The organism is Bacillus sp. EB106-04-02-XG92 (assembly GCF_058791995.1).
In genome coordinates, this window is the sequence record NZ_JBYTEA010000001.1 from 978,227 (window position 1) to 1,034,753 (window position 56,527).

The window sequence follows — 56,527 nt, forward strand, 5'->3', positions numbered from 1 at the left end:
TGACCATGATGACCATGATGACCATGATGACCATGATGACCATGATGACCATGATGACCATGATGACCATGATGACCTTGGTGCGTTTGATAAAGAACAGCTTGCGGATGAATGTGGTGGTGACCGTGGTGATGTACTTGTTGTTGATGACCATGGTGGCCGTGGTGACCTTGGTGATGATGATGTCCATGGTGACCGTGTTGGCCTTGATGATGGTGTCCATGATGGTCGTGGTGACCTTGGTGATGATGGTGTCCATGGTGACCGTGTTGGCCTTGGTGACCTTGATGGTGATGATGTCCATGATGACCGTGAACAACTTGCGGATATCCACCTATTCCTCCAGCTATAACACCGACTCCAGGTACCGGAAATCCTGTCTGTACGCCAGCTACTGATGTCGGAAAGCTCCCTGTTACTGTAGGCATTCCAGCCCCTGATGTCGAAAAGCCTCCCATTGATGTAGGCATTCCAGCCCCTGATGTCGAAAAGCCTCCCATTGATGTAGGCATTCCAGTTTGTACGCCAGCTACCGATGTTGGAAATCCTCCTGCTGCTCCACCCATCCAGCTCGGAATTCCACCGTATCCTTGTTGGCCAGCTCCTCCCATTAACATCATTTGTTCATAACTACCCGATCCACCTCCGAAGAAGCCATGTGGTGCATTATTGTCCATCCCTTTCATTCCTTTCACCTCTTCTACTCAATTTAGCCTACCTTTTTTATCATATTTCCTATAGAAAAATAGGTGTTTGTCTGCACTAGAATTCCGCTTCTTTTTCTTCATTCATGATAAAATTAATTAACTGAATATTTTTTCTAGGAGGTATTTCTATTGAAAAACGTAACAAAGGCTTCTATCAATGACTTAGATGCAATCTTACATATAGATATTGATGTAATCGGAAATGATAGTAGACGAGATTATATTAAGGAGACTATTAATGAAGGTAGATGCATCATTGTAAAAGAAGATAATTCTATTTCCGGTTTTCTAACATACGATACAAATTTCTTTGGTTGTACTTTCCTCTCATTAATCATTGTTTCACCAACTAAAAGAAGGCGAGGCTATGCAAGCTCGTTAATCTCATATATGTTAAGTCATTCTCCTACTCAAAAAATCTTTTCTTCAACAAACAAATCGAATGAAAGTATGCATACAGTATTTCATTCGAACGGTTTTATACGCAGTGGCATGATTGAAAACTTAGATGAAGGTGATCCAGAGATTATTTTCTACACAAAAAAGCTCAGAGTATAAATACTCTGAGCTTTTATTTAGAATGAATTAGTTTGCAACAACGTTAACAAGTTTTCCAGGAACAACAATTACTTTACGAACTGTTTTCCCTTCAATTTGGTCTTGAATTGCTTCAAGTGCAAGTTGTTCCATTTCCTCTTTTGATGCGTCTTTACTCATTGTTAGTTTTGCGCGAACTTTACCCATAACTTGAACAACGATTTCAACTTCATCTTCTACAAGTTTAGACTCATCAAATGTTGGCCAGCTTGCATATGTGATTGTTTCATTGTATCCAAGTTTGCTCCATAGCTCTTCCCCGATGTGAGGTGCAACTGGTGCAATCATTTTTACGAAACCTTCTACATATTCTTTCGGAAGTGTTTCAGCTTTGTATGCATCGTTGATGAATACCATCATTTGAGAAATCGCTGTGTTGAAGCGAAGCTCTGCATAGTCTTCTGTCACTTTCTTCACTGTTTGGTGGTAAGCTTTTTCAAGCTCTTTATTTGGTGCATCCGTAATTTTCTCACTTAATTCACCGTTATCTTGAACGAATAGACGCCATACGCGATCTAGGAAACGACGAGCTCCGTCAAGACCATTTTCAGACCAAGCGATTGAAGCATCTAATGGTCCCATGAACATTTCGTATAGACGAAGTGTATCTGCACCGTGGCTTGCTACGATATCATCAGGGTTTACAACGTTACCTTTTGATTTACTCATTTTCTCGTTGTTTTCACCTAGAATCATACCTTGGTTGAATAATTGTTGGAATGGCTCTTTCGTTGGAACTACACCGATATCATATAATACTTTATGCCAGAAACGAGCATATAGTAAGTGAAGTACAGCGTGCTCTGCTCCGCCGATATAAATATCAACTGGAAGCCATTGTTTTACTTTTTCAGGATCTACAAGTGCTTCACTGTTGTTTGGATCGATGTAACGTAGGTAATACCAGCAGCTACCAGCCCATTGTGGCATTGTGTTCGTTTCACGACGACCTTTTTTACCAGTCTCAGGATCAACAACATTTACCCACTCGTCAATGTTAGCAAGTGGTGATTCACCTGTACCTGAAGGACGAATGTTTTCTGTTTTCGGAAGAACTAAAGGTAATTCTTCTTCTTTCACAGCTGTCATTGTACCATCTTCCCAGTGGATTACTGGAATCGGCTCACCCCAGTAACGTTGACGGCTGAATAACCAGTCACGTAGACGGTACGTTACTTTTTGATTTCCTGCGCTCGTTACTTCAAGCCATTCAATCATTTTTGCGATTGCTTCTTCTTTATTTAAACCATCAAGGAATGCTGAGTTTACGTGTGCACCATCACCTGTGTACACTTCTTTCGTAATGTCTCCGCCTTTTACAACTTCCTTCATTGGAAGATTGAATACTGATGCGAATTCATAGTCACGCTCATCGTGAGCTGGAACTGCCATTACAGCACCTGTTCCGTAAGTTGCAAGAACGTAATCAGCGATCCAGATTGGTAATTTCTCACCGTTTACTGGGTTTACTGCGTAAGCACCAGTAAATACACCAGTTTTTTCTTTCGCAAGTTCTGTACGCTCTAGGTCACTCTTCATTTTTACAGCGTTAATGTAAGCTTCTACCGCTTCTTTTTGTTCCGCTGTTGTAATTTCTGCAACAAGTGCATGTTCCGGAGCAAGTACACAGTATGTTGCACCGAATAATGTATCAGGGCGCGTTGTGAAAACTGTGAATTTCTCGTCTGTACCATCGATATTGAAGTGTACTTCTGCACCTTCAGAACGACCGATCCAGTTACGTTGCATATCTTTTAAGCTTTCTGGCCAATCAAGCTCATCTAGATCTTCTAATAGACGATCTCCGTAAGCTGTAATTTTTAACATCCACTGCCTCATCGGACGACGCTCAACTGGATGTCCGCCGCGCTCACTCTTACCGTCAATAATTTCTTCGTTTGCAAGTACTGTACCAAGTGCTGGACACCAGTTTACAGGTACTTCATCAACGTAAGCTAAGCCTTTTTCAAATAGTTTTAGGAAGATCCATTGTGTCCACTTGTAGTAGTTTGGATCTGTTGTATTTACTTCACGGTCCCAATCGTAAGAGAAACCTAATGATTTAATTTGGTTACGGAACGTATTAATATTATGCTCTGTAAATTCTGCTGGGCTGTTTCCAGTATCAAGTGCATATTGCTCTGCTGGAAGACCGAATGCATCCCATCCCATTGGATGAAGAACGTTATATCCTTGCATACGCTTCATACGAGATAAAATATCTGTCGCTGTATAACCTTCTGGATGTCCTACGTGTAGGCCTGCACCTGATGGATATGGGAACATATCTAGTGCATAAAATTTTGGTTTTTCTGTCTCATCTGGCGTACGGAATGTTTTATTCTCTTCCCAGTACCCTTGCCACTTCTTCTCAATATCTTGATGATTAAAGCTCATGAGATACCCTCCTTGAAATTCTATTTATTTTCACCGCCCAAAATACAAAAAACCTCTCATCCCTAGAAAGGGACGAGAGGTTATAGATTCCCGCGGTACCACCCTAAATTAATGTAAAAATGTACATTCGCTTAGATCCGTAACGTGGATTAACGGCAATTGCTACTATTAGTTTCACAACTGCAACTCAAAGGCGAGTTCATAACGAAACGTGGATTGACTTGCACCGACCGTCAACTCTCTAAACCAGCTTCTATTACTACTACTCCTTCTCACTGTTATTACAAATATGAGTTAAGTGAACTACCCTCCGCCTCGTATCTCTACAGAGCTTACTTAAAGCGTGGCTTCTCGGTTAATCGTTACTTTTCATAACTAACGAATTCGTCTTCAGACAGCCGAGCTATCTCCCTTGTTCAAAAGGTTGTTTTATTTAAATATATTCTAAAACATGTGAACATGTTCCGTCAAACTAAACTGCAATTTTTTCTTCAACTGTTTCTTCTACTTTGACTCGTTTATCATAAATGCTCGTTGCAATAATCGCTACTACAAGCATTACCATGATTGCTATAAACAATACTTCCATATTGTATAAATCAACAATTGCTCCGCCAACGACCGGTCCGAACATTTTTCCTACAGTTGCCGCGCTATTTACAACGCCTTGATAAAATCCAAGTTTATCTTTTGGCGCAAGTATATTTGCAATGGTCGGAACTGCTGGCCATACGAATAGCTCACCAATTGTTAATGTTACCATCGCAACGAGAAACATCGTAAATTGCTGCGCTTGACTTAACACAATGAATGAAGCTGCAAAAATGATAATTCCAATCATAATTTGTTGTTTTAAAGAACGCTTCATCCAGCGAATTAACATGCTAACTAGTGGCTGCGCACAAACGATCATCGCTCCGTTTATCGTCCATAATAAACTGTAGTGACGAAGGCTAATGTTTAATTCTTGCATATGTGTTGCAATTGCCCCTTGCCACTGTACGTATGTAACCCAGCATAACGCATACGCTACACATACGATAAGAAGTGCTTTGAATCCAGGCGTAAGCGACCAACCTTTTTTCGTTTCGACTTCTTTTTGTACGCCTGGCTCTTTTTTGTCTTCCATACCACGGAATCCAATAAAAGCAATTAAGAAGAATACAAAGTATAAAATAAAGTTCGCTAAGAAAATATAATCAAAACGATACGATGCAACTAATCCACCACACGCTGTTCCGATCGCAATACCAACGTTTTGTCCAACATACATCGCATTAAATGCTCGTCTTCCGCCCTCTGGCCAAACCGTACCAACCATCGCATACATCGATGGGAAGACCATTCCAGAACCAAATCCGATTAATGCTAGCCATACAACATATAACGGCCAACCGTGGAAGAACACAAGACCTAAAATCGATACGAGTGTAATCACAATCCCTACTAAAGTTGATTTATAACCGCCCCATTTATCAAATAAAACACCGCCGAGCAAGTTTCCGATTACACCAGTAAGCGAGTTGATCATTAATACCATTCCGGCCACAGATAAAGATTTTCCTAGGTGATCATGCAAATAAATTGTATTAAAAGGCCATAAAAAAGAAGCACCCGTGACATTAATAATCATCCCAGCTACTAATAGCCATACTTTCCTTGGCATAGTCTCCCCTCCTATTCTATTTTTTCGTTCATCTATAACAGTAAAATTGTAGTCGTTTTTAAATAGGAAGGCAACTGATTAATAGTTGATGAAATTCAGATAACGGTTTGTCGGTAAATGAAATTATACTGATTGCTGCTTGAAAATATATCGGCGATTTTGGAAATATATCAGCGATTATTAAAATATATCGACTTACCGACAAAAAACGACAGCAGTAACAATAAAAAAAGGGAGATTACATGAAGTTCATGCAGTCTCCCTTTTTTTATACTATCCAACTTCTTTTTCTCGCTTCGCACGTTCTTTAGTACTCCATTTAAATACCTTATCTAGTAGAGAGTATATTCTCCCAGACTCTTTCGTTAATAACGGTCCTAACGATGCTAATATTAAAACGTACAGTGCAGAGAACGGTTTAATTGCTGCCATTAAGCCACCCGCAATGCCGATATTCGCGACAATAATGGAGAACTCTCCGCGTGATACGAGGGTTAAACCAATATTCGTAGAAGCCTTATGCGATAACCCGGCTTTACGCCCTGCAATCATTCCAGCTGTAAAATTACCGATGAGTGTAATAAGAACTGCTCCTAACGCCAACCATACTGCTCCTCCAAGTGAAAATGGATCTATACTTAAACCGAAGCTGAAAAAGAATATAGCTCCAAAGAAATCACGAAACGGGACGACGAGATGTTCGATCCGATCGCTATGCTCTGTTTCAGAAAAGACAAGCCCTAACAATAACGCTCCAATCGCTTCCGCAACATGAATCGTTTCTGAAAATCCTGCTACAAAGAATAAAATAGCGAATATTACGATAATAAAAATTTCATTTGACGAAATATCTAATATTTTATTTAAGAACGGCGTAGCTTTTCTAGCGATTACAAAGAATAGTAGCATATATCCTACTGCGATTAATACCGATGTAAGAGCACCTATAAATGATGTTGCACCACCAAGTACTAACCCTGAAACGACTGATAAATATACAGCTAAAAAAATATCATCAAACATAATGATTCCTAATATTAATTCAGTCTCTTTATTGCCAGATCTTCTTAAATCAACAATTACTTTTGCAACAATTGCACTCGATGAAATTGTAATGATTCCAGCAATAATTAACGTTTCTAATAAGGGGAAGCCCATCACATATCCATAAATTAACCCTAATATGAAATTAAGCGATATGTGGACAGTCCCCCCAAAAGCAATCGACTTTCCTGATTTAATTAATTTTTTTATTGAGAATTCTAAGCCTAAATAGAATAGGAGGAATATGACGCCAACACGGCCGAGGAAGGAAATAACTTCTCCGCTTTCAATAAACCTTAAATCGATAAGTCCTAAATCTGGGGCATGAGGCCCCACTAACATACCGAGTATAATGAGAAACGGAATAATCGAGAACTTTAACTTCGCGGCGAGGATAGCTGCAAAAGCTACTAATACTAACGCAGTTCCAACTTCAAAGATTAAAGTATCCATCGATTATGAATCACCTCCTGCTGAAAGTAATTCATTAATAATTCTTTTCACTTCATGTCTCGCGCCTGATAATACAAGCATATCGCCAGCTTCAATAATAGAGTCTGGACCTGGATTAAAGAATTTCTTCATATTCTTTTTCAAAATGGCAATAATCGTTACGTTATATGTTTTTCTAACATGTAAACTACCAATTGTTTGTTGTACTACTGGCGCATGATTTTCTACCTTAAACCATTCAATTGATAATCCCTCAAAAGCCATCTCAATTGTGTCTAACGCTTGCGGTCTATATACCATTCCACCTAATATAGCTGCGATTTGTCTCGCTTCAGAATCACGAAGAGAAATGCTTGAAACACTCTCATCGTGATCCGCATCGAAATGATACATTTCTCTTCGGCCATCATCATGAATAACGATAACCATTTTTTCATTACCTTTTGTTATAACTTCAAATTTACATCCAATGCCCGGTAGTTCACTCTCTCTAATATTCATATTTTCCGCCTCCTAAAGTTTTTAGTTACGGCTTTTACAAATCTACATCAATCTCTGTTTTAAACTTCTCATCTTTTGAGATTCCTAAATACTTGAGCGTCTCTGATGGAGTCGCGTGATGGAAATGCTTTTGCAATAGTGCAATTGCTATTCCTCTTTTGTACGCGTGATATCCAAATGTTTTTCGCATTGAGTTCGTTCCAATCTTCCCAACAATTCCAACCGCTTCAGCTGCACTATGAATCACGCGATACGCTTGTTGGCGTGAGATTGAATTCGTTGTTTTATTAGATTGAAATACATAATTTTCTCTTTGAGCATCAATAGTTTGTACGTACTCTAAAAGTGCTTCTTTTACTTTTGTATTTAAATAAATATCTTGTTTAAACTTTTCATCTTTCACAGGAAGAGAGTAGAACTCTTTCACAGTTCCATCTTCATTTAATACCTCTTCAAATTTCATGCTAAGTAGTTCAGTAATCTTTAATCCTGTGTTAATTCCAATAACAAATAAAAGATAATCTCGCTGCGAGTGCTCTTTTAAATACTTTTTCATAGCCTCAATTTGGCTTATATCTTTTAATGCCTCTACAACTTCCATACATGTATCTCCTCATCTTATGAACGGTAATTTTCTCATTATCCTGTTCATTTTACCTTATCACGCTATGGGATTTCCATGTATTATCCATTATTTTCACAATATACGACTTAGGTCTGACAATTCTTCATTCGGAAATTTATGATTGTACAAATACGGTGTGGGTAGAAAAATAGGGGATACAAGTTCAGCTCTTTCTATAGATTGGATTCCTCCTTTCATTTTCCGGTTGCTGATACTCACATATTATGTTACTTATTTATATTATATTATATATTTCAGTAACATTAAAGTATTTTTTTCTGAAAATACAAAAAGCCGAGTACTTTCACTCGGCTTTTTACGTATTAATCTTCTTTTGGAAGAACAATTCCTTTATACAATTGAACTGTAATGAAGTAATAAATCGCATAAATAACTATGAAAATTACGATTGGTACCCAAATACGGAAGTACGGATCGATTAAAATAAATCCGAAAATATTCATACCAACTAATACGTGAGCGATACCCACAATGGCTGGGAATAAAAATACTAAGAATAACTCTTTATAAATCGATTTCGTTAATAACTCACGGCGCACACCGATTTTACGAAGCATTTGATAGCGCGTAATATCTTTTGATGCACCAGAAAGAATTTTAAACATTAAACAACTTGCCATCATCGCTAAGAACGCAATTCCAAGGAAGAATCCCATAAACACTGTTCCACTCGCAATGCCGTAGAACCCACTATAAGCTTGATATTTACTATCCATTTGTTCAGCTTTTACATTTTTATATTTATCTAGCTGCAACTCGTCAAGTTTTTTCCATTCTTTTTTATATGTTAAAAAATCATCTGTTTTTCCGATAAATGCTATACCTTCTTTACCATTTATCCCATCGTACATTTTTTGATCTACAATTTTAATTGCATGATCCTGGTATACATAAAATGGCTGAATTGTTCTGAAAGCATCGTCCCATTCTGCCGGAAGTTCTTTCGCATTCGCATCTTTTTCGTTCATTTCTCTAGAAACTGCACCTACCGGTAGTTCCTCTGAAGCTTTTTTCGTATTTACTAAATCCTTCATAGACTTCATCTTTGCCATATCTTTTACTAACGGACGATTTTTCTCTAAATCTTCTTTTACATAGTAAACGTATTTATCATCAACTTTATAACGATATTCGCTTTTCTCTTTAAATGTAATACTGTCTAAAATTTTCTTTTCTTCAGCTGTTGGGTTATGAACTACTGAATCATAGATTACTAAACCGTCTACCATTTTTATAACGTTATTTTTAAACGCCATACCACCTGAAATCGCACCAGCCCCAAGCGCAACTAACATCGCCACTGTCGCAAGTACTTTCGTTAAACTATTAATACGGAAGTTTAATTGTGCAAATGTAAAAGCGTTAAGTCCTTTTTCACTACGTTTTTTATTACTCTTTAACTTTTTAATAATAACTGGAAGAAGAGATCCAAATAGCATATAAGTACCCGATGTTGTTGTAACTAATGCAATAAGTATTCCCATCTCTTTTAGTTTTTCCATATAGATCATAGATGCATAACCTATACCTAATAAAATAACAGCAAGGAATGCCACTACAACTGTCTTTTTACCTTTTACTGCAACACGCTCTGTTTGTGCATCTGCATGTACAAGTTGCAATACAGAAATACGTGACAATTTAATACTGTTCATAATTGCTGACAATACAAATAATGCAAAGAAGAAGATGCAAGTAACGGTCATAGATGGTAAGTAAAATGCTTTATACCCTTCACCAGCAAATTCAAGCTGTTTCATTAATAACTGTCCGATACCTTCTGCAAGTCCTACTCCAACTGCAATTCCGATTGCAAGAGACGCAGCACCTAATACGATTGTTTCAATAAACATAAGTAATGTAACTTTATGTTTTTTTGCTCCTAACATCATATACATACCGAACTCTTTTTGACGAAGAGATAATAAGAAAGAGTTTGCATATAAAATGTAGAAGAACGTTATAATGGCTAATAAAAATGATCCTGCTTGGAATACGAATCCAATAGATTTAATAACTGAATTAGATTCTAAAAATGCTTTATTCAATGCTAACGTTTGGAACATGTAAAAAATTGAAATCGACATGACAAGACCGACAAGTAAGACAATATAATCTTTCAGCTTACTTTTCAGCCCTGACATGGAAAGTTTAAATAACATACTGGAACCTCCTTTCTTACGCTTTTTGTGTACCTAAGTCTGCAAGTACATCTAAAATTTCTTTGTAGAACTCTTCACGCGTACCACCGCGATGAATTTCTTTATATAGCTCACCATCTTGAATGAATAAAATACGCTGACAGTAACTTGCACTGTACGGATCATGCGTAACCATCATAATTGATACGCCTTGATCTTTATTTAAGTTTGTCATCGCATCAAGTAAACTCGTCGCATTTTTAGAATCAAGAGCTCCTGTTGGCTCGTCCCCTAAAATAATTGCCGGCTCATGCACAAGCGCACGTGCTGCTGCTGAACGTTGTTTCTGTCCACCAGATACTTCAGATGGATACTTTTGAAGTATTTCTGTAATCCCTAACATATCCGCTACTTTCTCTACTTTCGGTCCAATATTACGTGATGGAACACCTTGAAGAGAAAGCGGAAGTGCAATGTTTTCATAAATAGATAAATTCTCTAATAAGTTAAAGTCTTGGAAAATGAATCCTAATTTTTGTGAACGGAAATCAGAAAGCTCACCTTGTTTCATTTTCGTAATATCCGTACCCGCAATTTCAACAACGCCGCCCGTTGCTTTATCAAGCGTTGAAATTACATTTAATAATGTCGTTTTACCAGAACCAGATGGTCCCATAATCCCAACAAACTCACCCTCTTGAATCGAGAATGAAACACCTTTTAACGCGTGTGATTGGTTCTCACCTTTTTTACCGTACACTTTTTGAACGTTTTTCACGTCTACAACTGGTTTCGTCATATATATCCTCCTACGCTTGTTTTTCCATTACCTATTTTGCGCCTTTTAGAAGGGAACTGCTATTTGTTAACATTACAATTACCTTACACTTTTGTAATATAAAAAAGGTGGGCGTGTAAGGTTCGTTTTTTCTTTTTGATCAACTTCATCGGTAAATGAAATTTTATCAGCGATTTTTCAAATATATCGGCGATTCTTCCACTTTTATCAGCGATTCCCAAAATATATCGGCGATTCTTCCACTTTTATCAGCGATTTTCAAAATATATCGACTTATCGACAAAAGATGACAATAAAATGGGCTGTACCGCAAAAGGAACAGCCCACTTCTCTCTCTATTTCTTTAAAGGGGTTACCGTCCAATACGTAATAACACGCCAAATCCATTCTAGTGGACCCATTTTAAAGATTTTCATCCAAATTACACTAAACACAATTTGAATAGCGTAAATTGCGATACACACATATAACGTCTGCATGTATGTTAAATTTCCTGCAAAGTTACATACACTACCTGCAATTAAGATTATTGCAGTTTGTCCGATATAATTTGTTAACGCCATACGACCGTAGTATTTCAGTGGTGCTAACAATGTTTGAACTGGTTTTAACTGAAGTAATAAAATTAACGCTCCGACATAGAAAGCTGAAATAATTGGTCCGACTGTCACGCCAATTTTTAAGAATTGACCTGTAGCGTCCATTGTTCCATCCTCATTCATGAGCATCATATTTACGAATGGCTCAGCAGGAACGTGTCCATATTGATACCATAACGCTACGACACTTAAAATGAACATAACGCCTGTAAAAATAGCAACTTGTTTAATTTTTGCTGAAAGATTTTCAAATACTTTATACTGCCCTGCAGCAAGACCTAATAAAATTAAACCTAATGGTAATAATTCCTTAGCTGCCATAATACTAAAAGCTATCGTAAGAATAAGACCAATTACTACATTCACTTCTTTTTTCGCTTTATAAAACGGTAAAACGATTAATCCACAAATTGCGTATAACGCTAGTGCTTCTCCAGGCTGAAACATTTGATGAATTAACCCAAAAATAAATAGCGCAACTACGCGGCGGAGAAATAGAACGTATCCATTCTTCCCTTTCGCAATTGCCCTTGTAATGAAGATGTAGAATCCTACTCCAAATAAGAATGAAAAAATCGAGAAGAAACGACCTTCTACAAATAAGTATAGAAACCTTTGATAACTAGCATCTACTGTATTAGGATCTGGCACTTTAATATTCAGTAGTGCAAGAATATTCACCAAAATAATCCCCAGTAATGCGAAGCCACGAATGTAATCTAACTCATCAATTCGTTTGTTTGTAATGTTGTTCCCCATAAAGCCACTCCTTGTCCAAAATTTAATCCTCCCTTACTCTACTGGAAATATAATCTTACAACTATCGGCAAACCTTACAGAAATCTTACATTATTGTCATATAGCAAAATAAAACCAGGTCATATTGCGACCTGGTTTACTCTGATTGCTTTGATCTTTGAGGTTGTCCTTTTTTACTATTTCGCTGTTTCACTTGAACAACTGGATCAAGTTCATTCGAAAACTCAGCGTTATGTCCATTTTGTGTTTTTTGCTCTGGATTATTTTGATCTGAACGTTTCGCCATTACATTCACTCCTTATTAGTGCGGTGTAATAATCATTTGATGTTGCAATTGGCGAATTGCCATACGTGCTCTATTTAATTGCTCACGTTGCTCATCATTCGCATGTTGTTGCATCGTTTGTAAATCGTTATATGCTTGTTCTAATTTTAACTGCGCATCCGAATACTCCATCGTATTATAATGCTCTTGTCTCATGCCTTGGTCTAATTGTTCTTTCGCATATTCCACCGCTTGTTCCGCTTGTGTAATATACGATTCAAGTGATTGACGCTCTGCCATAATTGTCCCTCCTTGCTTCAATTCCCCTTTAGTGTGTCCCTTCCATATGAACCTTATGAGTATGTTATAATGGATTTTGTTTCATTTTGACTCGGCTTAGGAGGGAAAGTAATGAAGGTTCAAAACCCTTTTCCATATACAAACGACAATAAACGTTATCATACATGGAATTACCATTTACGAAATGAATTTGGTGAAAAAATCTTTAAAGTCTCATTAGATGCTGGCTTCGATTGTCCGAACCGTGACGGTACAGTTGCTTATGGCGGGTGTACATTTTGTAGTGCCGCTGGATCTGGTGACTTTGCTGGCGATCGCCGCGATGATGTTATAACGCAATATCATGAAATGAAAGAAAAAATGCGCTTAAAGTGGAAAGACGGAAAATGTATTGCTTATTTCCAAGCGTACACAAATACACATGCACCACTTGAAGTATTAAAAGAAAAGTTCGAACCTCTTCTAGCAGAAAAAGACGTTGTCGGTCTTTCTATCGCAACTCGTCCAGATTGCTTACCAGATGATGTTGTTGAATATTTAGCGGACTTAAATAAACGCACATACCTTTGGGTTGAACTCGGACTACAAACTGTTCACGAACGGACTGCAAACCTTATTAATCGCGCTCACGATTACCCGTCTTACGTGGAAGGCGTAAATAAATTACGTAAGCACGGCATTAGAGTTTGCTCTCATATTATTAACGGTCTTCCCCTTGAAGATTACGACATGATGATGGAAACAGCTCGTGAAGTAGCGAAGCTTGACGTACAAGGAATTAAAATCCACTTACTTCACTTATTAAAAGGAACGCCAATGGTGAAGCAATATGAAAAAGGACAACTAGAATTCCTTTCTCTTGAAGATTACGTAAATCTCGTTGTTGACCAACTTGAAATGATTCCAGAAGACGTAATTGTGCACCGCATCACAGGTGACGGTCCGCCTGATTTAATGATCGGCCCAATGTGGAGCTTAAATAAATGGGAAGTATTAAATTCCATCGATGCAGAATTTGTACGCCGCGGAAGCTGGCAAGGAAAATATGCAAATGAGGAGAAACAACAATGAAATTAGAACGTGTATTACCGTTTGCTCGCTCACTTCTGCAAACGGCAGTAAAAGAAGGCGATTATGCTGTAGATGCAACTTTAGGAAACGGGCATGACACTTGCTTCCTAGCTGAAATCGTTGGAGATAACGGAAAAGTATTTGGATTTGATATTCAAAAAGAGGCGATTGAAAGCTCAACAACTCGTCTAAAAGAAAAAAAACTTTTCGAACGTACTGTTTTAGTTCACGATAGTCACGATACACTTCTATCCGTATTACCAGAAGATGCAAAAGGAAAAGTAACAGGCGCAATTTTCAACTTAGGTTACCTTCCAGGCGGAGACAAGCATATCGTTACAAAACCGAACTCAACAATTTCGGCAATTGAACAATTACTAGAAGTAATGGCACCTGAAGGAATCATCGTCCTTGTCATTTACCATGGACACCCAGAAGGACAAGTAGAACGTGACGCTGTTCTCAAATTTGCAGAAGAACTAGACCAAAAACAAGCTCATGTACTGCGATATGGCTTCATTAACCAGCAAAATAACCCGCCATTTATTGTGGCGATTGAAAAGCGATAAAGTGAAACTTTAATCAGTGGGGGCATTCCCCACTGATTATTAGTTGAACCAATCGGGCATTTATGGGCAGTTTATCTCCCACCTAACATCTTTGCTCCAGGCGAATTTTAAGGTGGGAGTTTTACTGCCCGTTAATGCGGGGTAATATATCAACGATTCGACACACTATATCAACTTATCGACAAAACATAACAAAAAAAGACGTGCGCTCACTGCACGTCTTTTTTTTATTCTCCTATATAATGGATGTATACAATATTTGAAGAAAGAAGGATAGAAATTTGCTAGTAGAACTAAGGGGAATTCAAAAGAAGTACGGCAAATCACTTATACTAAACAACATCGATTTATCCATTCCAGAAGGAGAAGCACTCGCCATTGTTGGCGGGAACGGGACTGGAAAAAGTACTCTACTCAAAATAATTGCAGGTTTTATTTCACCTACAGCAGGAACACTTCAAAGAAAAGAACATATACAAATCGGCTATGTACCTGAACATTTTCCTGAAGGGATTCGTTTTACATTAGAGGATTATCTATATCATCTCGGCCACATTCACGGTTTATCAACAAAATATTTAAAAGATAAAATTCCGATGCTTCTTGAATCTTTTCATTTACATCATGCAAGACATTCCATTGTACGAAACTTTTCAAAAGGCATGAAACAAAAAACAGGCATTATGCAAGCATTGCTTACGGACGTACATTTATTAATTTTAGACGAACCACTTTCCGGGCTCGATCCTAACTCTCAGCAAGAATTAGAACATACTTTACTCTCATTAAAACAACAAGGCATATCTATACTCTTCACATGTCACGAAAAGCAACTACTAGAAAACTTCGCCGATAGAATTGTGACGTTAGCAAATCATACAATCACGGAAGATATCTCTGTGCAAAAGGCAGCAGAACAAGTCTATATTGAAGCAATCGTGCACGAAACATTTTCAGCGATAGAACTACGGAAGCAATTAGGATTTATACACGTTGCACACAATTCAAATCAAAACCTTATTCAATTACAAATCGAAAAAGAATATACAAATGAAATGCTTCAGTTTTTATTACATAAAAAAGCATCTATCACACTGCTACAACCTAACTTTTAAATTGAAAGAAGGTTTATTATGTTTGCGCTTATTCGTTATCACTTTCTCGACTATACAAAATCGTATAAGTACGTCCCTCCTATTGCGATGTACTTTGTGAGCTTACTTTTTGTATATACATATAAACCGACTCCTATTGTACCGACATACTTGGAAACGGCACTCGCACTTTATTTATTATCTGCTTGGATTACAGTCACAATTTTTCATACTGAAGACCCTGTCCAAGAACAAATTACTATTTCTCACACAAATAATATTTCCGCACTATATGTTGGTAAATATATTACGGCTCTTCTCATTTGTTCTGTGTTATCTTTTATATCTGTAATCTATCCAATTATTTTGCAAATGTTTAATGAAGAAATGACAGTTTCTTTATTTTTAATCGGATTTCTCGCTCACATGTCTTTCTCTATACTAGGAATTTCAATTGCAACTTTATTTACTAGAAATATTATTCAAAAAGCAAGCACAGCTTGGCTTAGCCTTACATTCATATTACTTATAACGATCGCCTCCATCCGGTTTAAAAAAGAGTTGCTATGGTTTTTACCACCTGTCGAAAGCTTTCTAATGCTTGGACAATACAAATTTAATATACTGACTCACACACTATGGCTCACAGCTTGGGCTATCGTATATTCATTTTTATTACTTACTTTATTTCTTTTTATCGTTCGCAAAAAACGTTTTTAATTACATATTAAAGGAGACAAACCAATGATCGGAATACTAGCAGGAATGGGGCCAAAATCAACCGGACCATTCGTCGATACAGTTGTAGCAAAGTGTCAAACAATATACGGAGCAAAACATGATATGGACTTTCCTCATATGATGATTTATTCGTGTCCAACACCATTTTATATGGATCGGCCTATTGATCATGAAGCGATGAAGAACGCGATTATTGAAGGGGCACAAAAACTTGAAAGTACTGGCGTAGACTTTATCGCTATGCCGTGCAATACGGCTCATCTTTATTTTGAGGAATTACAGCATTCTCTTTCCATTCCGGTTTTAAATATAGTCGATGAGACGTTACAAACAATTCCTGAAAATATAAAAAGAGTCGCGCTTCTCGCAACAGAAGCGACAGTTCAAGCTGGTATTTATCAAGACGGGATTGCAAAGCGTAATATAGAATATATTCATCATGAAACATGGCAGGAAATGATTAATCAAATTATTACTTGGATTAAATCTGGAGAGGTTGAAGAAGCTCGCGAATTGTGGAATGCGCTCGTTTTACAATTGAGAGATGAAGTCGATACCGCCATTATCGCATGTACCGATTTGAACGTGGTGGCGAGTGAGGATTTTGTTGATTCCGCTCAATGTCTTGCGAAAGCGGTTGTTAGGATGTATGTAGAAACTATAAGGGGGGCCCAATGAATATACCTTTTGAAATGGGATACACATTTGACGAAAACCTTAGAGAAAAACCTATATCCCTTGCTGAAATGAAGCAAGGGATTGCATTTTTGAAAGAACATTTACATGAAGGACCGTTATATGGAAAGAACTGCGGATTAATCGGTGTTTATGAACGAATCGCTGGCAACCTTTCTAAAAGTAAATATTACTTACAAGAGGCACTTCAATATTACACACAAATAGACAACATGAAAGGGATTTTTATTAACAAACTTCGTCTTGCACATACATATCATTGGGAAAGAAAATTTACTGCTGCAAATGCACTCTTTACGGAACTTCTACAAACACTACCAGACTTCCCCACCTATGAAGACTTCTTCTACCAACATTACGGAAAAAGTAAATTAGATGAGGGTGACTTTCATACCACCCTTACTTGTTTTCAAAAAGCGCTTCAAGTCAGGCTACAAAAAGGAGATGAAGAGCTGATTCATTCAACTAAGCTTTGCATTACGTATTGTATATCTCACCTATGAAAATCCAAAAACTTTTAACATTTTTCACAATTCTTTCAAAGTAATCACACTTAATCTCGCTATATTAAATACGTAGTTATTCATATAGGGAAGGTTAGGGGAACTGAAAGTATGAAAGTAAATCGTTCGCTTCATTACATTTTTTGGCGTTGGCATTTTTATGCTGGGCTTTTTATTACGCCGCTTCTTATTACTTTGTCACTGAGTGGCATTGGGTATTTATTTCGTGAAGAGGTTGAAGATTTCATCTATAAAGATTTATATTTTGGGAAGAGCGCCCAAACGGAATCTATTTCGATGTCTGATTCTATTTCCTTAACAGAGAAAAAATATCCGCATTATAGTGTGGCAAAAATTAGTGAGTTTAATGGGGACTATAATACGAGACTTACGATTGCAAATGAATATACGGGGCAACAAAAATATGTGTATTTAGATAGCAATAATCAAATTATTGGGGATCAAAATGCAAATGAAACGTTTGCCAATATAATGAGGGAATTACATAGTTCTCTTTTAGTCGGTGGCACTGTCGTCAACTATATTGTAGAGCTTGCGGCATGCTGGACAATCTTCTTAATTGTGACTGGATTGTACATGAGTATACGCCAATTCAAAAATACACCGGCATCCAATAAGCGAGAAAAAGCAAAACGACGTCATTCTATTATCGGTATTATATTTACAATTCCTCTCGTTCTGCTAGTCGCATCTGGATTGCCTTGGTCAGGATTTATGGGGAACCAAATTTATAAAATTGCATCTTCTAATGAATCACTTGGATATCCAAAATTGTACATGGCACCGCCTGAATCAAAGGTAAAAGAATTGCCGTGGGCAACAAGAAAAGAAGCTCCTCCTGAATCAAATTCAAATGAACCGAAAGCAATTTCTGTCGATGAATTACAAAAAGGAATTGAAATAAAGAAACCATATGTAATCTCATTACCAACTGATCCGAAAGGTGTATTCACTGTTTCGAAATCGAGCGGTTCTGGTATTACAGGTATGCATGTCGCACCAAATGAAGAAATAACAACTTATTTTGATCAATATAGCGGAGAGCTTATTTCCAAAACAGACTATCGTGATTATGGCTTATTTGCACAATGGTTCACTTACGGTATCCCTCTTCACGAAGGACATTTATTCGGATGGCCAAATAAAATATTATGCTTACTAACGACATTATCTTTATTGCTTCTCATTTATTACGGAATAAAAATGTGGTTAGCAAGAAGGCCGAAAGGAAAATTAGCAGCACCACCAAAGCAAAGAGATAAGAAAAGCATAATCGTTTTCTTTATCATGATGGTTATACTAGGCGCTGTCATGCCTTTATTCGGACTATCTGTTTTAGTTATTTTTGCGGTTGAACTTCTTATATATGTATTTTCAAAAATACGATCATAATGAAAAAGCATTTGTACTCTCGTGTACAAATGCTTTTTATTTACTATTTTCTTTTTTTCTACCACTTATTAAAAAGACAATATCTACTATAATAATCAATGCAATAATAACTTGGGCTACATAATCCATCTTTGTAGGGCCACCAGCTTTATTCATCATCACATACATTCCAGTTACAAACGAAATGGAAAGTAGGACGAGTAATGTTACTTCAATATTGTCATATAGATTTTGAAACAATCGCTTCACTTCCATCACCACATTTACCATATTATAACAAAAAAACCACTCTACAAGAGTGGTTTTCTTCATCACTGCGCCATTTTCTTTCGGTACATCTTCCCGTTCCAATAGAAGAATCGTGAAGTGAGGCCTCCGTATTTTACAATGCGCCGTGCCATTTTGTGCATATTCTTTTGTGCTGATACTTTTTGGTCTGATAAATAAATACCAAGTAATCCTCGGCTTATGAGACGATGAAACTTCGCATGAGGCAAATCACCAATGCTCTTCTCTGCTTCTTCTACAAAATGTTTCATACGATCTAATATCGCTTGCTCGTTTTCGTAATAACTACAGAAGTTCAAATCTCCGCCTATACGGTCTTCTTCTTGATCAATGAAATAATCAAGCAAAATGTGAAGTCCTTGTACGTAAGGGAAGTACCCTTGTCTAATTTTCGCAATATCTTCATCATGTAATTCATCGTGGAATGCATATGCGACAAGACAGAAAATTCCAAGCGTAGAACCGGCACATGCTGAAAATTCAAACCAGCTCATCTCAGGTAAGTTTTCTTTATGTGCTTCAAACCACGTTTGTAATCGTGGTTCTCTTTCTTCTAATTTTACATGTTTATGAATTTGTAAATCACAATAATAACAAGCAAGTTCATGAAGAATAGGAGCAATTTTATCATAGTGCTTCGTTTTCTTTAAAACATCTTGGCATGTTTCAACAAGTTCATCTAAATAACCACCATCATCTTGATCATCACGATAACGATAATAATTACCGCCACCTTCTACTTCAGGTGATAATGCCATTAACATCGATTCATGCAGTGCAGCAAAATCATTTGGATCAAGTGATGTACTACGATCACATAAATTATCTAAATAGTCGCTGATCGTTTGATACGCTACGATAAAACGAATACATTCCTCTCGGTGCTCATTTGCTAATAGCGCTAAAATGCCACCGCCTTCGCAATGAAACGTTTTATGCTCAATACTTGCGATTGCCTGACTATGAAGCTCATCATTCGGAATATGGTAGGCACGCTCTTTCCACATCGCTAGCTCATGGTGTACAACCGGAAACACATCACGGTATACTTTCGCCATGAGCGTTATGGGATTACTCGGTACGTTCACTTCTTCCTTCATCTCCTCTATTCAATGTACAAATAAATTACTTATTTGTTTGTTTCTATTATGTTATTGATGCGTATTTCAGTAAATGACTGAATATAATTCAAAATTTCATCACGCTCATACTCATTTAATAACTCGTGATAACAATTCGGCCATTCTTTGAAAGCCTTATCACTTATTTTAACATTATCAAACCAAGTGCGGACACGTGTTTTATCTACAAGTTTATCCTCACAAGCTTGCATTAGCAAGAGCGGAACATCTGGAAAATCATCTATTTTCTTATGAGCAATTTCGATAGACTTAATCAATTCACTATACCAACGTACTGATACTTTGCGCAAGAACAATGAATCATTCTCCATCGCGTCCCGAACTTCATGATTACGAGTTGACATTTCCACTGTAAGATTCGTTGCAAATTGCAATTTTGGAGCGACCACATTTAATATTTTTGAGGCAACTTGAAGCGGTGCTGAAGGTCCAGCTACTACACCTAAACATGGTGAACTTAAAATAATGCCGTCTACATCTTCTCTCTTCGTTTCTTGCATCATACGAATAACGATAAGACCACCCATACTATGACCGAATATAAAAATAGGTAACCTATACTTCCTTGCCTCTTTCACCCATAATTTAACTTCCTCTATGTATTCATCAAATGAATCAATATGTCCTCTATTTCTTGAAGTCGTTCCGTGCGACGGAAGGTCCCCCATCACGACGTGGTAGCCGTTATGATTCCACATTTCCGCTACAGCTTCATAACGTCCGTGATATTCCATTGCGCCGTGCACGATAACAACGACAGCTTTCGCTTCCTCAGCTTCATAATTCCACATACGGACCTCCTCCATTTCACTCTTTCTCATAATTTGATACACTAAAACTAGTCTCTAGGAAAGGAAGACTTTACATGATATATCCTTATAAAGAAAAAAATCCGAAAATTGCGAGTAGTGCTTTTATCGCTGACTATGTTACGATTACAGGCGATGTTTCCATTGGCGAGGAATCAAGTATTTGGTTTAATACAGTCATACGCGGTGATGTGTCACCAACAATCATTGGAGACCGAGTAAATGTACAAGACCAATGTACACTCCACCAAAGCCCACAGTATCCTCTTATTTTAGAAGACGACGTAACTATTGGGCATCAAGTTATTTTACATAGCTGTCATATTAAAAAAGATGCTTTAATTGGAATGGGGTCTATTATATTAGATGGTGCTGAAATTGGCGAAGGAGCTTTTATCGGCGCTGGAAGCCTCGTTTCACAAGGAAAGAAAATCCCGCCAAACACGTTAGCCTTCGGTCGCCCAGCGAAAGTCATTCGTGAATTAACAGAGGAAGACCTTAAAGACATGGAGCGAATTCGCACGCAATATGTTGAAAAAGGTCAGTATTATAAATCATTACAGAAGTAACTTTTCCAGCTGCCATTAAAGTGGCAGCTTTTTTTATAAAAACTAACTTTTTCTTTACAAAACATTATTACTCCCTCAATAAAATCTTATTAAAATAAAAGCTAATATCTCCATATATATGTAAGCGAGGGAGGAGAATTTTCATGAAGGTCAGTGGACTGTATAAAATAGAATGTTACATTTTCAAAGAAATTAACCGATACTTTGATCAAAAGACATTAAATATCTTTTTCAGCAATATTACTCATATCGGTGGTGCTACTTTCTCAATCGCACTCACACTTTTCTTTTTAATTTTCGCAAAAGGGACTTTGCATCAAGCTGCAATCGCAACTGCTATTTCTTTAGCAGTTAGCCATATTCCTGTACAAATATTAAAAAGATGGTATCCTCGAAAACGTCCTTATTTAACAATTCAGGATGCGAAATATCCAGTCCATCCATTAAAAGACCACTCTTTCCCGTCTGGTCATACAACAGCCGTTTTCTCTGTCCTCATTCCATTTATTTGCTATAATCCAAGTTTATTTATTTTTCTATTACCATTAGCATTATGCGTTGGTATTTCTCGCATTTATTTAGGGCTTCACTATCCGTCTGATGTATTTGTCGGTATGTGCCTCGGCACTTGCTCTGGCATTATCTCTTTTTATCAATTCATCCCACTTTTCGTATAAAGGAGTGATATGATGAGAGTCGCCATTTTTACCGATACTTTTACACCACAAGTCAACGGGGTTGCGAAAACATTAGAACGATTAACACGTTATTTTCAGAAAGAAAAGATTGCCTATTCTGTTTTCGCTCCTCAGCATACAGCTGAAGATAATTTCGTGGCTAATGTGAACAAGATGAGAAGTATCCCGTTAACAATATTATATCCAGAATGTCGCTTTTCTTTTCCTACTCCACGCATTAAACGAGAACTTCTTTCCTTTAAGCCTGACATTATTCACATTGCCACACCTTTCAACATGGGACTTTGTGGATTGTATTATGCAAAAAAGTTAAACATCCCAGTTATCGGTTCTTATCATACTGATTTCGATGCTTATTTACGCTATTACAAAATCGAATTTCTCTCTAATATGCTTTGGAACTATTTAAAATGGTTTCATAGTCATATGCAAAAAAATTTCGTTCCTTCTTTTGAAACGTTACACCAACTAAAAAATAAAGGCTTTCAAGCCCTCTCCATTTGGGGACGTGGTGTAGATTGTACACTCTTTCATCCATCTTATAATACAGACCTATTCCGAAGAAAATATAATATTACAGCGAAGCATATCCTTTCCTATGTTGGACGGATTGCCCCTGAAAAGGATATTGATACGTTGCAACACCTTATCGTAAAAACGACGCATACTCGAAACGACATTCATTGGCTCATCGCAGGAGACGGTCCGCTAGCAACAAATTTACGTGAAGCTGTTCCGAAAACAAATGTCACTTTTACTGGCTATTTACAAGGTAAGGATTTAGCTGAAGCATATGCTTGTTCTAACATCATGGTATTTCCATCCGCTACTGAAACGTTCGGAAATGTCGTACTCGAATCACTTGCATGCGGTACACCTGTCATCGGTGCAAATAGTGGCGGGGTTAAAAATATTATTACAGACGGAAAAACAGGAGTTCTTTGTCCCCCAAAACATGCCGATTCATTTCTATCATCCATCCATTCTTTATTGCAAAATGAAGAACAACTTATACAAATGGGCATAGCGGCTTCATCTTATGCTAAAACAAAAAGCTGGGATGAAATTTTCCGTGGGTTACTTGACCAATATGAAGAAGTCCTTCAGCACACCGCATCAGAATTACTTGCTTAAACAGAAAAACTCCCTTCAAAAAAACGAAGGGAGTTTATTACACAGTTATAAATTTTAGTTTCATAAATGATACATAAGGTTAAACATTGCTTTATTTCTATATTCATTATATCAAAAATAAACATAACTAAACAGACTTGTTATAAAAACCCATAAAAATTAATATATGGTTATACAGCATTTTAACTGTATAGTGATTTTAAGAAATTCCCCTTAAAATCAACTTACTCACATACCTTTATACAGTAATTGTTCTCCAATTTCTGTATACCAAAAGACCTTTCATTCATTTGAAAGGTCTTTTTGAGCCTGCACATATTCTTCTTTCGTGTTCACATTTATAAACCAATCCGCATTCGCTTGCACATCTTCACCAGCAATATATTTCACATTACATTGTGATAAAAGCTGGCCCATACTTCTTTTTTCTTCCTGAAGCAAAGCATAAATCTTTTCTTTCACACGGTTATGATACGCTGCAAGTAACGGTTGTTTCCTTCCATTAATAATAGGTACAACCGCATCATATTCATTGCTCGTTTGCTCTAGTAAAATGGCAAACCATTCTTGTGAAACATTTGGCGCATCGCAAGGCATAATAGCATACCAATCGGCTTCTATATATTCCATTCCTGATACAATTCCAGCAAGTGGTCCATTTCCTTTGTAATGCGGAATATCTTCTATAACAGGAACTTGTACAAGTTCCTCTAATCGCTCTTTTAGATCAGAATGACTAATGACCACAACTTCTTGGAGCGCATTTGTCATCACTTTCACAATATGCTCTATAAAAGTACTACCTTGCCAACTCGCTAACGCTTTCGGCTCACCAAATCGACTCGACATACCGCCTGCTAATACAATTCCAGCATACTTACTCATTGGCGATGCAGCTCAAATGTAATATGACCTAATTCCGGTAAAATTAATTTATTCATCGCAAGACGAACTGCCCCGCTAGACCCTGGCATGGAAAAGACAACTTTGCGCCCAATTGTACCGCCGATTGCTCTACTTAACATCGCGCTGCTTCCGATATCTTCTAAATAACTAATCATGCGGAACAACTCACCAAACCCGACAATTTCTTTATGTAATAGCGCTGATACTGCTTCAATCGTCACATCACGCTTCGTAATACCAGTACCGCCATTTGTTAACACGACATCAACATCTTCTCTATGATAACCAGCTAACACCGCTTGCTGAATACTTTCTTTATCATCTTTTACAATTTCATAAGAGGTCACTGTATGCCCTGCTTCTTTTAATAATTCATGTAATAGTTGTCCGCTCTTGTCCGTCTCTTCTGTACGTGTATCAGAAATCGTTACGATCTTGCAACGTACTTCTTTCGGTGCTTGTTTTTTATGTTCAGTTACGCTCATTTTATATCTTCCCTTTCCTAAAATCTTTTCTTCATTTTATCATATCTATCTTTACACAATTATGTATGAAGCTGCTAATACACCATGATACAATATAAGTATATACAACCACAAAAAGGAAAATATACTTTCTTGTACTCCTAGACTACACATCATTAGCTACTCTTTAAATCCTCTTATATTTTCCACATAGTAGATTTCATTTTAAATTACAAAATAATTTGGAGGTTCACTCACTATGGAACTTTATAAAAAACTAACAACAACATTCATCCTCTTATTCGTCGCTTCCATTACTGTCGGCTTTTCTCTAAAAGGTGCAATTCCATACGCTACATTAGTAAGCATTATATTCGCAACACTATTTTTACTAAGCAGTGCCTTTTGCGCAGGGAAAGCACGCCAAATGAAAGGGTGATTACATATGTTCAAGAAGAAACCAATCCTTTGTAAATCCTGCGGGAAAGAAATACAAACATATGAAAAAGCGTGGATTCATATGCCATTTCCGGCGAGCGGTATGACGAATATGAAAAAGTACATTGAGCTAGACGGAGAAGTTTATTGTGGTTCTTGCATCCAAGTCGTAAATAAAACCAAATAAAAAAAGCTTTGCGCTCACGGCGCAAAGCTTTTTTTCATATATTATAGACCAGCTTGCTCTTTTAAAGCTGCAGCTTTGTCTGTACGTTCCCATGTTAGATCTACATCAGTACGTCCGAAGTGGCCGTAAGCTGCTGTTTGTTTGTAAATTGGGCGACGTAAGTCTAGCATTTTAATAATACCAGCTGGGCGAAGATCGAAGTTGTTACGAACTAGTTCTACTAATACGTCTTCAGATACTTTACCAGTGCCGAATGTATCAACTGAAATTGATACTGGTTGTGCTACACCGATTGCGTATGCAAGTTGTACTTCTGCTTTTTCAGCAAGACCAGCTGCTACGATGTTTTTCGCAACATAACGAGCTGCATATGCTGCAGAACGGTCAACTTTCGTTGCATCTTTACCAGAGAATGCACCGCCACCATGGCGAGCGTATCCACCGTAAGTATCAACGATGATTTTACGTCCTGTTAAACCAGCATCACCTTGTGGTCCACCAATTACGAAGCGGCCAGTTGGGTTAATGAAGAATTTCGTTTCTCCATCCATTAATTCTGCTGGAACGACAGCTTTAATTACATGCTCTTTTAAATCGCGATCGATTTCTTCCCATGTAACATCTGGATGATGCTGTGTAGAAATTACGATTGTATCTACACGTACAGGTTTACCATTTTCATCATACTCAACTGTAACTTGCGTTTTTCCATCCGGACGTAGGTATGATAATGTATCATCTTTACGTACTTCAGTTAAACGGCGAGCTAATTTGTGAGCAAGCGAGATTGGAAGTGGCATTAATTCTTGTGTCTCATTACATGCAAAACCAAACATTAAACCTTGGTCTCCTGCACCAATTGCCTCAATCTCAGCGTCAGTCATTTGACCTTCGCGTGCTTCTAGCGCTTGGTCAACACCCATAGCGATGTCAGCAGATTGCTCATCGATAGATGTTAAAACTGCACAAGTTTCTGCATCGAATCCGTATTTTGCGCGTGTGTAACCAATGCCTTGAATTGTTTCACGAACGATTTTTGGAATATCTACGTAAGTAGAAGTCGTAATTTCCCCCGCTACCAATACTAAACCAGTTGTTACAGTTGTTTCACAAGCTACACGTGCATTTGCGTCTTTTGATAAGATCGCATCTAAAATTGAATCAGAAATTTGGTCACAAATTTTATCTGGATGTCCTTCAGTTACAGACTCAGATGTGAACAGATGACGTTTTTTTGTCATGTGGTAAACCTCCCTACAGTAATTGTATATATTGTACGGAACTCATCCTTAATTTGCCACAAATTGCGACATACATTTATTCTCCCACACAAGCATACAGAAAAACCTTTCCCACTTTACATAGAGGAAAGGTTTAATTTGCTACTTGCATACTGCTTTTTGCCCTTCGCTCTTATCGTTCGAGACCTGTAGCCTCGCACAGGTTTTAGCACCTATTCACCTGTATTTACCACTACAAGTGAGGTTGCTGGGCTTCATCGGGCCTGTCCCTCCGCCAGCTCGGGATAAGAGAGTATCCGTCCCAACCTATACTAAAGAAATGATATTCATTTGTCAATTAATATTCACATTTTCTTGAAAGTTTTTCTCAATAAGCCTGGAATGAAATATTAATAAGGAAATAATGCATTCACACAAACAAAAAGAAATAAATAGTATACATTATTTATATAATTGTGTTATACTCTTGTTGGGGATTACGAGAAATATTTCATTAAATGAAAAGGATGGTATATAAATATGAGTACTGTGAATGTCCAAATTGGTTTACACGAATTATTGAACGGAAGCAATGCACAGATTCAACTAAGTGTTCCGCAATTAGTGGAAAAAGTATTAATGCGAAATGAAGGGAAATTAACTTCTACTGGTGCCGTTTCTGCTTCAACAGGAAAATATACAGGACGTTCTCCTAAAGATAAATTTATTGTGAAAGAAGCATCGGTTGCTGACAAAATTGCTTGGGGAGCAGTGAATCAACCGATTTCTGAAGAACATTTTAATAAATTATATACTAAAGTTTTAGAATACTTAAAAGAAAAAGAAGAGTTATTCGTCTTCAAAGGATTCGCAGGCGCTGACCGCAATTACCGCCTACCAATTCAAGTTATTAACGAATATGCATGGCACAATCTATTTGTACATCAATTATTCATTCGTCCAACTGAAGAAGAATTAACGACTCATGAATCAGAGTTCACAATTGTTTCTGCACCGAACTTCAAAGCTGATCCAGCTGTTGACGGTACAAACTCTGAAGCATTCATTATGGTTTCATTCGAAAAACGTATCGTACTAATTGGTGGTACAGAATACGCTGGAGAAATGAAAAAATCAATCTTCTCTATTATGAACTTCTTATTACCTGAACAAGATATCCTTTCTATGCATTGCTCTGCAAACGTAGGTGAAGAAGGCGACGTAGCACTATTCTTCGGTTTATCTGGAACGGGTAAAACAACATTATCTGCTGATCCAAACCGTAAATTAATCGGTGATGATGAGCATGGTTGGTCTGATAACGGTGTATTCAATATTGAAGGCGGTTGCTATGCAAAATGTGTAAACCTTTCTCACGAGAAAGAACCACAAATTTTCGATGCAATCAAATTTGGATCTGTTTTAGAAAACGTTATCATTAATAACCAAACGCGTATCGCAGACTATAACGATACTACTTTAACAGAAAATACTCGTGCTGCATACCCTATGCATGCAATCGACAATATCGTACTGCCAAGTGTTGCTGGACACCCGAATACAATCATTTTCTTAACTGCTGATGCATCTGGCGTATTGCCTCCAATCAGTAAGTTATCAAAAGAACAAGCTATGTATCATTTCTTAAGTGGTTACACTAGTAAACTAGCAGGAACAGAGCGCGGTGTTACATCTCCGCAAGCAACATTCTCAACTTGCTTCGGTTCACCATTCTTACCTCTTGATGCATCTCGCTATGCTGAAATGCTTGGTGAAAAAATCGAGAAACACGATGCGAAAGTATTCTTAGTAAACACTGGCTGGACTGGTGGCGAATACGGCATTGGTAAACGTATGAACTTAGGCTACACTCGTGCAATGATTCAAGCAGCATTAAGCGGCGAACTTGCAAAAACTGAAACAGCTAAACATGACATCTTCGGTCTTGAAGTTCCACTTCACGTACCAGGTGTACCTGACGAAGTGTTAATGCCTGAACAAACTTGGGCTGATAAAGCTGCTTACAAAGCAAAAGCAATCGAACTTGCGAACGAGTTCAAAGCGAACTTCAAAAAGTTCGACAGCGTTTCTGAAGACATTATTAACTTAGGCGGTCCAATCGCTTAAGTACAAACTTTCTGTTGGAATAACCCTTACTCATATGAATAAGTGTCGTGTAACCGTAAAGTTTCGCGTACTCACCGACAAAACCCAATGCGGCTTTACGTTTACACACACTTACATAAAAAAGAAGCTTACGTTTTTGCGTAAGCTTCTTTCTATATGTTATCTATTCATCTGTGACTTAGTTCATTAAATCGCAGAAAATTCTTTTTATAATCATTTATTTTTAGCTTTTTATGATACAATTTACATATACAGGAAAGGAGGAGACTTATGAAAAATTTTTCTCGTACAGGAAAAATTTTATTCAGCTATGGAGCAATTCAATTAGTTTGGGGACTTGTAATGCTTAACGTTAATTTATTTCAGCATACAAGTGAAACGATAAAATACATTATTCTAATTACCGGAATAACTTTTTGTATTATATCCAACTTTTTTAAAGAACATAAGGGTCATACTAATACGTGATTTCATGTTAACTTATCGGAAGCAGCAACCTATATTTTATGCAAAGTTACGCTTCCTGTTGTACTATTCATCACTGAATCCCTTATCCTAGAGTAAATCCATTTTCACACAGACAAATTATGGCTTCGAGCATATAAAGTATATCCCTACTCACTACATCTATCTGGTTTCACACCGCATGTGGCTAAAAAAGGCTCTGACCGCTTCTATCCGTGGCTGGATCATCTATTCCATCTAAAAAGAAATCTTTTATCTTTTTCTCTTTTTAGCTCTTCGTTAATTCTTTTTCATCCTTCATACTATAGTAGCCTAAATTAACAACAATTAAAAAATAACCGCCCATAATCCCTACTGCAAATGCCCACATAACCATATGGTGCTCAATTTCGTACATAATAATAGCACCCAAAATAGCAGCGGCAAAACGGTTAAACATACCGAGCGTCGGTGCTTTCGTTTTCTTTACGATACTATCCCCAAGCTTCTCAATTCGTCTTCCTAAAAGCCAAACACAATACATACTTACGATAAGTCCAATTCCTGCACCTAGAAAATGTGCTGAAAACGGCGTTACCATCCATCCTAGTACAAGAAAACCTAGTAAATAATACGATTGAATTTTAAATGACCTTAATGACATACTAATCATGCTGTACCTCTCTTCGTTAGTTCTGATCTATCCAACAAAATTTTCTTTCAAATCCATATTCCTTAAACCCATTTCACCCAAATTAAAAACAACATAAACAGTACGTTTATGTTGTTTAAATATTTTTAGAAAATAATATTATACAAGATTTCAAACATCATATTCTCATAATTTGTGACGTTTTTTCAAACATTTTTCGTCCATTTATGAAAAAAATGATATCAATCTATGAACATACGGATATGATGTAATAAGCACACAATTAAAGGGGGCATCTAATGATTTATTTTTTAATGGCTCTCATTCACCTTATTATCCCTGCACTTATTGGACTTTCATTGTATTGGTACACGAAAAATCATAGTATTTTCTACGCTGTCCTCGGTGTTCTTCTTCCAGGTATTATTCTTATCACACTCTTCCGTATTCCATTTTTAAACTTAATTCCACTTATTACTGCTATCTTATTTCTCATCTTCTTACCAAAAATAAAAAAATAGGAAAGCAGATCATAGGTGATCTGTTTTCCTATTTTGATATAGGTTCCTCCGCAATAGAATGCACTTTTATTTTCTCCGATTTCACAAACCATAGACCAAAGAAAATAATAATTCCACCGATTATTTGTTGAAACGATACATATTCATTTGCCCATACAGCTGCAAATAAGACAGCTACAAGCGGTGTTATATACATATATACCATCGTATGTGATGCACCAATTTTTTGAACACCAACATACCACATAACTAAACCAAATACTGTTACAAAGAAAATGGAATATAGTAAGGCGAATAGTGTCATTCCGTGTGTAATGTGAAATGGCATCATAAATACATATGGTCCACTTAACAATAAAAGCGGAATCGCGCCAACTAATGCTGACCATGCGGTAACACGTAGTGCTGAATATTTTTTAATTAATGGACTTGCTAAAACAGGATAAAGTCCCCAGCATATTGATGTAATGAGTCCGATCCCATTCCCGTAAAACGAACTAGCAAGTGAATGTCCTGCTACTAAAACTAACGCTGCACCGCCAAAGGCAATGATAGATCCGATGAACTTCCGAGAAGAAAACTTTTCTTGTTTCAAGAAAATCGCAAATACAGTTGTAAAAATAGGTGAAATAGAAATGAGTAAAGAGGCATTTGTAGCAGATGTATATTTGACAGTTTCCATAAATAATGTTTGATACAGTACAATACCTACAACGCTAACGATGATTAATCTAGGTATATCCTTTCGCTCCATGTAAACCGACTTTTCAATAAAAAAGGTAAGGAGTAACATAAGCGGTGCCGCCGATATCATCCGAATTGCAGTAAACTCAATTGCTGTAAATTCTAAAAGTCCATATTTGGCAATCGTAAAATTAATCCCCCAAATAATAACGACACTTAAAATTAATAACTCCATCCCCCATTTTCTCACGCGTATCCCCTCCGCAAATAAAATTATACAGAAAATTCAATCATATGTACATTTCATTATGTGAAAAAATCTTTGTATTGTCTGGAGAGGTGTGCGTTGTTTGGTACATGAAACTATATCAGCGATTTTTCGAATATATCAGCGCAATCCGAATTATATCGACTTATCAACAAAAAAGGTGGTTCCAAAATATATTATGGAACCACCTTTCCTCACTTACACTCGAACATGTAACTTCATATTTGGATTATAAAATTGACTTGGACTCTTCAGCTGAAAAGTTCCTCCACCTTCATGCCAATCAACTGTTAACTTATCATCCATAAATACAAGCTTTGTGCGATCTGCGATAAAGTTCATTACGCTAGATTCGATATCCACATCGCGCTCATCTTTTTCTACTACAGCTACTAAATCGATAATTCCGCTCATTACACAACCGCAGCCTTCATTATCGTAAAATAACTTTATATATTTCGCTTCATTTGGAATCGTATCCATAATCTTTTTATATGCTGCTTCTGTTACAGTAACGTACATACGTTAATCTTCATCCTCTCTTCTCGTATCCTTCATATATTGTACCACTATTTTTCTAATCACTGATCTATAACCTACACTTAAAACAATTCATTCCACAAAAAAGAGAGATCACTCTCAAATAAGTGATCTCCTTTTTTAAAATGTTTTTTCATGATATCGGCAATATAACCTTCACCGTCGTTCCAACCCCAACTTCACTTTCAAAACTCATTTTACCGTTGTGATCTTTAATAATTTTTTCTGTAACTACTAAACCTAAACCTGTTCCCGTTTCTTTTGTTGTGTAAAAGGCTTCATTTAGCTTTGGAATTTTGTCTTTTGGAATGCCGCAACCCTCATCCTTAACTTGAATAATGATTGCATCTTCTACAGTCACTTTAATCGTAATCGTTCCACCAACTGACATTGCTTCAATCGCATTTTTAATTAAATTAAAAAATACTTGTTTTAATCGTTTTTCATCACATGTAATCGATGGTATGTCTTTACTATAAATACCTTGTATATGCACGCCTTGATTTAAAGCAGGCTTTCCCATAACTCGAATAACATAAGCGATAATTTCTTCTATATTATGAATTTCTGATTCTGGTGATTTAGATTTCTCAAATCCACTAAGTTCTGTAGCGATTGTATGAATCCGTTCTACTTCTTGTTTCATAATATCGCTATATATTTTATCCTCTGGGTATTTATTCGCTTGCTTATTCACAAATTTATCTAAATTAGCTAGAGGTTTTCTAATTTTGTAACCAATAACTGTAGCCATTTTCCCAACAGTTGCTAGCTTTTCTGTTTGTTGTATTTCTTTATCCATCATCTCAAGCGTGCGAATGTAAGATTGAAACCTTAAAAACATAATCCAACATATAATAGTAAATACGCTATATAATGCCATCGGGATTAAAACGAGTGACGAGTGAATAATGATTCCTATAAGAGCATATTTCCCAACAAGTATGCTCGGAACTAACCAAAAATACCTTTTGTTCACAAAGAGTGGGGCAAATAAAATAAAAAATCCTTCTACTATATTCCCACCATCAAACTCAGCATCACTACCGTAGTAAATCATAAAATTATGGATGAAATCTAATAGGTTATATCCAATTAGAATAATATATTTCACTGCAAATGGATTCTTCCATTTTATGAAGTATACTCCAATACAAAACAAAATCACCATTAGAAAATAAAGCCATAAACCTAAACCATCTTCAAATTGTCCTACTCCTTCTTGCTCTCCTCCTATTAAAGGTACAATAAATTCGTAGGCAAGATCGTATACAAAAAATATAATGAAAAATAAACTTAAAAATATTTTCAGTGCCTTCATTTCTTCATTCTTAAATATATCGTCTTTATTCATATGGTAACTCCTAGCTTTTCTCCCACTTGTATTTCATTATTTCCACACTTTTTTGGAAGAATAATATCTATTCTCGTTCCCTTATCTCTTTCACTTAAAATATGTAACTTACCACGGTGTTCGTTAACAATTCGATCCGCTACCGTAAGTCCCAGGCCAATTTTATCTTGTTTCGTTGTATAAAAGGCCTCTTTAACACGAGCTAAATTTTCTTTCTTAATGCCGTAACCATTATCAATTACACTTAGCATTACATAATCTCGTCCTTTATTTTCTAACCGTAGCTCTAATGTGCCTCCTTGCTCCATTGCCTCCAGAGCATTTTTTATGACATATAGAAAGACTCCTCTTATTTTCCGCTCATCACATTCAACTTCTATCGTCTTTTCTTCCACATTAGAAATAAACTGGAAGCTAGATTCATTCATTTTTTCGCGAACAATTGTTACTGCTTGTAATGCAATTTCGCCTATATTATGTTTCTTATAAACAGTAGGTTTACATGTAGCAACTTCCATTAACTCACTTATCATATTATTCATATTTTCTATTTCAAAAATCATCTGTTTATAAATAGGGTCCTTCCCATGCTTCTCTCGTTGTAATTGCGTAAATCCTTTTAATGAAGCAAGTGGATTTTTAATTTCATGTCCCACTGTCGCTGCCATTTTTCCGATTACTGCTAATTTTTGTGATTCACTAGCGATCTTAATACTTTCCTTTACCGCTGAAAGGTATTGCATAAATCGATTTAAAATAATATATGCCGCTATTAATACGAGTGTATACATAATGAGAAACATAAATCCTTTTACTTCCTTTAATACAAATAAATAAATAACATATTTCCCTACAATAGTCGAAAGTACAAACACAAAATATTTTCTATTTAAAAATATAGGTACAAAGAAGATGAAAATAATTTCTATTATATTTACTCCATCAAATGCCGCCTCATTATAAAGCATATACGAAAGTATATTAACGATTTCTATTCCTATGTATGCAAATACACATGTATATTTAACAAGGTTCGCTTTCTCTTTTTTTATTAAATATACATTCACACCGAGTATTGCAGTCCCGCAAATAACTTGCCATAGTATGCTATGTCCCTTATCCGTTAGCGATTTATTCTCTAGTACGGTTGCGTAGAAAATTTGGTATGAAACAACAATGACATAGAGCACCCATAAGAAAATTTTTGCATTCCTTTCTTCTTCTTTATATGATAAAAAACTTCCTTTCACTTCAACACCCCTTCAAAATAATATTTCGAAGAATACCATTTATTATAATAAATGATTTTCATAGACAAACAAAGATAAATCGAACATTTGAGGGAAATCATTCCAAAAGCAAAGTATCTTCAGACTATATATAAGCATAAAAGCTATAAACAATAATAGTTATATTATTGGTACAAAAAAATAAAGTGAAACTTTAATCAGTGGGGGTTTTGTTCATCCCCCACTGATTATTAGTTGAACCAATCGGGCTTTTACGGGCAGTTGATCCCCCACCTAACTTCTTTGCTTTAGCTGAATTTTGAGGTGGGGGTCTTACTGCCCGTTAAATGCGGGATAAAAAAGCACAACAACGCTTTTTGGAAAGAGCGTATGAATAGGAGGATCATTTATGTTTGTTACCGTCGAGAAAGATGTGCATATTTTTGTGCAAGACGTTAATCCTGGCCCCGGTAGTAAAACTGTTTTCTTCGTCCATGGCTGGCCTTTAAATCATCAAATGTACCAATACCAACTCAATGTGTTACCACAGCACGGTTTCCGCTGCATCGCTATGGATATACGTGGGAACGGGCAATCTGATAAACCGTGGACTGGCTACACATACGATCGTTTAGCAGACGATATCGCCATTGTTCTAGAGGCACTTCAAGTCGAAAATGCTACATTAGTCGGGTTTTCAGTAGGTGGTGCTCTTTCTATTCGGTACATGTCTCGCTATAATGGTCATCGTATTTCTAAACTTGTATTAGTCGATGCCGTTTCCCCCTCTTTCGTTAAAAATGAAGAATCTCCCTACGGTGTCCCAAAAGAACAAGCAGATGCCCTTATTAATCAAATGTATGCCAATATGCCTAAATTTTTAAATGATGTATCTTTATCATTTTTCAATAGAAATTTAGGGTCTGCTACGCTAGAATGGTTTTCTTACCTCGGTATGCAGTCTGCTTCCTACGCTCTCATCAAAATATTGCAAGCAGCAGCAAATGAAGACGTAACGAAAGATTTAAGTAAAATTAACGTCCCAACAAAAATATTTCACGGTATTCACGATCAGCTTATCCCATACAAAAGCGCTGAACTCACACAAAAGCGGATTAAACATTCTCAGTTACACCCTCTTACAAATAGTGGTCACGGCTCTCCAATCGATCAAGCGGATGAATTAAATGAAGAACTTATAAAGTTTTTAAATTCGTAAAAAATTTATGCTAAATCGTGTAATAGGAATGCAGTTTTCAAAAAACAAAATTCACATATTTCTCACAAATCACTCAATAAAACGATTACATTTTCATTTATACTAAATGTACAGGTAATACTCCCTAACCCCAGCTTGTCTGGTTACCCCGTTAAATACTAAAAAAAGAACTTGTATCTTTATACAAGTTCTTTTTGTTTTCTATTTAAACAGTATATCTTTACTATACTGTTTTCCAGCAAGTAAATCATATTGGATCATTTTATATTGCTCTAACATTTCTTTTTGTTCTTTCGTTAAATCTGTTATCTCTTCTCCATCTTTATTAACCTTTAACTCATCTCGAAGAACAGGTATTTCTTTATGCATTTTTGATAAAAATTGATAAAATGGTGATTGATTTAATCCTGCATAATCAAAAACAAGACTAGAAAAATAAATTGGACTTACTAAACCCAAATTGTCATTTGGCAAATCGTAATTCGCATACATTAACAATGGTGTTTCTGACATAATTAATCTTTCTCTTACCGTCTCTTCATTTTCTATATATCCTGCTTCTTTATAAATAGATTTATTAGTACCTAACAGAGGTAAATGATCTCCAAAGAAGACTACTAAAGTAGGCCTGTCTAAATCGTTAAGCTGCTCGATTAAATATTGCAACGCTTCATCAGACAGTCTTACACCTTCTGTATATGCTTCTAATTCTGCCTTTGATTCCTCTTCTGTTAATCCACTAATTTCTACTTTATTTTCTCCAAACATATTTGGCGTATATGGAAAATGATTTTGCATCGTCACTGCATGAATAAACGTAGGCTGTTTTCTCTTCTTTAATTCATCTAAGATTTCTTTACTCATAGATAAATCACTAATATTCTCTCCAACTGTTTCTGTATTTTTCATCGTGTCTTCTGCATTAAAATTATCAAATCCCAATGTTTTATATACATCGTCCCGTTTATAAAATGATCGATTGAAAGCATGAATTGCACTTGTATAATACCCTTGCTTTTTCAATTCACTTGCAATAGATGGAACTTCTTTCTGACTTGGGATAGCTTGTTGATATGGTATAGAACCAGGCATTAAGAGACTCATCGAGTAACTCGTTAATGCTTCAAATTCTGTATTCGCTGTATTCCCTCCAAATGTAGGAGATATCGTTTGTCCCCCTGGGAAATCCTCTGTATAATGGTGTAAATTCGGCACTGGATCTTCGCTAAATGAGAGATTCGTTAATTTTGTCGGATCCCAGAATGCTTCGCTCATAATAAATATAATGTTCGGCTTCTCTGCTTTTTTTTGTACTTTTACTTTACCGCCATATTTCTTCTCTATATCCTTTGCAATCTGCTGCGTTTTTTCCTTTGAATATTCCTCTGGCTCTTTGATGACTGTCGTATCTAAGTTACTTAAAAATCCTATAACAAAACCATTTGCATTATAATTTCCAACTTGATTCCACGGCCGAATATCTACCCCGCCTCTTTGAAAAACATTATTCATAAAGGTATTAGGATAGTTGCTATACGCATACAACATAAATGCAGAGCCACAGATTAAAATAATCCTCATAATAATATGAGATTTTATAACTGGAATATACCTTCTTATATACATGAATACAAATATACACAGAACGATACCTACTATTACAAGAAACATATTCCAAAAGGTAAAGGAGTCCATAACCATCGGTATAACGGAATCCATATGACCAATCTGAGTGAAATCAGACGGATAGAATGGATCTCCTCTAAACATAATTTTAAAATGATTCACTAGAACAAAAATAAGTAAGATTATACTTGTTAGCGTTGTACTCAAGAAAATTCTGCCAAGCAAATTATAAGCAAAAACGTATACAAGATAAATAAATAACAGACTTAATATATACTGTCCATTTTGTAAATACACCCACGTATTTACTAGTAGAAGGCTCATATCCTCCTGTATCATGATATACATCCAACTCATTGTATGAGCAATTAAAAATAATACGACATAAACTCGAATAGCCGGCCTAAGCTTATGACCAATACCTTTATTTAAATGAATGGTGTACAGTAGTACCCCCCACAAAATGATAATGAGTATACTTAGCTGTATTGTTCCATTGAAAAATTCTTTCGTTCTCTCAAATTCGAAAGACCTTAACATAACAAAGAATAGCGTTTCTAAACAGATCGCCCACATTCCACTAAGAATGATAGAAATTAATAGATTATTTCTCGGTTGCTGAGCCGAAAAACTAAAATGAAATTCATCTCTTCTTCGTCGCTGTGTAAAAACATTAAAACGCAATTTATTCCCTCTTTCCTTTACCCCTTCGTCTCGCATCCACAAACATATTGTCTTATACAAAATACCATATTTGTATGCAGCTAGTCTCCCTATGTGCTTGTAATATACACATGTATCCTTAATTTCCCCTTAAAAATACAGTGAAACTTTAATTAGCTAGGGCCGTTCAGGATTGAACTGGATAAAACTTCTTCGCTCTATATTCTAATAGCATAAATGAACTATGCTTCACAAAACTATTACCATAAGAAAAGAACCTACCAACACTGATAGGTTCTCCTTCATTTTAACAGACATGATTATATTTATTATAGAAGAGGATACATCCATACTTTCCATATAATACATACAAATACGATAACTACAAAATCAAAAAGGTCTAATCTCGGGCCCTTTTTCATATTCATCTCTAGCCACATATGAATCCATTTTTTCTTTGTATATTTTTGGATGTTTTTCTTTGCAAATCGGTAAACGAGTACTTGCATAATAAAAAATCCGACTACGAAAATACACAATAAAATGAGAAAATCGACCACAAAATTCCTCCCTATTTTTGCAGTGATTTTTCTACTATTTGATTCCTCAAAACCCACTCTTCAAACTGAGCACTTCCAAATTCCCAGCTAAGATCACGGGCATGTACAGAAAAAACGTAATGACCAGCATATTCGTCCATAAATCTACCTGTCTCGATCTCACCTTTCTGAAGACCATATGCTCCAAAATTAAAATACACATCCCATACGTCTTCATTCTTCCTTTTATAAGCAATCGATTCCATATCGCATTCTGCTCCGAAATAATCAAGATGTAAATGTACGCTATCATCATATTCGTACTCCATTTTATCACCCCTTATATTTGTACTTCTTTATCATCCAAAAAATTCCTGCTATCTACACTCACATATGGGCACTTACCTACATATCATGCTTGTAGAGTGACTTCTAGGAGGTGTTATATAGTGAAAAAATTAATAGCTGTTTTTTGTATCATGTTACTAGCTGTTTTCACATTTGCTGCTTGCAGTAGTAAAAAAGAAGGTACGAAAGAACAAACGCAAAACATTCGCATCGGCGAAGTTACCCATTCTCTCTTCTATGCTCCGTTATATGTTGGGATTGAAAAAGGATTTTTTAAAGAGGAAGGGTTAAATATTGACCTACAAACAACAGCCGGCGGAGATAAAACGATGACCGCCCTATTATCTGGTGGCATTGATATTGCTCTCGTCGGTTCAGAAACGTCCATTTACGTTCATCAACAAGGTGCTAAAGACCCTGTCATTAACTTCGCACAACTTACACAAACAGATGGAACCTTTTTAGTTTCGCGTAAAAAATTAGACTCTTTTAATTGGAATGATGTAAAAGATGTTACGTTTTTAGGACAGCGTAAAGGCGGCATGCCGCAAATGGTTGGAGAATACGTTTTAAAGAAAAATGGTATTGATCCGCATAAAGACACGAACTTAATCCAAAACATCGAATTTGCTAACATTGCAAATGCCTTTGCATCTGGTACAGGAGAATTTGTACAGCTCTTTGAACCGACTGCAAGTATATTTGAAAAAGAAGGAAAAGGTTATATTGTCGCTTCGTTCGGAAATGAATCTGGTACTGTTCCTTATACAACGTTCATGGCAAAAGAAAGTTTCTTAAAGAAAGATAAAAATGCTGCTGAAAAGTTCACGCGTGCTCTCTATAAAGCGCAGCAATGGGTTGATACACATAGCCCAGAAGAGATTGCTGATGCCGTTTCCCCTTTATTTAAAGACACCTCAAAGGATATTACAGTAAAGGTAATTGAACGTTATAAAAAGCAACATTCTTATGCGACAAATCCGCTATTAGATGCTGAAGAATGGAAACAGCTCCAAACGATTATGAAAGACGCTGGCGAATTACAAAAAGAAGTTCCACATGAAGCGCTCGTCAATACAAAAATTGCCGAAAGCGTTATTAAGAAATAGAGGCGAAGTGTATGAGCTTTTTACAAATACGTAACGTTTCTCACTGCTTTTTCGCAAAAGAGAATGCCAAACTGATTCTCGAAGATATGAGCTTACAAGTGGAAGAAGGCGAATTTATTTCTATACTCGGTCCAAGTGGTTGCGGCAAAACGACACTCCTCTCCATTATTGCTGGGCTACTTGATCCAATTGAAGGTATCGTCTTTTTAGATGGTGAGCCCATTACAACGAAAACTTCATCTATGGGGTACATGTTGCAGCAAGATTACTTGTTCCCTTGGAAAACAATTGAAGAAAATATTATGCTTGGACTTCACATCCGAAAAATTTACAATGAACAGACGAAAGAACATACTTTAAAACTTTTAAAGCAAGTCGGTCTACATGATGTAGAAGAGCAATACCCTCGTGAACTGTCCGGCGGTATGCGTCAACGCGCCGCTCTCGTTCGAACATTAGCGACCGATCCGAAAATTTTATTGCTAGATGAGCCATTCTCGGCGCTCGATTATCAAACGAAATTGAAACTAGAAGATCTCGTTTTCAGCTTACTACGCAAATATAAGAAAACGTCACTACTCGTGACACATGATATCGAAGAAGCCATTGCGATGAGTGATCGTATTTATTTACTACAAGCGAACCCTGGGAAAATTGCAAAAACATTTATCGTCCCAGAAAGCATCCGCTCCTTATCACCGTTAGAATCACGCCATCACCATGACTTCCCATCCCTCTTCCAAGATATATGGAAGGAGCTGGAGCGACTTGGATAATATAAAGCAACTGCATGAACAGTTTCGGAAGAAAGAACGCAAGCGCGCATGGTTAGCTCGATCACTACAGCTTTTACTGCTCATTCTTTTCTTTGCACTATGGGAAATAGCTAGCAAAAAAGAGTGGATTGATCCATTACTCTTTAGCTCTCCTTCAAGCATTTGGGATCTCTTCCTTAGTAAATGGCTTGACGGTTCCCTTTGGGTCCACATATGGACGACATTACTTGAAACGGGAGTAGGCTTCATTCTTGGAACAGTGCTCGGCGCTATTATCGCTACTTTCCTTTGGTGGATACCGCTTCTCGCCCGCGTACTCGATCCCTATCTCGTAGTCCTAAACGCCATGCCAAAAGTGGCACTTGGTCCGATTATCATTGTAATCTTCGGTCCAAATATTTCTTCGTCGATTGCAATGGGCGTAATCATTTCCATCATCATTACCATTCTCGTTATTTACAGCGCATTTCAAGAAGTCGATTCTAACTATATAAAAGTGATGGACACATTTGGCGCAAATAAATGGCAATGTTATAAGCAAGTCATACTCCCAGCATCCTTCCCAGCAATTATTTCAACGTTAAAAGTGAACGTTGGATTATCATGGGTCGGTGTTATATTCGGCGAACTTCTCGTCTCTAAACAAGGTCTTGGTTACTTAATTAGCTACGGATTCCAAGTGTTTAATTTCACGCTCGTATTACTGAGCGTACTACTCACGTGCGTCCTCGCAACACTTATGTATGTGTTTGTTGAGGCATTTGAAAAACTTCTAATTGGAAAACGAAAAAAAAGCTGACTTAGAGCGATAGACTATAGTCAGCTTTTTTCTTTACCTTTTATCACACATCTTTGTTTCATTTGTAACGTTGCCATTCGCAACGGTAACTGTATGGAAACAATCTTTCACACGTACTGTAACGACATTTTCTTTTCGATCTATTACATGATAATCATCATACTTTTTATTTAATGCACTACGAATTTGCTCTCCTTCAAAAATCGGAAAACCGTGAGACATTACCCAAATGAGACCAGCAACCGCAAGAATCGTTTTCATACGTTTCATTACCTCCTCGAGAGTAAACTTATAGTCCCTACAATATGCGCATTATAATTGTGTCTAATTTGTGACATTTTTATACTAATTCTCTTTTAAAACTTCAGTTCCTTCTTCTTTTTTAGAAAAAAAGACAGAATTTTCAATTTTATAAACATAAAAAACGCAAAGAATTAAAATTCTTTACGTTTTCTTAGCTACAATATATCACTCACATTATTGTCCACTTTGCTGTTCTGTCGTTTTCGAAACATCATATAATCCTGCCAACACTTCCGCTCTCATTTTTACAAGCTCAGGGAATTGATAGAAAAAGGCAATTTTTTTATACTTTAACTCCGATCCTTCTTTCACCTTTTTTGAATCTTGCAAAATAAATGCTGTAAATGTATCTGCAATATCTTCTGCTACATTTGTCGTTCCATACTGTGATACAAACTCATCATGTTTTTCTTTAAAAAATTCAATTTGCGTTGCTTCACTTTCTTCTACTTTCTTTTCTGTCCACTCCTGCTCAATAGGCTTCCAGAAAGAATTATAAAATTGATTAATATAAGAGTTTTCCTTCGCACATCCCTCTTGTAAGAAAAGATTGCCGCATTTATTTCGGTACGTCAAAATATCTTTATCCTCTTCAAAATCCTTTACATAGTTTTCATCTACTGGTATTTGCTTATGCCCGAGCGTTAATACGTGAGCCGTCTCATGAATTAATGTTTTCATCACTTCATCGATATTTACCGCAGAATCAAGCGTATCTAAGCTAAGAGTCCAATCTTTCTGATTCTCTATACTAGGCATAACGTGAGCAACAACACCGTCATAACCATCCGTTATTAAATCAAATTCTGTTATATTCCCGCGATATTTAGCTGGAATAAGCGTGCGATACATATCCCATAAATCTTCATGATACCCTCTATCTTGACGTTGTTGTAGCACCTCTTCTTTCGCTTCTTTATCTTCAGCAAATACTTTATTTAAACGTTTCCGTTCTATTTTTTCAAAATAAGGATCTACAATTTCATCACCATCAATATAATAAGAAGCTAAAAAGAAATAATTTTCATCATCATCTTCTTTTTTCTGCTCTGCCTCTTTCATATCCGCACTTTCATGCTCTTCTATTTCATAATCTTCTACTGCTTCAAGCTCAGATAATCCATCTATTTTTTTATATACTTTTTGAAGTTTCTTATCTCCTATTTCCACACATTCTTCGTCCGTTTTACACACTTCTTTTTCTTTCACACTCTTCATAGAACTTTCGCATCCTGCTAGTAAGCCGATTGCAACGATAACCCCTACTAACTTGCCATACAGTCTCTTCATACACTCCTCCATCATTCCATTCTACAAAAATATAATAATCTCTTTTTAACGAATATGCGATAATTAATTATAAAAATTGCAAGGAGGTTACCCATGATTCGAGCAGTCCTATTCGACTTAGATGGAACACTATTAGATCGGCGCCAATCTCTAGAACAATTTATTCATGATCAATATAATCGCTTTCCCTCTCACTTAATGAGCATAGAAAAATCAGAGTATTGTTCTCGGTTTCTTGAACTCGATAATAATGGCTATACATGGAAAGATAAAGTATATGCTACTCTCCTTTACGAATACAACATTACTACTTTAACGCCAGAGCAACTACTGCACGACTACATTACTAACTTTCAACATCATTGTATTCCTTTCCAAAACATGCATGAACTACTTCAACAGTTAACACAGCGAAATATTAAAATTGGTATTATAACAAACGGCTTTACTGACTTTCAAATGAACAATCTTCGTGCACTAAACATACATACGTATACAAATACAATTCTCGTTTCAGAAGCGGAAGGAATAAAAAAACCACATCCTGAAATTTTCGAACGAGCTTTAAAATAGCTAGATGTGAAGGCAGAAGAATGTCTTTACGTTGGGGATCACCCTGAAAATGATGTACTGGGTTCTGAACAAGTAGGGATTCTTGGTGTTTGGAAAAGAGATTCATTTTGGGGTGATTTTGAGCATTCGCGTGTGGTGGATGATTTGTTGGAGGTGCTTTCGTTTTTAGAGATAGAGACAAAAACAAGACAATAGTAAAAGGAGGCTTCGTTTCCCGGACGCCTCCTCTTCCTTTATGATTCATATACAGTAAACTGCGGTTTACTCGGATGATCTTTAACTTGCGCATCATCTGGAAACTTTGAAACTTTTTGATATAAGGCAATGTCACCGATACAACTCGCTGTTAGTAAAATTCCTAAAAATGAGAGTGGCTCCAGATTCATAACTAATCCCAATACAATTGGCAAAATTCCAGTCGGTAAAAACGGTAACATTAACACTTTCTTCATTTGCTTTACTGTAATTTCTTTTTTAGAATGAGCGTATGCTACACCTAATTTCCAATTGACGCCCCATGTTAGTTCACTCCACGGAACACCTCCGATATAACGAAATCCAATTAAATGTATTGCCTCATGAATACAAACGAAAACAATCATTCCAATAATCAAAAGAAACATAACGGGCAATGTAAATTCAAATTGCACCCCGCCTGAAAGAAATATATGCAAATAACCAATTCCAAACGCCAAAGCGAATATTATAAGAAGTGCATAGATATTTAATTTAACCATCGAAACAGTAACAGTCGTTTCTTTTCTGTTATCCATCTTCCCCCTCCTAAAATGCAAATATATCTTTACAAAATTGTATAATATACCCAAAATAATGTAAAGATATATTTACATTCATTCTTGCCCACAAAAAAAGAAACCGGCCACTTTACTTCGTAAAACAGCCGATTTCTTCTATATGTTTCATCGTACGCGCCAATACATCGTCGCGCATTATAAAGCTAAATTTTCTATCCGTTTTAATGTTGTCAGGAATTTCTGTTAATAAAACAGATCCTTTCGTTTCTTCGTAATGCGTATGTTCTTCTACCGCACTAATTGTTGCAAAATAAATGTTTTTAATGATTATTTTGTCTTTTCCAGATACTTTATATTGTCCTAAGTAAGTTAAATCAGAAACTATGCCGCCGGTTTCTTCATGAACCTCTCGAACTGCCGCTTCTTCCGGTGTTTCCCCGAGTTCCACTTTACCACCTGGAAATTCAAGACCGCGACGTAAATGATGCGTTAATAACCATTGATCCCCGTACCGGCATACAACCCAAACATGCTTTGGCTCAGGAGAAAATGGATAACGTTCAAACGATAATTGTACAGTGTTGTGGTAATAATCTTTAAATTTGTACATGCCATTACTCCCCTATTGATGGTTACAAGTTTTTCCTACCACAAATTGTAGCATATTCTCGCTTTTCTGCATAATATTATCCAATTATAATCCATTGATTATTCCCATTTGCGCGACTAATTCTTTCGTCTCATGATTTCCTAAATCGTAAATCATTTTATATGCTTTTTGTAGTTGTTCATCATATCGGTCATTATTTGAATCGTGATGATACTCAACAAATGGAACGTGAGAACGTACAAATGAGCCTAAATCTTCTACATACGCTTGATCAAAGTACTCTCTTAACTCCGTAATTTCCTCATCACTTGCGGCAATCTCAAAATTATACGTATCCGCCGTCTTCACTTGTGAAATTTGACCGTTTCCTATTGATATATAATATGTTTTTTTCGTCTCCATGTAACACCCTTCTTTCATCCTTTTAATTTCTATTGTTTTCATCAAATACAAAATTATGTAAAATAAAGAAAAGGAGGGATTTCATGCTGAAAATATTAATTATCGGTATTATCATCGTCCTAGTCATACTAGTACTCTCCGTCATGACGATTAACAAAGGCTACGCTTATAAACATTCTGTTGATAAACCAGAAGATAACCCTTATACAAAAAACAGCAAGAAAAATTCATAATACATTTCATCGCCTTATCTATTATAACCTTCATCATGAGTGCAGAAGAAAAACAGAAACAAAAGAAAGTACATAGTATACTCTCCTTCTTTTCTGGCTTATTCACTTTCATTGTTGCTATTATAATTTTTGTCTCTCGGTAGTTACTTTCTACTAGGAGTTTCAAATGCATATAAGAAAATTGCAGCTAACCATCAGTTTAAGTCTTTTTACGATTGTTTTTGTTATTCCATTTATAATGTTCTTTTAAAGGAGGATTATATGTTTAAAAACATTCGAATTATCCTTGCTACTATCGCTCTTATTCTTGCCCTAGTTAGCTTCTTCGCAAACCTCTTTATGCTTTTACCATACGTTTTTATCCTTTTGAGTATTATGTTTATCTTTTTTGGAATTGATGAAATAAAAAAGCGGCAAAAAGCAAAGGCATTTGTTTATTTTCTCGGTTCTGCTTTTGTTTTGTATGTTGGGGTGTCTAGTATACTTTCATAATATTGTCAGTTTTTGTCGGTAAGTCGATATCCAATGTCGAAACGTCGATATATTAAAAAAATTGTTGATATATTTCAAGTCGTGTTCAATATATTCGAAAAATCGTCGATATAATTTCATTTATCACCGTACTACAAAAAAAAACTGCCCTTTCACAGGCAGTTTTTCTTTCTATCCAAACACTTTCTCAAGTTCCTCTTTATCTTGGCTTAACCAGAAGTTCATTAAGCGTTGTGCTCCTTCTAAGTCGTGAAGCTTCGCTTGACCACACTGCGTTTCATTTGCAGCTGGAATTTCTGTAATTTGAATCGCATCTTTTAATGTTAGTTCTAATAAATCAATGATTTCTCGAACTGTCGGTGTTCCGCTTACTACAAGATAATATCCTGTTTGACAGCCCATTGGTGAAATATCGATAATATCAAAATGCGGATAACGATCAATATATTTACGTAAATTAAATGCTAATAAATGTTCTAACGTATGAATAACATCTGGTTTCATTGCTTGTTTATTCGGTTGGCAAAAACGAATATCGAATTTATTTACAATACCGTCACTACCTACATTGTGAACTCCGCAATGTCTTACATAAGGCGCCTTTACAATCGTATGATCTAATTCAAAGCTTTCTACTGATGGCATACAACATCTCTCCCGCTTTTAATTTAATTCCGTTATATCCAATATGATATAATGGAAATGCACATTAGTAAAGTATTATGTACAGTCGTGCTATAATACTTTAAGAATATGCTGAAAAGGAGACCGTTATGAAACAGATTTTTATTGGGATTATACGCTTTTATCAAAAGTTCATATCTCCGATGACCCCACCAACTTGTCGCTTTTATCCAACTTGCTCTCATTATGGATTAGAAGCGTTTCAAAAACATGGTGCCCTGAAAGGGTTTTGGCTTACTTGTAAGCGTATATTAAAATGTCACCCTTTCCACCCAGGAGGATTTGATCCTGTCCCAGATAAAAAGGATGACAAAGTAAATTCTTAATTGTCGTAACCATTCACAACTAAATCTAATTTTCCTGTATCAGGATCGATAACAAGACCATGAACAGGTACTTCTTCTGGAAGTAATGGGTGGTTGCGAAGTACTGATACGCTATGTTCTACACTTTCTTCTACACTAGAGAAACCGCGCAAGAATTGTTCTAAATCGATTCCAGAATAACGAAGCATATCTAATTTCTCTTCTGTTATACCGCGCTCTTTCATTTTCTCAATTGTACTGCTTGCTTGAATTTTAGCCATACCGCAATCGTGGTGACCAACTACACATACTTCATCCGCACCAAGCTCGTATACAGCAACTAAAATACTACGCATAATACTTCCGAATGGATGTGAAATAACAGCTCCTGCTACTTTAATAATTTTCACATCACCGTTACGCATATTCATTGCTTTCGGTAATAGTTCAACAAGTCTTGTATCCATACAAGAGATAATGACCATCTTTTTGTTTGGAAATTTCCCTGCTACAAACTCTTCATATCTCTTCTCTTCAACGAATTTTTCATTGTACTGCAAAATCTCTTCTAATGACTTCATAGTAAAGGACCCTCTTTTCTCTCGTTTACACTACATAAATAGTGTACCAAAATATGAAAAACACAAAAAGGATATCGCTTTATAGTAAAAATAGGATATTTTCAGATAATCGACATAATTCTTTCAAAATATACACACAGCTTTGTAACAAGTCCCCTCTATTTAAAACGTATTTTCACTATAAACTAATTGTAGATAATGTAAAAAAGGAGTGAATATTTATTATGTCCGACGTTCTGTTACTGAGTCGTTTTCAATTTGCAATTACTATTTTTTATCACTTTTTATTTGTACCTTTGACAATCGGACTTGTTATTTTAGTGGCATGTATGGAAACTCAATACGCCCGCACATTGAATCCAACATATCGCAAAATGGCAAACTTCTGGGGTAAATTATTTACAATTAACTTCGTCATGGGGATTATAACCGGGATTACGATGGAATTCCAATTTGGAACAAACTGGTCTGAGTACTCCAAATATATGGGAGATATTTTCGGATCCCCTCTCGCAATCGAAGCACTCGTTGCCTTCTTCTTAGAATCTACTTTCATGGGAATATGGTTATTCGGTAAAGACAAGATTTCACCAAAGTTCCGTGCTTTCTGTATGTGGATGGTTGCACTTGGAACAAATATTTCTGCACTTTGGATTATTACAGCAAACGGCTTTATGCAAAATCCGGTTGGCTACGTCGTACGTAACGGTCGCGCTGAATTAAATGATTTCTGGGCACTCGTTACGAATCCATATGCTTGGAATATGTTCTTCCATACTGTAGTTGGTTGTTATATCGTTGGTGCTTTCTTCGTTATGGCAATTAGTGCCTATCATTTATTACGTAAAAATGAAGTGGAATTCTTCAAAAAATCATTCAAATTTGGTTTACTGTTAGGTTTATTCGCTGCAACTGTTACACCGTTTATGGGGCATCAGTCTGGTGTATCCGCAGCTAAATATCAACCAGCAAAAGGAGCTGCGATGGAAGCAGTTTGGGAAACTGGAAAAGGACAAGGATTCTCGATTGTTCAAATTCCTGATGTGAAAAACGAAAAGAACTTTGAATTTCTTACGATTCCAAAGCTAGGAAGTTTCTTCTATACAAATTCATTTGATGGAGAAATTGTTGGTTTGAAAGATATTCCAAAAGAAGATCGCCCAAACGTTAACCTCGTGTACTATAGCTTCCGCTTAATGGTTGCACTTGGTATGTTCTTTATGGCATTAACTTGGTATGGCTTCTATTTAAACCGAAAAGGAAAACTAGAAAACTCAAAACGTTATTTAAAGGTTACAATATGGTCTGTTTTACTACCATATATCGCAATTAACGCTGGTTGGATTGTTGCCGAAGTAGGTCGTCAACCATGGACAGTTTATAAACTAATGCGTACAGCAGAATCTGTATCACCTATATCTGTTCCGCAGATTTGGTTCTCATTAATTAGTTTAATCTTGTTCTATACTCTACTTTTAATCGCAGACGTATACTTAATGCTAAAGTTCGCAAAAAAAGGACCTGCTGCATTAGAAGAGCCTGCTACTGAAGGAGGTACAGCTCATGTCTCATGATATGCTTGCGATCATCTGGTTCGGTTTATGGGGCGTAATTTGGACAGTTTACTTCATTCTTGATGGGTATGCACTTGGTAACGGAATGATTTTTCCTTTCGTTACGAAAGATCGACAAGAACGAAATCAATTACAAGAAGCAATTGGCCCTTTCTGGGGTGGTAATGAAGTATGGTTAATTACAGCTGGTGGTGCAACATTTGCTGCCTTCCCAATCACATATGCCAATATGTTTAGTTATCTATATACACCGTTATTCTTAGTATTACTTGCACTATTTGCTCGTGCTGCTGGACTTGAATTTATGCATAAAGATGATTCACCAATTTGGCAAAAAACTTGTAAATGGGCATTTACAATTGGTAGTTTCCTAATCGCATTCTTATTCGGAGTTACGTTCGCTAACCTGTATTACGGACTACAAATCGGAAAAAATGGTTATGAAGGAAATTTATTTAGCTTACTCAATCATTACGGTATTTTAGGAGGTCTGTTCTTCACTGCTATATTCGTCGTATCTGGTGCCCTTTGGGTTATGATTAAAACGACTGGTGAAGTATCTGATCGTGCTTATAAAATCGCAAGACCATTTTCAATGGCAGCTGCTATCATTTTAGCTATTTTCTATGTAGCAACTGCAAATCGTACAAACTTATTCCAAAACTTCACGGAATATCCGGTACTATTCATTCTTCCAGTACTCGCCATGTTAATGAGTGTACTCGCACTTATTATGGTGTACAAACATAAAATCGGCCTCGCATTCACATTCGTTTGCTTAACAATCGCAATGTTTATGACGACTGGCTTTGCAGGCATGTTCCCAAGAATGTTACCGTCACGTATTAACGACGCATACAGCACAACGTTATATAACGCAGCGGGTAGTGAGTTAAACTTAAAAATTATGTTCTTCGTGGCAATGGTTATGGTACCAATTGTTATTGGATATCAACTTTGGAGCTACAGTATCTTTAAAAATAAAATTCATAAAGACTCTGCTAAAGGGTATCACTAAAATGAAAAAGACACTTCGTTTGAAGTGTCTTTTTTACGTATGATTTTTGATAGGATGTTATATTTCTAATCTAACAACTACACTACAGAAGAATCATTAACAGCTCACAGCTAGATTGTAGCACAGGACAAGTTCATCATTTTATGCAATTTTACATATCTATCTATAAAGTAAATTGTATTCCCTGATCATTCGCATCGCTATCCCTTACATCCGCTGTACTAATACCACTAAATGTTTGTACTTTTATTCCTGTATTCGATGATCCCGATCCATTATAAGCTTTCGTTTTTTCAATTGGCTGCACGTTATATTTATCACCTAAATTAATTGTTCCGTTACAATTTTCAATAATAACACCTTCCACAACTGATGGCATTTTGTCACCTACCTTCATTTCGTTACTTTTATTTTATGAAAGGCGCCTAAAAAAATAGCTTGTTTCAATAAGAAAAAGCACTCAGATTGAGTGCTTTTTCTTATTTACCGCTCTTCTCTCTCTCACAAGCAATTCCATCGCCATCACGATCTAAATGCTTTCCATAATACGGGCTGTCTCTTGTAATATCATAATATCCAGCATCGTTTGCTTCTTTACAGTTAGCAAAGCGCTTTGGTTCTTGATTTGCACCTGGTCTTTCCTCATATGGTAATGTTGCATTATATAAGAACTGTACATATTGTTCACGAGTTACGTTCATCTTAGGTGAAAACATATTATCACCTGTTCCAGCAGCAATTTTATTAGATTGTACAGCGCTAATGGCTTTATTCGACCATGACTTTCTATCTACATCTACAAATGTATGCTCCGATTTTGCCACTAATTTATATGCGTTTGTTAACACTTGAGCCATTTCTTGACGAGTCAAGGAAGCTTTTGGTCTAAAGTTCCCTTTTTCATCCCCCGCAAAAATCCCCATTTCTGTTAATGCTAAAATTTCTTTTTTAAAACTTGTTGAATTCTCATTAATATCTTTATACGGATTATTATAATTCTCTTTCGATTCTACTTTTAGCTGAAGATACATAAGCTTAGCAACTTGTTCACGAGTCACATCATCACCAAACCCAAAAATCCCATTTCCGTAACCACTAACAATATTTTTACTTGCTAAATCTAAAATAGCTTTATAAGACCAGTGTCCTGTTGGAACATCTTTGAAGATAATACTTGCTTGTGCCGTTCCAATAGATGTAAATGCAGTTGTTATGGCAAGCGCACCTGTTAAAAATATTTTCTTTACATTCATTCTAAAATCCCCTTTTCTTTTCTGAATAACCATTTAACATAATAACAAATTATTAAAATGTAATTTGTCATATCATGTCGAACACAAAAAAAGAATCCAGCAGGATTCTTTTTTTGCTAAGCATGAATGGCAATTTTGGAGACAGTTGACTTCTTCAAAAATTTATTAGGGGTAATATTTTGAAAAAGAAAGCCTTTCATATGTAGGTTAACATTACTGGAATATATAGTAAATTGATAATATTTATACGGAAGATTGCTAATGTTTAGTATAGATAGTTTCTACTATACAAACAGTAAAAACATTCTATACTAAACAAAAAAAGGTGCCTTCAAAGAAGACACTTTTACAAACAGACACTATAAAACAGAATTATTTATTGTTATAAGATTGTTAGATACAAAAAGTAGAGGGTAAAGTTTGTATAAAATTCTGCTTTATATAGTCTGCCTACCACTTATATTTTAATCCTCTTCACTTGAAAATAAATATAATATGCACAATTACATACCAAAAAGAAAAGACACTCCATAGAGTGCCTCTTCAACCATTTTACTTTTAATATATCGCCTTACATACATTGTAACATATGTATCTATATGTTTTATTGAGAAAATTCGAAATCATTTTTCCTTTCATTTTCAATTATAAAATCATGTAATATAGAGGGTATGTCAAATTATTATACAAATTGAGGTGTACTATATTTATGTATTTCGGAATTATCCCTCTTATATTGTTTATTATTTTTCTTATCTCTTACTTAAAGGATCCACGAAAAATAGTAAACGGCTTTTTATTTAATGCTTTTTTCTGTTTTTTCCTTCTGTTTTGTGTACTTGTCTCTTGGGACTCAAGTAACACTATACTAGGCTACATAATAGTCTTACCTATTTTAGCATTTATCGTTATGATTCCTTTCGGTGTTGTTGCTTTAATGTTTGGACTATTTCTGAATGCGAGAATTTTAATGAAACGAGAAGGACGACGTTTTACTAATTGTTTAACACTTATTGCTGCTTTAGGTATTTTATTCTCTATATTATTCCTTTTCATAAGTCCAGCAAGTTTCTTCTCACCGCATTTGCAACCTATTTTTGGTGGAATTTCTCTTATAACCTTATATTTCTTTATACACTTATCTAACTTCTTAAGCGCTTATTTTCTATATCAATTCAACAGACCAAGGCGTAATCAAGATTTCATCATCGTTCTTGGTAGCGGCTTAATTAATGATAAAGTACCGCCTTTACTTGCAAGTCGTATTCATAAAGCAATCGACTTTTACTGGAAACAAGCCGCTGTAAATACACCACCAACAATCATCTTCTCTGGTGGACAAGGTCCAGATGAAGGCCTTCCAGAGGCAGAAGCGATGCAAAAATATGCTGTTGAAAAAGGGATTCCACTTGAACATACCGTGCAAGAAAATCGATCTGTAAACACGTATCAAAATATGTCATTCTCAAAAGAAATTATGGATTCGTTAAAGCCTGAAGGTAAGTATAGAAGTATTTTTACAACGAATAATTTCCATCTTTTCCGCGCTGGTATATATGCAAAGCAAGCAGGTCTTAATAGCCAAGGAATTGGATCAAAAACTGCATTTTATTACTGGCCTAATGCAATGATTCGTGAATATGTCGCAATTGTTGTGATGGGACGTAAACGTCATATGAAAGTTTGCGGAGCTATTTTAGGATTCTCTTTATTGCTATCCGTGCTTAGTTTTATCATTTCTTAATAGTCTCCCATCCTTTGAAAGGATGGGATTTCTTATACTCATTTCAAAAATATTTTAAAGATAATATGGTCATAATATCCCCTGCATACATCCATTAAAGGAGAAATTTTTCAATTTAAATGTTAAAATGGAATTTAGGTGTGAATAACGTAACAAATAAGAAACTAGTTTGAAACGAGGAAATTACATGGAGAAAATTATCAAAAACAAGCCCAATAAGCTAAAAATCGCTTCTAAAGCTTTGATGATTATTATTGGGGCATTTATCACAGCGTACGGATTAGAAGCAGTATTAATTCCAAATAACGTATCAGACGGTGGTGTGACTGGTTTAAGTATCGTTAGTTCAAGATTATTTGGATTGCCATTAGGAGCTCTAATCGCAGTTATTAACATTCCTTTCGTTTGGTTAGGATATAAGCAAATCGGTAAAAGCTTTGCTATTTATTCCATTATCGGGATTGCTTCATTAGCAGTAGGTACTGTTGTTATGCACGGAATACCAGCTATTATTGAAGGCGATACACTACTTGTTACAGTTGTTGGTGGTATTATCATCGGTTTCGGTATGGGACTAGCATTACGTAACGGCGGCGCATTAGATGGAATCGATATGCTAGCTGTATTGCTTTCTCGTAAGTTACCTTTTGGAACGAGTGACCTTATTTTATTCTTAAACATGTTCGTATTTATTTTCGTATCAACAGTATTCGGTCTTCAAGGAGCTATCCTTTCAGCAATTGCTTACTTTATCGCTTCGAAAGTGATTCATATCGTTGAAGTTGGTTTAAGTGGTTCGAAAGCATTTAAAATCATTACGAAAGAGCCTGAATTAATGGTAGAAACAATTCGCGACCGTTTAGGCCGAAGCGCTACATATAACGAAGTGTACGGTGGTTATTCAAGAGAGAAATTCAAAGAAATTTCTTGTGTAATTAACCGTTTAGAAGAAAGTAAAATGAAAGAACTTATTAATGAAATCGATCCACATGCCTTTATTACAGTTTATGACGTAGCAGAAGTAAAAGGCGGTAACTTTAAGAAACGTGATATTCATTAATCATTATGAATAAAGAGGGTGTGCCAACAATTTGGCACACCCTCTTCTTTTACCATTGTCAGTTTTTGTCGGTAAGTCGATATATTTCAATAATCGCTGATATATTTTGAGTTATGGTCGATATATTCCAATAATCGCTGATATATTTTGAGTTGCGATCGATATATTCCAATAATCGCTAATATATTTTTACTCGCCCCATCTTCCCCCGCTTTTAATCCATGCTACGTATTTTTGAAAGGCGGGCACTTCTTGTTGAAAACGAAGCGGAACATATAGAAAAAGAGTACATGTACATAGTATCCATAGAATACCTACTACAAAGTGAAATTTCATCGTTGTGCTAATAAATAAACTGAGGAATAAGACGAGGAACATAATCAAACTAAACCTTTTATATATAGTCATAATAATCTCCTCCTTATAACTTAATTGTACCAGCCACAAGGAATTAATTTCCATAACAAAAAGACCGAAAAGCAAATTCCACTTTTCGGTCTTTATAACTATCTTCTCTTCGTAATCTTTCCTGAACCACCGATCCTCGTTTTCGGAGGAGATGTATTCCTTGGCGGGGTTTTAATAGATGATTTTGGCTTCACATCTGATCCGCTCGAGCCACCTGGCGTTTTTGTAATTTTCCCTTTGCTTCCAGTAGAAGGCGGAGGCGTACTACTTCCTTTTTTCGTAATACTTCCTGTATCTCCTACGGAAGGTTTCGAATCTACATTATCGCCTCGCTTAATGATAGACCCTTTCCCTTCCTTCGTAATTGGAGGCGGGGTTTTCTTTTCTTCTTTCGTAGGCGGTCTCTCTGGAATAACCGGTTTATGATTTTGTCTGTCATTATATCCGCGATAATCACCGTATGATGATTTTCGTGAACCGAATATATCGTTTAAAATACTCCCCATAATATATCCTTGCAAGAAGGATGGTTGGTAATTTTGACGGACAAATTCTTTGTTACTTATTTCAATTAACGTATCAGAAGGCTTCTCTTTATCCTTTTGCAAGTTATAAATCTTATCAGAATAAACGAGGAACATTTGATTTTCGTCTTCTTTAGATGCTTGCTTCGGTTCTCTTTCATTCATGAGTTCCTTTGCGACTTCAGGAACTGACCGATTGGCGGCCCTATACACGTAAGATTCTTGTTTACCTTCTTTTGCGACAGATTCTAGTGGATAACGGTCTTGAATCGACTTTGTCTGTCCGCCTTGACAACCTGATAAGGCATATCCAGCAACAACAAGTAACATAACGATAGCAAGTATAGGGATCACGAACGATTTAATCATGGTAAACAATCGGTTTGACATGATTACGCCCCCTTACGTTGCTCTTATAATTTGTACATCAGCAGGAATAATTGCTTCTCCCTCATACATCATTGTGCGACCATTTTGCCATTCAATACGTAATAATTTTCGGTTATCTGATTGGAATTCCCATACATGCTGTTCCTCTGAAGCAGCGAATGGTGTTTTTCCCATCACGACAACACGTCCGTTATATTGCTCTTCCATATGGTATTCTGTATCATCCATTTCAATTGTCGTCGGAATTTCATCAATCGAATCTAAGCGACCATCAATTGGTGTATATAATTTATAATATGTATTTTCACGGTCTTCAATTTTTAAATAACGAATATCTTTCCCGTCTTGCAGTGTCAAAACAATTTCTTTACGAGAATGCATACTCGTTTTCCCGGTCAATTCGTACATAACTAATGAAACTTCAATCATATCGCCAGGAGCTAATGTCACCAAACTTTTCTCCGGCTTTGGCGGCTCTGGGCTCTTCATTATATTTTTAATCCGTTTGAATAAACTCATGATCTACCCCTCCTTCTCTCTTTATAAACAAGCACCTAAAATAAGTGCCCCAACGATATGTAATGATCCGGCCAACATTGCATGCGCAATACTGC

The 56,527-nt window shown here is 36.2% G+C and carries 65 protein-coding genes, 1 pseudogene, 1 riboswitch and 1 other annotated feature (1 of these 68 only partly in view); of the genes and pseudogenes, 28 read left to right on the forward strand and 38 right to left on the reverse strand.

From position 1 onward, the window contains the following. On the reverse strand, window positions 1-686 hold a 686-nt coding region (locus tag AC3WVA_RS05210; RefSeq protein ID WP_492321815.1), incomplete at its 3' end, for a hypothetical protein. A 150-nt stretch (window positions 687-836) separates the two neighbouring features. Between AC3WVA_RS05210 and AC3WVA_RS05215 the strand changes: the two genes are divergently transcribed. Next, the gene (locus AC3WVA_RS05215; RefSeq protein WP_048529469.1) at window positions 837-1,265 is read left to right on the forward strand and encodes a GNAT family N-acetyltransferase; all 429 of its coding nucleotides are present in this window, start codon (window positions 837-839) and stop codon (window positions 1,263-1,265) included. A gap of 27 nt (window positions 1,266-1,292) precedes the next feature. Here AC3WVA_RS05215 and leuS read toward each other — a convergent pair whose 3' ends face one another. From leuS to AC3WVA_RS05265, 10 genes are all read right to left on the reverse strand, one after another. Continuing rightward, on the reverse strand, window positions 1,293-3,701 hold the full coding sequence (gene leuS / locus AC3WVA_RS05220; RefSeq protein ID WP_087958479.1) for a leucine--tRNA ligase: 2,409 nt from the start codon (window positions 3,699-3,701) through the stop codon (window positions 1,293-1,295). 65 nt (window positions 3,702-3,766) lie between these two features. Continuing rightward, window positions 3,767-3,986, reverse strand: a binding site (T-box leader). A 187-nt stretch (window positions 3,987-4,173) separates the two neighbouring features. Next, window positions 4,174-5,367 (reverse strand): MDR family MFS transporter, encoded by a 1,194-nt coding sequence (locus AC3WVA_RS05225; RefSeq protein ID WP_048529473.1) that lies wholly within the window; start codon window positions 5,365-5,367, stop codon window positions 4,174-4,176. Between the two features lie 273 nt (window positions 5,368-5,640). Beyond that, on the reverse strand, window positions 5,641-6,864 hold the full coding sequence (locus tag AC3WVA_RS05230; RefSeq protein ID WP_098346820.1) for a cation:proton antiporter: 1,224 nt from the start codon (window positions 6,862-6,864) through the stop codon (window positions 5,641-5,643). Between the two features lie 3 nt (window positions 6,865-6,867). Then, on the reverse strand, window positions 6,868-7,365 hold the full coding sequence (locus tag AC3WVA_RS05235) for a cation:proton antiporter regulatory subunit (RefSeq protein ID WP_061531264.1): 498 nt from the start codon (window positions 7,363-7,365) through the stop codon (window positions 6,868-6,870). A gap of 34 nt (window positions 7,366-7,399) precedes the next feature. Further along, window positions 7,400-7,966, reverse strand: a complete 567-nt coding sequence (locus AC3WVA_RS05240; protein ID WP_071757101.1) for a tyrosine-type recombinase/integrase — start codon at window positions 7,964-7,966, stop codon at window positions 7,400-7,402. A gap of 347 nt (window positions 7,967-8,313) precedes the next feature. Further along, window positions 8,314-10,173 carry an FtsX-like permease family protein gene (locus AC3WVA_RS05245; protein ID WP_098520379.1) on the reverse strand — a complete coding sequence of 620 codons (1,860 nt, stop codon included), beginning with the start codon at window positions 10,171-10,173 and terminating at the stop codon, window positions 8,314-8,316. 16 nt (window positions 10,174-10,189) lie between these two features. Continuing rightward, complete coding sequence (locus AC3WVA_RS05250) at window positions 10,190-10,951, reverse strand: ABC transporter ATP-binding protein (protein WP_000165844.1); 762 nt, start codon at window positions 10,949-10,951, stop codon at window positions 10,190-10,192. A gap of 335 nt (window positions 10,952-11,286) precedes the next feature. Continuing rightward, a complete protein-coding gene (locus AC3WVA_RS05255; RefSeq protein WP_098520380.1) occupies window positions 11,287-12,309 on the reverse strand; it encodes a DUF418 domain-containing protein in 1,023 nt (340 codons plus the stop codon). A gap of 136 nt (window positions 12,310-12,445) precedes the next feature. Further along, on the reverse strand, window positions 12,446-12,595 hold the full coding sequence (locus tag AC3WVA_RS05260) for a hypothetical protein (RefSeq protein WP_001129345.1): 150 nt from the start codon (window positions 12,593-12,595) through the stop codon (window positions 12,446-12,448). Between the two features lie 15 nt (window positions 12,596-12,610). After that, window positions 12,611-12,874, reverse strand: a complete 264-nt coding sequence (locus AC3WVA_RS05265) for a YtzC family protein (protein WP_000840868.1) — start codon at window positions 12,872-12,874, stop codon at window positions 12,611-12,613. A gap of 111 nt (window positions 12,875-12,985) precedes the next feature. Here AC3WVA_RS05265 and mnmL point away from each other — a divergent pair, with 111 nt between their 5' ends. From mnmL to AC3WVA_RS05300, 7 genes are all read left to right on the forward strand, one after another. Beyond that, window positions 12,986-13,945 carry a tRNA modification radical SAM protein MnmL/YtqA gene (gene mnmL, locus AC3WVA_RS05270; protein WP_098346817.1) on the forward strand — a complete coding sequence of 320 codons (960 nt, stop codon included), beginning with the start codon at window positions 12,986-12,988 and terminating at the stop codon, window positions 13,943-13,945. Beyond that, window positions 13,942-14,514 carry a tRNA 5-(aminomethyl)-2-thiouridylate-methyltransferase MnmM gene (gene mnmM, locus AC3WVA_RS05275; protein ID WP_048551221.1) on the forward strand — a complete coding sequence of 191 codons (573 nt, stop codon included), beginning with the start codon at window positions 13,942-13,944 and terminating at the stop codon, window positions 14,512-14,514. Before mnmL ends, mnmM begins: the two co-directional genes overlap by 4 nt. A 281-nt stretch (window positions 14,515-14,795) precedes the next feature. Beyond that, entirely contained in the window at window positions 14,796-15,629 is an 834-nt protein-coding gene (locus AC3WVA_RS05280; protein ID WP_195756117.1) for an ABC transporter ATP-binding protein, read from the forward strand. Window positions 15,630-15,647: 18 nt separating this feature from the next. After that, complete coding sequence (locus AC3WVA_RS05285) at window positions 15,648-16,328, forward strand: ABC transporter permease (RefSeq protein ID WP_098346815.1); 681 nt, start codon at window positions 15,648-15,650, stop codon at window positions 16,326-16,328. Window positions 16,329-16,352: 24 nt separating this feature from the next. Then, a complete protein-coding gene (locus AC3WVA_RS05290; protein ID WP_098881636.1) occupies window positions 16,353-17,027 on the forward strand; it encodes an aspartate/glutamate racemase family protein in 675 nt (224 codons plus the stop codon). Next, window positions 17,024-17,548, forward strand: a complete 525-nt coding sequence (locus AC3WVA_RS05295) for a hypothetical protein (protein WP_195756116.1) — start codon at window positions 17,024-17,026, stop codon at window positions 17,546-17,548. Before AC3WVA_RS05290 ends, AC3WVA_RS05295 begins: the two co-directional genes overlap by 4 nt. A gap of 111 nt (window positions 17,549-17,659) precedes the next feature. Further along, entirely contained in the window at window positions 17,660-18,961 is a 1,302-nt protein-coding gene (locus AC3WVA_RS05300) for a PepSY-associated TM helix domain-containing protein (protein ID WP_098881638.1), read from the forward strand. Window positions 18,962-18,997: 36 nt separating this feature from the next. On the opposite strand, the gene AC3WVA_RS05305 is transcribed toward AC3WVA_RS05300, so the two are convergent. Genes AC3WVA_RS05305 through AC3WVA_RS05315 form a run of 3 tightly spaced genes read right to left on the reverse strand, consistent with a single transcriptional unit; the run spans window position 18,998 to window position 21,182 of the window. Further along, a complete protein-coding gene (locus AC3WVA_RS05305) occupies window positions 18,998-19,231 on the reverse strand; it encodes a hypothetical protein (RefSeq protein WP_492321827.1) in 234 nt (77 codons plus the stop codon). Window positions 19,232-19,272: 41 nt separating this feature from the next. Next, window positions 19,273-20,337: a tetraprenyl-beta-curcumene synthase family protein gene (locus AC3WVA_RS05310; protein WP_048529503.1), complete on the reverse strand. Its 1,065-nt coding sequence runs from the start codon at window positions 20,335-20,337 to the stop codon at window positions 19,273-19,275. Between the two features lie 41 nt (window positions 20,338-20,378). Then, on the reverse strand, window positions 20,379-21,182 hold the full coding sequence (locus AC3WVA_RS05315; RefSeq protein ID WP_098346811.1) for an alpha/beta hydrolase: 804 nt from the start codon (window positions 21,180-21,182) through the stop codon (window positions 20,379-20,381). A gap of 74 nt (window positions 21,183-21,256) precedes the next feature. Between AC3WVA_RS05315 and AC3WVA_RS05320 the strand changes: the two genes are divergently transcribed. The 3 genes from AC3WVA_RS05320 to AC3WVA_RS05330 all read left to right on the forward strand — a co-directional run bounded on the left by AC3WVA_RS05320 (window position 21,257) and on the right by AC3WVA_RS05330 (window position 23,601). Beyond that, a complete protein-coding gene (locus AC3WVA_RS05320; protein ID WP_098346810.1) occupies window positions 21,257-21,769 on the forward strand; it encodes a gamma carbonic anhydrase in 513 nt (170 codons plus the stop codon). A gap of 143 nt (window positions 21,770-21,912) precedes the next feature. Next, window positions 21,913-22,446, forward strand: a complete 534-nt coding sequence (locus tag AC3WVA_RS05325) for a phosphatase PAP2 family protein (RefSeq protein WP_492321816.1) — start codon at window positions 21,913-21,915, stop codon at window positions 22,444-22,446. Between the two features lie 12 nt (window positions 22,447-22,458). Beyond that, window positions 22,459-23,601 carry a glycosyltransferase family 4 protein gene (locus AC3WVA_RS05330; protein ID WP_098346808.1) on the forward strand — a complete coding sequence of 381 codons (1,143 nt, stop codon included), beginning with the start codon at window positions 22,459-22,461 and terminating at the stop codon, window positions 23,599-23,601. Between the two features lie 282 nt (window positions 23,602-23,883). Here AC3WVA_RS05330 and AC3WVA_RS05335 read toward each other — a convergent pair whose 3' ends face one another. Together AC3WVA_RS05335 and AC3WVA_RS05340 are read right to left on the reverse strand one after the other, a co-directional pair. Beyond that, window positions 23,884-24,486, reverse strand: coding sequence for a molybdenum cofactor guanylyltransferase (locus AC3WVA_RS05335; protein ID WP_098346807.1), 603 nt, complete (start codon window positions 24,484-24,486; stop codon window positions 23,884-23,886). Continuing rightward, complete coding sequence (locus AC3WVA_RS05340; RefSeq protein WP_000117134.1) at window positions 24,483-24,992, reverse strand: MogA/MoaB family molybdenum cofactor biosynthesis protein; 510 nt, start codon at window positions 24,990-24,992, stop codon at window positions 24,483-24,485. Before AC3WVA_RS05340 ends, AC3WVA_RS05335 begins: the two co-directional genes overlap by 4 nt. Before the next feature lie 238 nt (window positions 24,993-25,230). Here AC3WVA_RS05340 and AC3WVA_RS05345 point away from each other — a divergent pair, with 238 nt between their 5' ends. Together AC3WVA_RS05345 and AC3WVA_RS05350 are read left to right on the forward strand one after the other, a co-directional pair. Next, on the forward strand, window positions 25,231-25,410 hold the full coding sequence (locus tag AC3WVA_RS05345) for a hypothetical protein (RefSeq protein WP_000424805.1): 180 nt from the start codon (window positions 25,231-25,233) through the stop codon (window positions 25,408-25,410). A 6-nt stretch (window positions 25,411-25,416) separates the two neighbouring features. Continuing rightward, a complete protein-coding gene (locus AC3WVA_RS05350) occupies window positions 25,417-25,596 on the forward strand; it encodes a hypothetical protein (RefSeq protein WP_048529512.1) in 180 nt (59 codons plus the stop codon). A 41-nt stretch (window positions 25,597-25,637) separates the two neighbouring features. Here the strand turns inward: AC3WVA_RS05350 and metK are convergent, their stop codons facing one another. Next, complete coding sequence (gene metK, locus AC3WVA_RS05355; protein WP_048529514.1) at window positions 25,638-26,837, reverse strand: methionine adenosyltransferase; 1,200 nt, start codon at window positions 26,835-26,837, stop codon at window positions 25,638-25,640. Between the two features lie 169 nt (window positions 26,838-27,006). Continuing rightward, window positions 27,007-27,128, reverse strand: a riboswitch (SAM riboswitch). A gap of 228 nt (window positions 27,129-27,356) precedes the next feature. On the opposite strand from metK, the gene pckA reads away from it, so the two are divergent. Together pckA and AC3WVA_RS05365 are read left to right on the forward strand one after the other, a co-directional pair. Next, window positions 27,357-28,943, forward strand: coding sequence for a phosphoenolpyruvate carboxykinase (ATP) (gene pckA / locus AC3WVA_RS05360; protein ID WP_048529517.1), 1,587 nt, complete (start codon window positions 27,357-27,359; stop codon window positions 28,941-28,943). Window positions 28,944-29,213: 270 nt separating this feature from the next. Beyond that, window positions 29,214-29,411, forward strand: a complete 198-nt coding sequence (locus tag AC3WVA_RS05365) for a hypothetical protein (RefSeq protein ID WP_098346806.1) — start codon at window positions 29,214-29,216, stop codon at window positions 29,409-29,411. Between the two features lie 265 nt (window positions 29,412-29,676). On the opposite strand, the gene AC3WVA_RS05370 is transcribed toward AC3WVA_RS05365, so the two are convergent. Further along, window positions 29,677-30,060 carry an ATP synthase subunit I gene (locus AC3WVA_RS05370; protein WP_048529521.1) on the reverse strand — a complete coding sequence of 128 codons (384 nt, stop codon included), beginning with the start codon at window positions 30,058-30,060 and terminating at the stop codon, window positions 29,677-29,679. 278 nt (window positions 30,061-30,338) lie between these two features. Between AC3WVA_RS05370 and AC3WVA_RS05375 the strand changes: the two genes are divergently transcribed. Next, window positions 30,339-30,560 carry a hypothetical protein gene (locus AC3WVA_RS05375; RefSeq protein ID WP_000639042.1) on the forward strand — a complete coding sequence of 74 codons (222 nt, stop codon included), beginning with the start codon at window positions 30,339-30,341 and terminating at the stop codon, window positions 30,558-30,560. 28 nt (window positions 30,561-30,588) lie between these two features. Here AC3WVA_RS05375 and AC3WVA_RS05380 read toward each other — a convergent pair whose 3' ends face one another. From AC3WVA_RS05380 to AC3WVA_RS05395, 4 genes are all read right to left on the reverse strand, one after another. Further along, window positions 30,589-31,494, reverse strand: coding sequence for a DMT family transporter (locus AC3WVA_RS05380; protein WP_098346805.1), 906 nt, complete (start codon window positions 31,492-31,494; stop codon window positions 30,589-30,591). A gap of 216 nt (window positions 31,495-31,710) precedes the next feature. Further along, complete coding sequence (locus tag AC3WVA_RS05385) at window positions 31,711-32,034, reverse strand: iron-sulfur cluster biosynthesis family protein (protein WP_048529524.1); 324 nt, start codon at window positions 32,032-32,034, stop codon at window positions 31,711-31,713. Between the two features lie 151 nt (window positions 32,035-32,185). Beyond that, window positions 32,186-33,406, reverse strand: coding sequence for an ATP-binding protein (locus tag AC3WVA_RS05390; RefSeq protein ID WP_098346804.1), 1,221 nt, complete (start codon window positions 33,404-33,406; stop codon window positions 32,186-32,188). Continuing rightward, window positions 33,403-34,656, reverse strand: coding sequence for an ATP-binding protein (locus tag AC3WVA_RS05395; protein WP_098346803.1), 1,254 nt, complete (start codon window positions 34,654-34,656; stop codon window positions 33,403-33,405). The genes AC3WVA_RS05390 and AC3WVA_RS05395 overlap by 4 nt, the downstream gene beginning before the upstream one ends. 388 nt (window positions 34,657-35,044) lie before the next feature. Between AC3WVA_RS05395 and AC3WVA_RS05400 the strand changes: the two genes are divergently transcribed. Beyond that, on the forward strand, window positions 35,045-35,854 hold the full coding sequence (locus tag AC3WVA_RS05400) for an alpha/beta fold hydrolase (RefSeq protein WP_048529531.1): 810 nt from the start codon (window positions 35,045-35,047) through the stop codon (window positions 35,852-35,854). A gap of 201 nt (window positions 35,855-36,055) precedes the next feature. Here AC3WVA_RS05400 and AC3WVA_RS05405 read toward each other — a convergent pair whose 3' ends face one another. From AC3WVA_RS05405 to AC3WVA_RS05415, 3 genes are all read right to left on the reverse strand, one after another. Continuing rightward, on the reverse strand, window positions 36,056-38,200 hold the full coding sequence (locus AC3WVA_RS05405) for an LTA synthase family protein (protein ID WP_128975638.1): 2,145 nt from the start codon (window positions 38,198-38,200) through the stop codon (window positions 36,056-36,058). 272 nt (window positions 38,201-38,472) lie between these two features. Continuing rightward, window positions 38,473-38,703 carry a hypothetical protein gene (locus tag AC3WVA_RS05410; RefSeq protein WP_048529536.1) on the reverse strand — a complete coding sequence of 77 codons (231 nt, stop codon included), beginning with the start codon at window positions 38,701-38,703 and terminating at the stop codon, window positions 38,473-38,475. A gap of 11 nt (window positions 38,704-38,714) precedes the next feature. Continuing rightward, a complete protein-coding gene (locus tag AC3WVA_RS05415; protein WP_048529538.1) occupies window positions 38,715-39,011 on the reverse strand; it encodes a DUF3986 family protein in 297 nt (98 codons plus the stop codon). Between the two features lie 120 nt (window positions 39,012-39,131). Here AC3WVA_RS05415 and AC3WVA_RS05420 point away from each other — a divergent pair, with 120 nt between their 5' ends. The 3 genes from AC3WVA_RS05420 to AC3WVA_RS05430 are packed head-to-tail and all read left to right on the forward strand — an operon-like array spanning window position 39,132 to window position 41,714. Next, window positions 39,132-40,139, forward strand: a complete 1,008-nt coding sequence (locus AC3WVA_RS05420; protein WP_141539485.1) for an ABC transporter substrate-binding protein — start codon at window positions 39,132-39,134, stop codon at window positions 40,137-40,139. A gap of 11 nt (window positions 40,140-40,150) precedes the next feature. Further along, window positions 40,151-40,915: an ABC transporter ATP-binding protein gene (locus AC3WVA_RS05425; RefSeq protein WP_098346801.1), complete on the forward strand. Its 765-nt coding sequence runs from the start codon at window positions 40,151-40,153 to the stop codon at window positions 40,913-40,915. Continuing rightward, window positions 40,908-41,714, forward strand: a complete 807-nt coding sequence (locus AC3WVA_RS05430; protein WP_098346800.1) for an ABC transporter permease — start codon at window positions 40,908-40,910, stop codon at window positions 41,712-41,714. The genes AC3WVA_RS05425 and AC3WVA_RS05430 overlap by 8 nt, the downstream gene beginning before the upstream one ends. Window positions 41,715-41,747: 33 nt before the next feature. Here the strand turns inward: AC3WVA_RS05430 and AC3WVA_RS05435 are convergent, their stop codons facing one another. Together AC3WVA_RS05435 and AC3WVA_RS05440 are read right to left on the reverse strand one after the other, a co-directional pair. Then, window positions 41,748-41,975, reverse strand: a complete 228-nt coding sequence (locus AC3WVA_RS05435; RefSeq protein WP_000849119.1) for a hypothetical protein — start codon at window positions 41,973-41,975, stop codon at window positions 41,748-41,750. A gap of 216 nt (window positions 41,976-42,191) precedes the next feature. Beyond that, complete coding sequence (locus AC3WVA_RS05440) at window positions 42,192-43,307, reverse strand: zinc metalloprotease (protein WP_492321817.1); 1,116 nt, start codon at window positions 43,305-43,307, stop codon at window positions 42,192-42,194. A gap of 93 nt (window positions 43,308-43,400) precedes the next feature. Here AC3WVA_RS05440 and AC3WVA_RS05445 point away from each other — a divergent pair. Then, window positions 43,401-44,075: pseudogene (locus AC3WVA_RS05445) on the forward strand (HAD family hydrolase). A gap of 38 nt (window positions 44,076-44,113) precedes the next feature. Here the strand turns inward: AC3WVA_RS05445 and AC3WVA_RS05450 are convergent. The 3 genes from AC3WVA_RS05450 to AC3WVA_RS05460 form a co-directional block, all read right to left on the reverse strand. Further along, window positions 44,114-44,653 (reverse strand): DUF3267 domain-containing protein, encoded by a 540-nt coding sequence (locus tag AC3WVA_RS05450; protein ID WP_001971365.1) that lies wholly within the window; start codon window positions 44,651-44,653, stop codon window positions 44,114-44,116. 112 nt (window positions 44,654-44,765) lie between these two features. Beyond that, window positions 44,766-45,245 (reverse strand): antimutator 8-oxo-(dGTP/GTP)ase, encoded by a 480-nt coding sequence (gene mutTA, locus AC3WVA_RS05455; RefSeq protein ID WP_048529549.1) that lies wholly within the window; start codon window positions 45,243-45,245, stop codon window positions 44,766-44,768. 84 nt (window positions 45,246-45,329) lie between these two features. Then, on the reverse strand, window positions 45,330-45,647 hold the full coding sequence (locus AC3WVA_RS05460) for a hydrolase (protein ID WP_098346797.1): 318 nt from the start codon (window positions 45,645-45,647) through the stop codon (window positions 45,330-45,332). An 83-nt stretch (window positions 45,648-45,730) separates the two neighbouring features. Here AC3WVA_RS05460 and ytzI point away from each other — a divergent pair, with 83 nt between their 5' ends. Further along, window positions 45,731-45,880: a YtzI protein gene (ytzI, locus tag AC3WVA_RS05465; protein ID WP_000912935.1), complete on the forward strand. Its 150-nt coding sequence runs from the start codon at window positions 45,731-45,733 to the stop codon at window positions 45,878-45,880. A 261-nt stretch (window positions 45,881-46,141) separates the two neighbouring features. Continuing rightward, window positions 46,142-46,372, forward strand: coding sequence for a YczI family protein (locus tag AC3WVA_RS05470; protein ID WP_048529553.1), 231 nt, complete (start codon window positions 46,142-46,144; stop codon window positions 46,370-46,372). Between the two features lie 171 nt (window positions 46,373-46,543). Here the strand turns inward: AC3WVA_RS05470 and luxS are convergent, their stop codons facing one another. Continuing rightward, window positions 46,544-47,017: an S-ribosylhomocysteine lyase LuxS gene (luxS, locus tag AC3WVA_RS05475; protein WP_098346796.1), complete on the reverse strand. Its 474-nt coding sequence runs from the start codon at window positions 47,015-47,017 to the stop codon at window positions 46,544-46,546. A gap of 128 nt (window positions 47,018-47,145) precedes the next feature. Between luxS and yidD the strand changes: the two genes are divergently transcribed. Continuing rightward, window positions 47,146-47,382 carry a membrane protein insertion efficiency factor YidD gene (gene yidD / locus AC3WVA_RS05480; protein WP_000809334.1) on the forward strand — a complete coding sequence of 79 codons (237 nt, stop codon included), beginning with the start codon at window positions 47,146-47,148 and terminating at the stop codon, window positions 47,380-47,382. Here yidD and AC3WVA_RS05485 read toward each other — a convergent pair. Next, window positions 47,379-47,942 carry a beta-class carbonic anhydrase gene (locus AC3WVA_RS05485; protein WP_078385046.1) on the reverse strand — a complete coding sequence of 188 codons (564 nt, stop codon included), beginning with the start codon at window positions 47,940-47,942 and terminating at the stop codon, window positions 47,379-47,381. The genes yidD and AC3WVA_RS05485 overlap by 4 nt on opposite strands. Window positions 47,943-48,166: 224 nt before the next feature. Here AC3WVA_RS05485 and cydA point away from each other — a divergent pair, with 224 nt between their 5' ends. Both cydA and cydB read left to right on the forward strand, forming a co-directional pair. Then, window positions 48,167-49,516 carry a cytochrome ubiquinol oxidase subunit I gene (gene cydA, locus AC3WVA_RS05490; protein ID WP_048529557.1) on the forward strand — a complete coding sequence of 450 codons (1,350 nt, stop codon included), beginning with the start codon at window positions 48,167-48,169 and terminating at the stop codon, window positions 49,514-49,516. Continuing rightward, window positions 49,506-50,534, forward strand: a complete 1,029-nt coding sequence (gene cydB / locus AC3WVA_RS05495; RefSeq protein WP_048529560.1) for a cytochrome d ubiquinol oxidase subunit II — start codon at window positions 49,506-49,508, stop codon at window positions 50,532-50,534. The genes cydA and cydB overlap by 11 nt, the downstream gene beginning before the upstream one ends. A gap of 163 nt (window positions 50,535-50,697) precedes the next feature. Here the strand turns inward: cydB and AC3WVA_RS05500 are convergent, their stop codons facing one another. Together AC3WVA_RS05500 and AC3WVA_RS05505 are read right to left on the reverse strand one after the other, a co-directional pair. Beyond that, complete coding sequence (locus AC3WVA_RS05500) at window positions 50,698-50,931, reverse strand: spore germination protein (RefSeq protein ID WP_048529562.1); 234 nt, start codon at window positions 50,929-50,931, stop codon at window positions 50,698-50,700. A gap of 82 nt (window positions 50,932-51,013) precedes the next feature. Then, window positions 51,014-51,787 (reverse strand): S-layer homology domain-containing protein, encoded by a 774-nt coding sequence (locus AC3WVA_RS05505; RefSeq protein ID WP_048529568.1) that lies wholly within the window; start codon window positions 51,785-51,787, stop codon window positions 51,014-51,016. 709 nt (window positions 51,788-52,496) lie between these two features. On the opposite strand from AC3WVA_RS05505, the gene AC3WVA_RS05510 reads away from it, so the two are divergent. After that, entirely contained in the window at window positions 52,497-53,531 is a 1,035-nt protein-coding gene (locus AC3WVA_RS05510) for a YdcF family protein (RefSeq protein WP_048529569.1), read from the forward strand. A gap of 187 nt (window positions 53,532-53,718) precedes the next feature. Next, a complete protein-coding gene (locus tag AC3WVA_RS05515) occupies window positions 53,719-54,591 on the forward strand; it encodes a YitT family protein (RefSeq protein ID WP_000411244.1) in 873 nt (290 codons plus the stop codon). 189 nt (window positions 54,592-54,780) lie between these two features. On the opposite strand, the gene AC3WVA_RS05520 is transcribed toward AC3WVA_RS05515, so the two are convergent. The 4 genes from AC3WVA_RS05520 to AC3WVA_RS05535 form a co-directional block, all read right to left on the reverse strand. Further along, a complete protein-coding gene (locus tag AC3WVA_RS05520; RefSeq protein WP_098346795.1) occupies window positions 54,781-54,999 on the reverse strand; it encodes a hypothetical protein in 219 nt (72 codons plus the stop codon). A 98-nt stretch (window positions 55,000-55,097) separates the two neighbouring features. Next, a complete protein-coding gene (locus AC3WVA_RS05525; RefSeq protein WP_492321818.1) occupies window positions 55,098-55,913 on the reverse strand; it encodes a DUF4247 domain-containing protein in 816 nt (271 codons plus the stop codon). Between the two features lie 12 nt (window positions 55,914-55,925). Then, entirely contained in the window at window positions 55,926-56,432 is a 507-nt protein-coding gene (locus AC3WVA_RS05530) for a DUF4178 domain-containing protein (RefSeq protein WP_098520397.1), read from the reverse strand. A gap of 21 nt (window positions 56,433-56,453) precedes the next feature. Continuing rightward, window positions 56,454-56,527, reverse strand: the 3' portion of a protein-coding gene (locus tag AC3WVA_RS05535) for a DUF350 domain-containing protein (RefSeq protein ID WP_098346793.1). The gene runs 331 nt beyond the window's last position; 74 of the gene's 405 nt are visible here — the last part of the coding sequence; its start codon lies off the right edge, out of view — the gene reads right to left on this strand; its stop codon occupies window positions 56,454-56,456.

Bases quoted from the DNA above. Each gene is read 5' to 3' on its own strand.
- leuS (WP_087958479.1), bottom strand. From the start codon at position 3,701: ATGAGCTTTAATCATCAAGATATTGAGAAGAAGTGGCAAGGGTACTGG.
- AC3WVA_RS05225 (WP_048529473.1), bottom strand. From the start codon at position 5,367: ATGCCAAGGAAAGTATGGCTATTAGTAGCTGGGATGATTATTAATGTC.
- AC3WVA_RS05230 (WP_098346820.1), bottom strand. From the start codon at position 6,864: ATGGATACTTTAATCTTTGAAGTTGGAACTGCGTTAGTATTAGTAGCT.
- AC3WVA_RS05235 (WP_061531264.1), bottom strand. From the start codon at position 7,365: ATGAATATTAGAGAGAGTGAACTACCGGGCATTGGATGTAAATTTGAA.
- AC3WVA_RS05240 (WP_071757101.1), bottom strand. From the start codon at position 7,966: ATGGAAGTTGTAGAGGCATTAAAAGATATAAGCCAAATTGAGGCTATG.
- AC3WVA_RS05245 (WP_098520379.1), bottom strand. From the start codon at position 10,173: ATGTTATTTAAACTTTCCATGTCAGGGCTGAAAAGTAAGCTGAAAGAT.
- AC3WVA_RS05250 (WP_000165844.1), bottom strand. From the start codon at position 10,951: ATGACGAAACCAGTTGTAGACGTGAAAAACGTTCAAAAAGTGTACGGT.
- AC3WVA_RS05255 (WP_098520380.1), bottom strand. From the start codon at position 12,309: ATGGGGAACAACATTACAAACAAACGAATTGATGAGTTAGATTACATT.
- AC3WVA_RS05260 (WP_001129345.1), bottom strand. From the start codon at position 12,595: ATGGCGAAACGTTCAGATCAAAATAATCCAGAGCAAAAAACACAAAAT.
- AC3WVA_RS05265 (WP_000840868.1), bottom strand. From the start codon at position 12,874: ATGGCAGAGCGTCAATCACTTGAATCGTATATTACACAAGCGGAACAA.
- mnmL (WP_098346817.1), top strand. From the start codon at position 12,986: ATGAAGGTTCAAAACCCTTTTCCATATACAAACGACAATAAACGTTAT.
- mnmM (WP_048551221.1), top strand. From the start codon at position 13,942: ATGAAATTAGAACGTGTATTACCGTTTGCTCGCTCACTTCTGCAAACG.
- AC3WVA_RS05285 (WP_098346815.1), top strand. From the start codon at position 15,648: ATGTTTGCGCTTATTCGTTATCACTTTCTCGACTATACAAAATCGTAT.
- AC3WVA_RS05290 (WP_098881636.1), top strand. From the start codon at position 16,353: ATGATCGGAATACTAGCAGGAATGGGGCCAAAATCAACCGGACCATTC.
- AC3WVA_RS05295 (WP_195756116.1), top strand. From the start codon at position 17,024: ATGAATATACCTTTTGAAATGGGATACACATTTGACGAAAACCTTAGA.
- AC3WVA_RS05300 (WP_098881638.1), top strand. From the start codon at position 17,660: ATGAAAGTAAATCGTTCGCTTCATTACATTTTTTGGCGTTGGCATTTT.
- AC3WVA_RS05305 (WP_492321827.1), bottom strand. From the start codon at position 19,231: ATGGTAAATGTGGTGATGGAAGTGAAGCGATTGTTTCAAAATCTATAT.
- AC3WVA_RS05315 (WP_098346811.1), bottom strand. From the start codon at position 21,182: ATGTGGAATTATGAAGCTGAGGAAGCGAAAGCTGTCGTTGTTATCGTG.
- AC3WVA_RS05320 (WP_098346810.1), top strand. From the start codon at position 21,257: ATGATATATCCTTATAAAGAAAAAAATCCGAAAATTGCGAGTAGTGCT.
- AC3WVA_RS05325 (WP_492321816.1), top strand. From the start codon at position 21,913: ATGAAGGTCAGTGGACTGTATAAAATAGAATGTTACATTTTCAAAGAA.
- AC3WVA_RS05330 (WP_098346808.1), top strand. From the start codon at position 22,459: ATGAGAGTCGCCATTTTTACCGATACTTTTACACCACAAGTCAACGGG.
- AC3WVA_RS05335 (WP_098346807.1), bottom strand. From the start codon at position 24,486: ATGAGTAAGTATGCTGGAATTGTATTAGCAGGCGGTATGTCGAGTCGA.
- AC3WVA_RS05340 (WP_000117134.1), bottom strand. From the start codon at position 24,992: ATGAGCGTAACTGAACATAAAAAACAAGCACCGAAAGAAGTACGTTGC.
- AC3WVA_RS05345 (WP_000424805.1), top strand. From the start codon at position 25,231: ATGGAACTTTATAAAAAACTAACAACAACATTCATCCTCTTATTCGTC.
- AC3WVA_RS05350 (WP_048529512.1), top strand. From the start codon at position 25,417: ATGTTCAAGAAGAAACCAATCCTTTGTAAATCCTGCGGGAAAGAAATA.
- metK (WP_048529514.1), bottom strand. From the start codon at position 26,837: ATGACAAAAAAACGTCATCTGTTCACATCTGAGTCTGTAACTGAAGGA.
- pckA (WP_048529517.1), top strand. From the start codon at position 27,357: ATGAGTACTGTGAATGTCCAAATTGGTTTACACGAATTATTGAACGGA.
- AC3WVA_RS05365 (WP_098346806.1), top strand. From the start codon at position 29,214: ATGAAAAATTTTTCTCGTACAGGAAAAATTTTATTCAGCTATGGAGCA.
- AC3WVA_RS05370 (WP_048529521.1), bottom strand. From the start codon at position 30,060: ATGATTAGTATGTCATTAAGGTCATTTAAAATTCAATCGTATTATTTA.
- AC3WVA_RS05375 (WP_000639042.1), top strand. From the start codon at position 30,339: ATGATTTATTTTTTAATGGCTCTCATTCACCTTATTATCCCTGCACTT.
- AC3WVA_RS05385 (WP_048529524.1), bottom strand. From the start codon at position 32,034: ATGTACGTTACTGTAACAGAAGCAGCATATAAAAAGATTATGGATACG.
- AC3WVA_RS05390 (WP_098346804.1), bottom strand. From the start codon at position 33,406: ATGAATAAAGACGATATATTTAAGAATGAAGAAATGAAGGCACTGAAA.
- AC3WVA_RS05400 (WP_048529531.1), top strand. From the start codon at position 35,045: ATGTTTGTTACCGTCGAGAAAGATGTGCATATTTTTGTGCAAGACGTT.
- AC3WVA_RS05405 (WP_128975638.1), bottom strand. From the start codon at position 38,200: ATGCGAGACGAAGGGGTAAAGGAAAGAGGGAATAAATTGCGTTTTAAT.
- AC3WVA_RS05415 (WP_048529538.1), bottom strand. From the start codon at position 39,011: ATGGAGTACGAATATGATGATAGCGTACATTTACATCTTGATTATTTC.
- AC3WVA_RS05425 (WP_098346801.1), top strand. From the start codon at position 40,151: ATGAGCTTTTTACAAATACGTAACGTTTCTCACTGCTTTTTCGCAAAA.
- AC3WVA_RS05435 (WP_000849119.1), bottom strand. From the start codon at position 41,975: ATGAAAACGATTCTTGCGGTTGCTGGTCTCATTTGGGTAATGTCTCAC.
- AC3WVA_RS05440 (WP_492321817.1), bottom strand. From the start codon at position 43,307: ATGAAGAGACTGTATGGCAAGTTAGTAGGGGTTATCGTTGCAATCGGC.
- AC3WVA_RS05450 (WP_001971365.1), bottom strand. From the start codon at position 44,653: ATGGATAACAGAAAAGAAACGACTGTTACTGTTTCGATGGTTAAATTA.
- mutTA (WP_048529549.1), bottom strand. From the start codon at position 45,245: ATGTACAAATTTAAAGATTATTACCACAACACTGTACAATTATCGTTT.
- AC3WVA_RS05460 (WP_098346797.1), bottom strand. From the start codon at position 45,647: ATGGAGACGAAAAAAACATATTATATATCAATAGGAAACGGTCAAATT.
- ytzI (WP_000912935.1), top strand. From the start codon at position 45,731: ATGCTGAAAATATTAATTATCGGTATTATCATCGTCCTAGTCATACTA.
- AC3WVA_RS05470 (WP_048529553.1), top strand. From the start codon at position 46,142: ATGTTTAAAAACATTCGAATTATCCTTGCTACTATCGCTCTTATTCTT.
- luxS (WP_098346796.1), bottom strand. From the start codon at position 47,017: ATGCCATCAGTAGAAAGCTTTGAATTAGATCATACGATTGTAAAGGCG.
- yidD (WP_000809334.1), top strand. From the start codon at position 47,146: ATGAAACAGATTTTTATTGGGATTATACGCTTTTATCAAAAGTTCATA.
- AC3WVA_RS05485 (WP_078385046.1), bottom strand. From the start codon at position 47,942: ATGAAGTCATTAGAAGAGATTTTGCAGTACAATGAAAAATTCGTTGAA.
- cydA (WP_048529557.1), top strand. From the start codon at position 48,167: ATGTCCGACGTTCTGTTACTGAGTCGTTTTCAATTTGCAATTACTATT.
- cydB (WP_048529560.1), top strand. From the start codon at position 49,506: ATGTCTCATGATATGCTTGCGATCATCTGGTTCGGTTTATGGGGCGTA.
- AC3WVA_RS05500 (WP_048529562.1), bottom strand. From the start codon at position 50,931: ATGAAGGTAGGTGACAAAATGCCATCAGTTGTGGAAGGTGTTATTATT.
- AC3WVA_RS05505 (WP_048529568.1), bottom strand. From the start codon at position 51,787: ATGAATGTAAAGAAAATATTTTTAACAGGTGCGCTTGCCATAACAACT.
- AC3WVA_RS05510 (WP_048529569.1), top strand. From the start codon at position 52,497: ATGTATTTCGGAATTATCCCTCTTATATTGTTTATTATTTTTCTTATC.
- AC3WVA_RS05515 (WP_000411244.1), top strand. From the start codon at position 53,719: ATGGAGAAAATTATCAAAAACAAGCCCAATAAGCTAAAAATCGCTTCT.
- AC3WVA_RS05520 (WP_098346795.1), bottom strand. From the start codon at position 54,999: ATGACTATATATAAAAGGTTTAGTTTGATTATGTTCCTCGTCTTATTC.
- AC3WVA_RS05525 (WP_492321818.1), bottom strand. From the start codon at position 55,913: ATGTCAAACCGATTGTTTACCATGATTAAATCGTTCGTGATCCCTATA.
- AC3WVA_RS05530 (WP_098520397.1), bottom strand. From the start codon at position 56,432: ATGAGTTTATTCAAACGGATTAAAAATATAATGAAGAGCCCAGAGCCG.